We start from the raw sequence: 56,074 nt of genomic DNA on the forward strand, positions 1-56,074 counted from the left end.
AAATCTGCCAGTTGCCACCCTTCTACATGCGCAGCACATTAAAGTGGCAAACTCAACCAGGAGCCGTCACATGAAAATGCACAAATATCCAAACATCGAAGCACTTCTTGAAAGCGTTAAAGGAAGAAAACTGCAATATTTCGATGGACCCTTTGAAGCGGACTTAAGCCATACGACCAAACCACCCCAGAAGGTAGTTTTCAAAGAAGGCCACATGTTGCCCATTGCTCTTCTTGGTTATTTTGGCCCCCCTGATGATCGGCGCATAGTCGCGCTTTGGAACCTCAAAAGTAAGGACATGGCCGCAGGCACCTATGAATTGGGCCCAGATAAAGACTACCAAGGCGCACTGCAAGTTGGCGCAAACAATCCCTTTAACGCCCACGAGGGGACATTGACCATCAATGAAGCCTCAGCAACAAGTCGCACAGGGAAGTTTAACTTCAAAGCGGGAGAATACGAAGTCGACGGCACCTTCACGGTCACCGTATAATCAATCGTTGCATTCTGACAAAACACTCATCCTCCCCCGCTTCGAGGAATCCCCGGCGCCGATATAGTTGTTGCGCCGGGTTGCCCTTGAACACCATCAAACGCAACATTGGCAAATGCCGCTGCTGGGCGCAGGCTGCCAACGCCTCCAGCACCCACCCCCCCACTCCACGCCCGCGATGCTCGGGCAACAGATGCAGTTCGCGTATGTACAACGCCTGGCGATCCTGACTGAGGCTGCAAAAACCCAGCACCTGCCCGCCCTCCACCACCAGCCACTGCTCGCGCCAGCCCCAGGCCTGGTCGAAGGCCTCCTCGATCCACAGCAGGTCGAATTCACGGTAGTAAGGCAGCATCGCCCGGCGGGTCAGGTCGCGGGCAAAGGTGAGGTGTTCATCAGTGGCGGGAATCAGTGCAAGAGTCATGATGGGATTGGATCGAGTTCCGAGGTTCGCATTGTGCCATTGGGTCCATCGCCGGCAAGCCTGCCCCTAAGGGGCATAGCACACCGGCGAACTGCCCGGCCCGCGCCGCTGCCGTTCATCCTCCAGCCAGTCAGCGAGCACCCGGGCATTGTTGTGTTCGGTGTCCTTGCCGGCGTATAGCAGCGTCAGGTCGCCGTTGTCCGCCAAGTCCAGCAACGGGTACCAATGCTCGGGATGAGCGGCCAGCTCATGATGGTAACGCCGGGTGAACGCGGCGAAATCCAGTTCACCGGCATGGAACGCCTTGCGCAGTTCGTCGGATGGTGCCGCCTCGCGCAACCACTGACCCTGCAGGTCCTCCTTGCGCTTGTTGCGCGGCCACAGCCGGTCGACCAGCACACGCTGGCCATCGCAGGCTTCAACTGGGTCGTACACACGCTTGCAGCGGATCATTCAGGGCTCGCTTGGCAATTCGCCGATGCCTCCTAGACTAGAAGTTCCTTTGATCGAGGTCACTCCCCGGTAACAGATTGTTTTTAGGATGGGATACCTCGCCTCGTGCCTCTAAGCACACCGGAGCCCACCCATGACAACCCCGTCGATGGTCAGCCAGGACGCGCTGATCAAGCTGGATTCCCGCCCGCAGCTGTCCCACCGGCCTGGCCGCGCCACCCTGGTGCTGTTCTTCGGCCTGCTGCTGGCCGGCCTGGCCTACACCTTCTGGAGCCTCAAGCAAGATGTCAGCGCCAGTGGCACCGTGATCACCACGGTCACGCCGTTCCTGTTGCTGGGCCTGGCCTTGCTGATCGCCCTGGGCTTCGAATTCGTCAACGGTTTCCATGACACCGCCAACGCCGTGGCCACGGTGATCTACACCCATTCGCTGCCGGCGCCGGTGGCGGTGGTGTGGTCGGGGCTGTGCAATTTTCTCGGTGTGCTGCTTTCCAGCGGCGCGGTGGCTTTCGGCATCATCGCCCTGCTGCCGGTCGAGCTGATCCTGCAGGTGGGGTCGGGCGCCGGCTTCGCCATGGTCTTCGCTTTGCTGCTGGCGGCGATCATCTGGAACCTCGGCACCTGGTGGCTGGGCCTGCCGGCCTCGTCCTCGCACACGCTGATCGGCTCGATCATCGGCGTGGGCGTGGCCAACGCACTGATGCACGGGCGCGACGGCACCAGCGGGGTGGACTGGGGCCAGGCCAGCAAGGTCGGCTATGCCCTGCTGTTTTCGCCGTTGATCGGTTTCGCCTGCGCTGCCCTGCTACTGCTGACCCTGCGCGCGCTGGTCAAACGCCAGGAGCTGTACCAGGCGCCCGAGGGCCAGACCCCGCCACCCTGGTGGATCCGCGGTGTGCTCATCCTTACCTGCACCGGTGTATCGTTCGCCCACGGCTCCAACGACGGGCAGAAAGGCATGGGTCTGATCATGCTGATCCTGGTCGGTACCCTGCCGATGGCCTACGCCCTGAACAAGACCATGCCCAGCGAACAGGCCCTGCAGTTCTCGGCGGTGGCCGAGGTGACCCGCCAGGCGCTGGTGCGCAGCGCCCCGCAGGCGGCCCCGGCCGACCCTCGACAGACCCTGACCACTTTCATCGGCCAGCCCAAGGCCAGCCCCGAACTGGTACCGGCCCTGGCCGCGCTGACCGGCATGATCGGCGAAGAGGTCAAGGGCTATGGCTCGCTCAACCGTGTGCCGGCCGAGGCCATGGCCAACGTGCGCAACGACATGTACCTGACCAGCGAAGCCATCCGCCTGATCGACAAGAACACGCTGGTGGCGTTCGACGCCGACACCGCCCGCCATGTACAACTGTTCAAGCGCCAGCTGGACGATGCCACCCGCTACATCCCCCTGTGGGTCAAAGTGGCGGTGGCCATCGCCCTGGGCCTGGGCACCATGGTCGGCTGGCGGCGCATCGTGGTGACGGTGGGTGAGAAGATCGGCAAGACCCACCTGAGCTATGCCCAGGGGGCGTCGGCGGAAGTGGTGGCGATGTGCACCATTGGCGCGGCGGACATGTTCGGGCTGCCGGTATCGACCACCCATGTGTTGAGCTCGGGGGTGGCCGGGACCATGGTTGCCAATGGCTCGGGGATCCAGAAGCGCACCCTGGTCAACCTGCTGATGGCCTGGGTGCTGACCCTGCCGGCGGCGATGGTGCTGGCGGGGACGCTGTACTGGCTTCTGAATCAGATTCTCTCAGGTTGAAAGAGTGAGCCTGTGGGAGCGGGTTTACCCGCGAATGCGATGGCGAACCCGCCAAAGCCTTCGCGGGTAAACCCGCTCCCACAGGCTCAGTGATGCCCAATCAACCGGGGATTTTCAGGCCACGCTGAACGGCAGGCCGTTCGAGGAAGCGGGCCAGCACTCGCTGTACCTCCTTGAACTCCTCGAAGCCCACCAGGTCACGGGCGTTGTAGCGCTCCACCAGGTTGCGCACCCAAGGGAAGATGGCAATGTCGGCAATGCTGTATTCGTCGACCATCCATTCACGGCCTTGCAGGTGCCGGTCCAGCACGCCCAGCAAACGCTTCGACTCGTTGACGTAGCGATCACGCGGGCGCTTGTCCTCGTAGTCCTTGCCAGCAAAGAAATGGAAGAACCCCACCTGGCCGAACATCGGCCCGATGCCGCCCATCTGGAACATCAACCACTGGATCGTCTGGTAACGCTGGGCCGGATCCTGGCTGAGCAACTGACCGCTCTTTTCCGCCAGGTACTGCAGGATCGCGCCGGATTCGAACAACGCCAGCGGTTTGCCGCCCGGGCCGTCGGGGTCGAGAATCGCCGGGATCTTGTTGTTGGCGCTCAGCGAAATGAATTCGGGGCTCAGTTGGTCATCGCTGTCGAAGCTGACCTTGTGCGGCTCGTAGGCCAGGCCGATTTCCTCCAGCATGATCGACACCTTGACGCCATTGGGCGTGGGCAGCGAATACAGCTGCAGGCGCTCGGGGTGTTGCGCCGGCCACTTGCGGGTGATGGGGAATGCGCTCAGATCGGTCATGCTCGGTCCCTGCAATCATCGAAACGATCACTTTAGGGACAGCGCTGCGGTTTGACCATCGCAGCATGCCGGATGGCGCAGCCAAAGGGCTGCGCCGGCTGCACATCAGAAGCGTGGCGCGACAGCCTCGGCGCCCCTGGAGATCACCACCTCGACGCGTCGGTTGAGCTGGCGTGACTGCGCCGTGGCGTTACTGGCCACCGGGTAGTCCTTGCCATAACCAGCGCTTTTGATGCGCTGCGCAGCTACCCCCTGACGGCGCAGCGCGTTGGCCACCGCGTCAGCCCGCTGCTCGGACAGTCGCTGGTTGAGGGCATCGCTGCCGGTGGCGTCGGTGAATCCCTCTACCAGCACGTTGCGCTCAGGGTTTGCCTGCAGGTACGCAGCCAGTTCCTGAATGTTGTGCTGGCTGCGGCCGTTCAGCTCGGCCATGCCGGTCTGGAACAGCACATCACCGAAGGTCACCACATCGCCGCGTACACTCGGCTTGGCCTTGAGCGCGTTGAGCTGTGCGGTGCGTGCATCCAGGCGGGCCTGGGTTCGCTCGAGCTCGACACGTTTGAGCGCAGCGTCGGTGTTGCGCAGGTCGATGGTCTGTTGAGCAAACTCGATCTGCCGAGCGGCCAGCGTGGCCAGACGCTCGACCTCGGTGGACTTGCGGTCCTTGAGCGAGGCCAACTCGGCCTTGCCCAGGGCGGTGTAGGCGTCCTGGGTTTCCAGCGCGGCGAGACGGCTTGCCTCGGGTTTGCCTTGCAACACCGAATAGGCTTCACGAGCTTCAAGCAATGCGGGATTTTCCGGCGTGGTGCCGCAGCCGGCCAGCATCAGACCAAGGAGCGACATAGCGGGCAGCAGGTAGGCTTTGGACATGGTCACTTCCTTCAATGAACGGATTTGGCAGTTGGGCTGTCAGGAGCATCAAGGATCTCCTGCTTGAGCACTTCGATCCCCTTGCGGGCGACCTCCAACTGCTCTTTGGCCTTGAGCGCCTGGGCCTTGCGCTCGGCTACTCGCGCGTCTGCCCTCGCCCCTTCGGCCAGGGTGCGGGCCTGTTCGAACTTCTTCTCCCCCAAGGCCCGGTCCAGGGCGCTCATCTTGTCCTGGGCGGCGCGCATCTCCACCGGGGCATATTGGGTGGCTTCGGCGGCGACGGCGCGGTTGACCGCATTGCGGGCCAGTTCGATCTGCTCATTGGGAACGGTCACACTGGCGCAGCCGCTCATGATCATGAGCAGGCCGACAAGCGGCAAAGTCTTGCAGTTGAAACGCATGGAATAGGCTCCTTTGATGCGCTCGCGAATCTGTGGCTACCGGCGTCGGTGACCACAGGCAGTTGATGAACAGACAGCCTGATCTGGAAGCGACGCAAGACTATTGCCACGAAGCCGACGGCCAAATAGGACTTTTCCCAACTACCCTGTCGGCTTTTTCAACAACTGCTTCGGCGTAGGCCCTATGCCTGACGGCAAAACGCCTGAACGGCGCACGCCCACGTTTGGGGCGAGCGCCGTTCAGGCGTCTACTGGCAAAAATGCTGGGTGAACGGCCTGTTGTCAGGCCTGGCCGTGTGCCTTGAGCTTGAGTTTTTCGGTGTCCACCCGCACGAACACCGAGTCGGCGGTGACAGTCAGGACATCACCCGCCCAGACCTCGCAGATGACCCGCGTCTTGCGTCCGACTTCGCCCTCCACGCGGGCCTTGAGCAACAGCTCCACGCCCATTGGGGTCGGTTTCAGGTAATTGAGCCCGAGGCTGCCGGTGACGCAATCGATACGCGGCAGGCTGCCCGCCTCGCGGCCCTCGGCGCGGTAGTGGTAGGCCATGGCGGTCCAGTTGGAGTGGCAGTCGACCAGCATGGCCAGCAAGCCGCCGTAGACCAGGCCGGGCCAGCCGATGAAGGTTTGATCCGGTGCATGCCGGCACAACAGGTGGATGCCGTCGGCATCCCAGTGGCTTTGCAGGTGCAGGCCGGAGGGGTGGGCGCTACCGCAGCCGTAGCAAGTGCCGTCGGGTGCGGCGAGGGCCTGGAGGGAAAGCATCTGATCGTTCATACGCAGCCTGTGCTTGTTGGAATGGGGGCGCGAAACACCCCCATTAAAACAGAAACATCAGGCCGTCTGCGCCACTGCACCGCCGCGCTTCTGGGTCAGCGAAACCAGCAGGATGAACAAGGTCACCCCTGCGGTCATCAGCGTTTCATAGCGGTAGGCATCGCTGAACAGCATGTAACCCAGGACCATCACGATGGTGCCGATCACCAGCCAGGTCAGCCACGGGAACAGCCACATCTTCAGCTCCAGCGGCCGCCCTTCACGCTCGGCACGGGCACGCATGCGCAGCTGCGAAACGGCGATCACCAGGTACACCAGCAAAGCGATGGCGCCGGTGGTCGAGAGCAGGAAGCCGAAAACCTTGCCGGGGAACACATAGTTGACCAGGCAGCCAGCGAAGCCTGCCAGGGTCGAGAGGATCACCGCCACGGTCGGCACGCCAGCACCCGAGATACGCTTGGTCATGCTCAGCGCCTGGCCACGGGCACCCAGGGAGTACAGCATCCGCGAAGCGGTATAGAGGCCGGAGTTCATGCAACTGGTCACTGCCACCAACACCACCAGGTCAACCAGCAGCTTGGCCCCGGGCACATTGAGCACCTCGAGCACACGCTGGAACGAACCCACGGATTTCAAGGCAGGGTCGTTCCAGGCCACCAGCGATACCACCAGGAAGATCGACGCCAGGTAGAAGATGGCGATGCGGTACACCACCAGGTTGGTAGCACGGCGGATCTTGTCTTTCGGGTTGGCGGTCTCGTCGGCGGCGATGGTGACGATCTCGGCGCCGAAGAACGAGAAGATGGTGATCAGCACGCCACCCAGCACGGTGCCGAAGCCGTTGGGCATGAAACCACCGTGGTCCCACAGGCGGCTCACCCCGGAGACTTCGGCCAGCGGCCAGAAGCCGAACACCGCCAGGCTGCAGACCACGATGAAGGCTATGATCGCAACCACTTTCACCAGCGCGAACCAGTACTCGAAGGCACCGAAGTTCTTCACGCTGATCAGGTTGGTGCCCGACAGCACGACCATGATCAGGAAGGCGAACAGCCAGGACGGCACCCCAGGGAAGTAGGCGTGCAGGATGTCGGCGCCGGCAATGGCCTCGACCGGGATGATCAGCACCCAGAACCACCAGTACAGCCAGCCGATGGTAAAGCCGGCCCAAGGGCCGATGGCTTCGCTGGCATAGGTGGAGAACGAACCGCTGTTGGGGTTGGCGATGGCCATTTCGCCGAGCATGCGCATCACCAGCAGCACCAGCAAGCCAGTCATGGCATAGGAGATGAGGATGGCCGGGCCGGCGGTGGCGATGGCGTTGGAGGAGCCGATGAACAGCCCGGCGCCGATGATGCCGGCGATGGAAATCATCGAGACCTGACGGGAGGTCAGGCCGTGTTGCAGGGAACGCTGTTTCTTGTTGTCTGGCGATGCCATGGGGAACCCTCGAATGGGTCGGCCGTTGCAAGGACGGCTGAAAGTTGGAGCAGAATTCAGTAAGTCGCAGGTGCTCGTTGTTGTTCTTGTTAAACGCCGGTCGTGGTTTTGCCCTCCTCTTTGCACTACCGGTTGTCATCGTTGATCCAGGTCAGTATTAATCTATAGGGACGGGTCAACAAACGACCTTTTCGAAGCACATCATTCTGTTAAGGAATGAATTCCTTCCTTTTTTGCCGGGTAGCGCCTTCGCCATGTCCAAACGCCTGATGCCGTCCACCACCGCCCTGCAGTGTTTCGAGGCCGCCGCCCGCCACCTGAGTTTCACCCGCGCCGCGCAGGAACTGCACCTGACCCAGAGCGCGGTCAGCAAGCAGGTGGCGCAGCTCGAGGACATGCTCGCCCACCCGCTGTTCCAGCGCATTCGCCGGCGCCTGCACCTCACCCCGGCGGGGGCGCTGTACCTCACCGAGGTGAACAAGATCCTCACCCAGATCGACATCTCCAGCCGCTACATCCTCAGCTACGGCGACGAGACCGAGGTGCTGCGCATCGCCACCCAGCCGACCTTCGGCGCACGCTGGCTGGTGCCCCGGCTCAAGGGTTTTGGTGAGCGGCATCCGCGCATCCACCTGGACATCCGCAACGAACTGGAGCCGTTCGACCTGGTGCAGGCCAAGGCCGACGTGGCGTTTTTCTTTGGCCAGGGCACCTGGCCGGGGGCAACCTGCATCGAGCTGTTCAGCGAAGCCGTGGTGCCGGTGTGCGCGCCCGCGCTGCTGGCCCGGCAGCGCATCACCTGCGCCACGGCGCTAACCGAGCACCGCCTGCTGCAATGCGCCTCGCGCCCGGAAGCCTGGCACGAGTGGTTCCTGGGGCTGGGGCTGCACAGCCAGAACAGCTACCACGGGCCACGTTTCGACACGTTCTACCTTTGCATTCGCGCCGCCATCGCCGGCTGCGGGATTGCCCTGATCCCGCGCTACCTGGTGGCCGAGGAGCTGAGCGAGGGCAAGCTGGTGGTGGCCTGGGACCACCCGGTGCCCAGCAATGGCCGGCACTTCATGGCTCATGCCGAGCATGCGGCCGAGGTGCCGAAGGTACGGGCCTTTGTGCAATGGATTCGCGAGCGGGTGGCTGAGGGGGATTGAGGCCGCCTGTAATGGCCTCTTCGCGGGTAAACCCGCTCCCACAGGTACAGCACTGCTTTCAAGTTCAGTGTGGGAGCGGCGGTTCGCCGCTGCGATTTACCCGCGAAGAGGCCGGCAACAGCAACACAAATTCCAGCAAGATCGCGAATTCATGGAATGATCGCAATCCGATAATTCGTTTGCGGAATATATCCCCGGCACGCTTCGATAGTCAGTAATTCGAACAACAGGCCGCGTGCACATGAATCAGGAAAGTATCAGCCAGTCCATCGCCATCGTTCACCCGATTACACTTTCCCATGGCCGTAATGCCGAAGTGTGGGATACCGACGGCAAACGTTATATCGACTTTGTCGGCGGCATTGGCGTGCTCAACCTGGGCCACTGCAACCCGGCAGTGGTCGAGGCGATCCAGTTGCAGGCCACGCGCCTGACCCACTATGCGTTCAACGCCGCCCCCCATGGCCCGTACCTGGAGCTGATGGAGCGCTTGCGCCAGTTCGTGCCGGTCAGCTACCCCTTGGCAGGCATGCTCACCAACAGCGGCGCGGAGGCGGCGGAAAATGCCCTGAAGGTGGCCCGTGGCGCCACCGGCAAGCGCGCCATCATCGCCTTCGACGGCGGCTTCCATGGCCGCACCCTGGCCACCCTCAACCTCAACGGCAAGGTCGCGCCCTACAAGCAACGCGTGGGCGAGCTGCCCGGCCCGGTCTACCACCTGCCCTACCCCAGTGCCGACACCGGGGTCACCTGCGAGCAGGCGCTCAAGGCCATGGAGCGGCTGTTCAGCGTTGAGCTGGCGGTGGAGGACGTGGCGGCATTCATCTTCGAGCCGGTGCAGGGCGAAGGCGGCTTCCTCGCCCTGGACCCGGCCTTTGCCCAGGCGCTGCGGCGCTTCTGCGACGAGCACGGGATCCTGATCATCATCGACGAGATCCAGTCGGGCTTCGGCCGCACCGGGCAACGCTTTGCGTTCCCCCGCCTGGGCATAGAGCCCGACTTGCTGCTGCTGGCCAAGAGCATCGCCGGCGGCATGCCGCTGGGCGCAGTGGTCGGCCGCAGGGAAATCATCGATGCGCTGCCCAAGGGCGGACTGGGCGGGACCTACTCGGGCAACCCGATCGCCTGTGCAGCGGCGCTGGCGAGCCTGGCGCAGATGACCGATGCCAACCTCGCCACCTGGGGCGAACGTCAGGAACAGGCCATCGTCGCGCGCCATGCGCGCTGGAAAACCTCAGGGGTGTGCGCTGCGCTCGGGCGCCTGACCGGCACCGGCGCCATGCGTGGCATCGAACTGCTCAATGCCGACGGCAGCCCGGCGCCAGCGGCGCTGGCCAAGGTGCTGGAAGCGGCGCGTAGCAAGGGGCTGCTGCTGATGCCAAGCGGCAAGGCGCGGCACATCATCCGCCTGCTGGCACCGCTGACCATCGAGCCACAGGTGCTCGAGGAAGGGCTGGATATCCTCGAGCAGTGCCTGGCGGAACTCGGCTGAGGCTTACAGCCCGAGTTCTTCGGGGGTAGGCATGTCGCATTCGAAGGCGATCCAGCCGCCTTCGAGTTCGGCGTGGCCGTTGACGATCAGGCCGTAGTAGCTCAGGCCGTTCTCCAGGGTGACGCAGATGTGCGTGGCGCCTTTTTCGGGAGCCGCGAGCGTGCCGACGAAATGCACTTTCTTCAGCACCTCGGTCACCGCCTCGAGGCCCACGCGCATGCTGGTGTTTTCCGAGGCCTCGGTGTCGCCCCCACGGTCTTCGGCGCTGACGGTCACGGTGGCGATGTAGGGGTACTTGGTGCTCAAGCGGGGTTACCTCAACAGGTGTATTAGGCGTATGGGCGCGTAGAGTACGGCAGGCCTTCCCGATTGTCTCTACCGGCCTCATCGCGGGGCAAGCCCGCTCCCACAACGAGACGATATCCCTGTGGGAGCGGGCTTGCCCCGCGAAGAGGCCTGGCCTGCAACAGGTGATCTGGATGCCCCGATCTGTTAGGGTGCCCGCCGATGCACGCCACACCACGCGAGGATACCGAGTGAGCGCAGAACTTCCCCTGATCGCCGACCTGTTCGAGGTCGACAAACGCCTGACCCTCAAGCCCGTCGTGGACTTCAACAGCTACCTGCGCAACGCCTTCGCCGACGGCGCCTGCCGCTGCCATCGCTGTGTAGAGGGCAACGGCGACGAAAGCAGCTACAGCCACCGCCACACCTTCGAACTGGAAGGCCGCACGGTGAATCGCCGCTTCGCCAACACCGCCGGCAGTGACGTGCTGCTGGTGCTGAAGAAAGCCTGGCTGTCCTACACCAAGAACGACCTGGTCACCGTCGGCACTCTGGACATGACCACCCTCAAGTCCTTCACCGAGGCCAACCTGCACGCCCGTCTGCTGGCCCTGCTGCCGGCCAGCGGCCTGGCCCGGGAAGTCGACGGCCAGTGGCAGTTGCAAGTGCTCGCCGACTGACGGCCTGCCACGGCAGGATTCTCCCGCTCTGCTAAGTTGGGAGAACCTTCACCCGCAGGTGACCCGCCATGGCCCGCACGACCCCCATCGAGCTGTACCGCAATATCGGCATCGTCGCCCACGTCGATGCCGGCAAGACCACCACCACCGAGCGGATCCTGTTCTACACCGGGGTCAACCACAAGATGGGTGAGGTGCACGACGGCGCCGCGACCATGGACTGGATGGCCCAGGAGCAGGAGCGTGGCATCACCATCACCTCGGCGGCCACCACCGCGTTCTGGCAAGGCTCGACCAAGCAGTTCGAGCACAAGTACCGCTTCAACATCATCGACACTCCCGGCCACGTCGACTTCACCATCGAGGTGGAGCGCTCGTTGCGCGTGCTCGATGGCGCAGTGGTGGTGTTCAGCGGCGCTGATGGCGTGGAACCGCAGTCCGAGACCGTCTGGCGCCAGGCCAACAAGTACCATGTGCCGCGCCTGGCCTATATCAACAAGATGGACCGGCAAGGCGCCGACTTTCTGCGCGTGGTGAAGCAGATCGACCAGCGCCTGGGCCACCACCCCGTGCCGATCCAGTTGGCCATCGGCAGCGAGGAGAACTTCATCGGCCAGATCGACCTGGTGAAGATGAAGGCCATCTACTGGAACGACGCCGACAACGGCACCAGTTACCGCGAAGAAGCGATCCCCGCGGAGCTGCAGGCCCTGGCCGACGAATGGCGGGCCCACATGATCGAGGCGGCGGCGGATGCCAGCGAAGAGCTGACCCTGAAGTTCCTCGACGGCGAGGAGTTCACCACCGAGGAAATCAAGGCAGCCCTGCGCCAACGCACCATCGCCAATGAAATCGTGCCGACCATCCTCGGCTCGTCGTTCAAGAACAAGGGCGTGCCATTGATGCTCGACGCGGTGATCGACTACCTGCCCGCCCCGTCCGAAATCCCGGCGATCAAGGGCACCGACCCGGACGATGAAGAGAAGCACCTTGAACGCCACGCTGACGACAAGGAGCCGTTCTCGGCCCTGGCCTTCAAGATCGCCACCGACCCGTTCGTCGGCACCCTGACCTTCGCCCGGGTGTATTCGGGGGTGCTCAGCTCCGGCAATGCGGTGCTCAACTCGGTCAAGGGCAAGAAGGAACGCATCGGCCGCATGGTGCAGATGCACGCCAACCAGCGTGCCGAGATCAAGGATGTGTGCGCCGGCGACATCGCCGCGCTGATCGGCATGAAGGACGTGACCACCGGCGACACCCTGTGCGACATGGACAAGCCGATCATCCTCGAACGCATGGACTTCCCTGACCCGGTGATCTCCCAGGCGGTCGAACCCAAAACCAAGGGCGACCAGGAAAAAATGGGCATCGCCCTGAGCAAGCTGGCCCAGGAAGACCCGTCGTTCCGGGTCAAGACCGATGAGGAAACCGGGCAGACCATCATCTCCGGCATGGGTGAGCTGCACCTGGACATCATCATCGACAGGATGCGCCGCGAGTTCAACGTCGAGGCCAACATCGGCAAGCCGCAGGTGGCCTACCGCGAGAAGATCCGCAACACCTGCGAGATCGAAGGCCGCTTCGTGCGCCAGTCCGGTGGGCGTGGCCAGTACGGCCACTGCTGGATTCGCTTTGCCCCGGGCGACGAGGGCAAGGAAGGGCTGGAGTTCGTCAACGAGATCGTCGGCGGCGTGGTGCCACGTGAATACATCCCGGCGATCCAGAAAGGCATCGAGGAGCAGATGAAGAACGGCGTGCTGGCCGGCTACCCGCTGATCAACCTCAAAGCGGCGGTGTTCGACGGCTCGTACCACGACGTCGACTCCAACGAGATGGCCTACAAGATCGCCGCCTCGATGGCCACCAAGCAGTTGTCGCAGAAAGGCGGCGCGGTGTTGCTCGAGCCGGTGATGAAGGTCGAGGTGGTGACGCCCGAGGAGTATCAGGGCGACATCATGGGCGACCTGAGCCGGCGCCGCGGGATGATCCAGGACGGTGACGAGACCCCGGCCGGCAAGGTCATCCGGGCCGAGGTGCCACTGGGCGAGATGTTCGGCTACGCCACCTCGATGCGCTCGATGACCCAGGGCCGGGCCAGCTACACCATGGAATTCACCCGCTATGCCGAGGCACCGGCGAGCATTGCCGATGCCATCGTCAAGAAGAATCGCGGGGAGTCATGAACCCATCGCGGGGCAAGTCGCAGCGGCGCACCGCCGCTCCCACGCAATGCCTGTGGCTGATGCGTGGGAGCGGCGGTGCGCCGCTGCGACTTGCCCCGCGATGATTCAGTGCTGCTCACCCGCCCGCTTCAGCAGCTTTTTGCAACGCTCGGACAGATGCACCACCCGCAACTGCTTGCCTGCCTTGGCATACCGCTCGCGCAAGGTCTTGAGCGCCGCGATCGCCGAATAATCGACAAAGCTCAAATGCTGGCAATCCAAGGTCACCTGGGCCGGATCATTGGCCGGGTCGAACTGATTGAGAAACGGCGTGGTCGAGGCGAAGAACAACGTCCCATGCACTTGGTAATGCTTGTCGCCCGCCGCATCCACATGGCTGTCGGCGTACAGTTCACGCGCATGCTGCCAGGCGAAGTTGATCGCGGCGATGACGATACCGAACATCACCGCCATGGCCAGGTCGGTGAACACCGTCACCACCGTTACCGCAATGATCGCCAGCACATCGCTCGCCGGCACTTTGCGCAGCACCCGCAACGAGGCCCAGGCGAAGGTCTGCTGGGCCACCACGAACATCACCCCGACCAGAGCCGCCAGCGGAATACGCTCGATCAACGGCGACAGGAACAGCACGAACAGCAGGATCATCACCCCGGCCACCACCCCCGACAGCCGCCCACGGCCGTTGGAGCTGAGGTTGATCACGGTCTGGCCGATCATCGCGCAGCCGCCCATGCCGCCGCACAGGCCCGAGACCATGTTGGCCGCCCCCAACGCCACGCACTCGCGGTCCGGGTAGCCACGGCTCTCGGTGACTTCGTCGGTGAGGTTGAGGGTAAGCAGGGTTTCCAGCAGGCCGACCATGGCCATCAGCAGCGCATAGGGCGCGATGATCTTCAGTGTCTCGAGGTTCCACGGCACGTCCGGCAAGGCCAGTTGCGGCAAGCCGCCGGCAATGTGCGCCATGTCGCCGAGGGTGCGGGTGGGCAAGCCGACCAGGTACACCAGCAGGCCGACGCCGAGGATCGCCACCAACGCCGGTGGCACCGCACGGGTCAGTTTGGGCAGTATGTAGACCACCAGCATGGTCAGGGCCACCAGGCCGATCATCAGGTACAGCGGCGTGCCACTGAGCCAGCGCTCACCCTCTTTGAAGTGCTCCAACTGGGCCAGGGCGATGACGATGGCCAGGCCATTGACGAAACCGAGCATGACCGGGTACGGCACCAGGCGCACCAGCTTGCCCAGGCGCAGCACGCCGAACAGGATCATCACCACCCCGCCCAGCAGCACCGTGGCCAGCAGGTATTGGGCGCCGTGCTGCACCACCAGGGCGACGATCACCACCGCCATCGAGCCGGCGGCGCCGGAGATCATCCCCGGGCGGCCGCCGAACAGCGCGGTCAGGGTACAGATGATGAACGCACCGTACAGGCCCATCAGCGGATTGAGGTGGGCCACCAGGGCAAAAGCGATGCACTCGGGCACCAGGGCGAACGAGGTGGTGAGGCCGGCGAGCAGGTCGGCGCGTAGGCGAGCGGGTTTCATGGGGGGCCTGTACAGGAAGTTAAGGCAGCACGCCCTGCCCTGTGGGAGCGGGTTTACCCGCGAATGCGATGGGGCATTCCCTGACGCTTTCGCGGGTAAACCCGCTCCCACAGGACATGTGTTGCCTTGAGGGGCGAGACTGAAATTTGGGGGCGATGTTACGTAAATTGACTGACAGCGGCCAGCAACAGCCGCAACCTTTCACACCCCTGTGATCCAGGCCCGGCAAGATGCCGACAAATTTGCCATCATGTTCATTCCACCCGCGGAGATCATGGACATGCCGCTACGCCCCCTCCTTGCCTCGCTGCTGCTGGCCGCCAGCCTGACCGCCCAGGCCGCCACCGAGGTCATCCCCCTGCAACACCGCAGCAGCGCCGAGCTGCTGCCCGCCGCCCAGTCGTTCCTGGGCAAGGACGGTAGCGTCAGCTCCTTCGAGGACAAGCTGATCGTCAATGCCAGCCAGGAGCGCATCGACGACCTGCGCACCCTGCTGCAACAACTGGATACCGCACCCAAGCGCCTGCTGATCAGCGTCGACAACAACGACAGCAACTTCCAGGACAACCGCGGCAATGCGCGGGTAATCCACTACGGCACCGCCAACCGCGAAGGCGGCCTGCAGCAGATCCAGGCCAGCGAAGGGCAACCGGCGCTGATCCAGGTGGGCCAGAGCATCCCCATCACCAGCACCTCCACCGACGGCTACGGGCGCATCCAGAGCGACACGCAATACCGCAATGTCACCCAGGGTTTCTACGTCACCCCACGCCTGACCGGTGACACCGTACGCCTGCAAATCAGCAGCAATAATGACCGAATGAGCCAGGAACGTGCCGATGTAGTGAAAGTGCAAAGCACCGACACGACGGTCACCGGCAGGCTGGGTGAGTGGATCACACTGGCAGGCTACAACCAGGACAGCCAGGCCGAGCGCAGTGCGTCAAGCCTCAGCTACAGCACCCAGCGCGGGGAAAATATGACTTTGCGTGTCAAAGTCGACCTTCTTGACTGATCCCAGGCAATTCAAGGCCTCGACCAAAGGCCTTGAAACTGACCAGCAAGTCGCATTAGACCAAAGATGTAGTAACCAGAAAAAAGCACTACAAAATCGTTGACAGGCACTTTTTGGCAAAGGCATGATGGCCTCGCTCCCGCTAATCAGAGGCCCTGGCAAGGGTCTTCGGAGCGCCCTGCACACCACCAGCGCAGGCGCTTCGTGTCCATACGGCCCACAAGGCGGTTCGACGGGATTGCGACTGCAACGAAGAAGTTGTCCCGAGGGACGGAAGCGCATCACCGCAGTCATCAGCAATCGCGTAGCACCGCAGCACGGCATCCACGAGCCAACCTGCAGCGCACGCCTTCGCCCGGCCTGCACACCCTTCCCCCTTCGAGCCTTCTGCGTTCGCCGCCGCACTCCCCCGAACAGGACAGCCGCCCGGCCCTCTGACCCGCGTTTGTCGAGCATCAGCACAATTACACTCAAGATCGATGCGACGAGGTTTATTTCCATGGCACTGACACGCGAACAGCAAATTGCAGCCCTCGAGAAAGACTGGGCCGAAAACCCGCGCTGGAAAGGCGTGACCCGTACCTACACCGCCGCTGATGTCGTTCGCCTGCGTGGCTCGCTGCAACCGGAGCACACCCTGGCTCGCCAGGGCGCAGAGAAACTGTGGAAGCTGGTCACCCAAGGTGCCCACCCGTCCTTCCGCCCAGAAAAAGATTTCGTCAACTGCATGGGCGCCCTGACCGGCGGCCAGGCAGTGCAGCAGGTCAAGGCCGGCATCCAGGCCATCTACCTGTCCGGCTGGCAGGTTGCCGCCGACAACAACTCGGCCGAATCGATGTACCCCGACCAGTCGCTGTACCCGGTCGACTCGGTTCCGACCGTGGTCAAGCGCATCAACAACTCGTTCCGTCGCGCCGACCAGATCCAGTGGAAAGCCGGCAAGAACCCAGGCGACGAAGGCTACATCGACTACTTCGCGCCGATCGTGGCTGACGCCGAAGCCGGTTTCGGCGGCGTACTGAACGCCTACGAACTGATGAAGAACATGATCGAAGCGGGCGCCGCCGGCGTGCACTTCGAAGACCAGCTGGCCTCGGTGAAAAAATGCGGCCACATGGGCGGCAAGGTACTGGTACCGACCCAGGAAGCCGTACAGAAGCTGGTGGCTGCCCGCCTGGCCGCCGACGTTGCCGGTGTACCGACCATCATCCTGGCCCGTACCGACGCCAACGCCGCCGACCTGCTGACCAGCGACTGCGACCCGTACGACCAGCCGTTCGTGATCGGCGACCGTACCCGTGAAGGCTTCTACAAGGTCCGCGCCGGCCTCGACCAGGCCATCTCCCGCGGCCTGGCCTACGCGCCGTATGCCGACCTGATCTGGTGCGAAACCGCCAAGCCGGACCTGGACGAGGCCCGTCGCTTCGCCGAAGCGATCAAGAAGGAATACCCGGACCAGCTGCTGTCGTACAACTGCTCGCCTTCCTTCAACTGGAAGAAGAACCTGGACGACGCCACCATCGCCAAGTTCCAGCGCGAACTGTCGGCCATGGGCTACAAGCACCAGTTCATCACCCTGGCCGGCATCCACAACATGTGGCACGGCATGTTCAACCTGGCGCACGACTACGCCCGCAACGACATGACCGCCTACGTGAAGCTGCAGGAGCAGGAATTCGCCGACGCCAGCAAAGGCTACACCTTCGTGGCGCACCAGCAGGAAGTGGGCACCGGCTACTTCGACGACATGACCACCGTGATTCAGGGTGGCGCTTCGTCGGTGACCGCACTGACTGGTTCGACCGAGGAAGAACAGTTCCACTGATTGGTGTGAGCTGAACAAGAAGCCCAGACTCCGTCAGGAGCCTGGGCTTTCTTTTGTCTGCACCGGCCTCTTCGCGGGTAAACCCGCCCCCACAGGATCGGCACTCCCCCTGAGCCCGGCACAGCACCTGTGGGAGCGGGTTTACCCGCGAAAGGGCCGGCACAAGCATTCTCCGCGTTCAGGTCTATGCTTGTGTCTACCCAGCAGCAAGGACCGCCCATGCCCCGTCCAAGCCACCTGATCCTGATCGCCATCGCAGCCGCCGCCTGCTATCTATATGCACTGGCCAGCGGTAACGCCCTGCTCGGCCTGCTGGTCAAACCCATTCCCGTGCTCGCCCTGATCGCCTGGCTGAGCACCACGCCCGCCACCCCCTACCGCCGCTGGATCATGATCGGCCTGGCCTTCTCGGTACTTGGCGACATCCTCCTGGCCATCCCCCGCGACCTGTTCGTGTTCGGCCTGGCCGCGTTCCTGTGCGCCCACCTCGCCTACCTGCGCGGTTACTGCAACCTGACCCAGCGCCCAGCCTATCCCTCACTGGCACTCGCACTGCTGGTAGGCGGCTCGCTGTTCGGCCTGCTCGCCAGCCACGGCCTGGGCCCACTGCTGATCCCAGTGGCGCTGTATGCCCTGGCGATCGGCTGCATGCTCTGGCGCGCCCTGGCCTGTGGTGGCGTCGCAGCACTGGGCGCCTGCGCCTTCGTATTCTCCGACAGCCTGATCGGCATCGACCGCTTCGTCAGCCCGTTTGCCGCCGCACAGTACCTGATCATCCTGCTCTACTGGCTCGGCCAGTGGCTGATCGCCGCCTCGGTGATTCGCACCCCAAGCTCCGAACCATTGATCCAGAGCGGTACGCGTGAGATTGGAAGCTGTTAGAACGAGCATTTTTCGCATTTGCAAGTGGCGAGGCCGCCCAATGAACTTTGCAAGGCTCAGAACTGCTAAATCAATACAGCTCAATCCAAATGATATTAATTATCATTACACAACTAAGTCGTCATTACGCCGGGTAAGAAACATAATTAACAAAACCGCACGCAATGCCCGAAACTCAAGGGTTTCAGCCAGTTACGAACGGTTTTTGTTCTTAAACCTACGAATAAATTTGCAACGGAAATTTTACTTGCACCGGGTTTACCCATAAAATCAGCGCGATTGATTCAGCTGCGACATTTGGTCACTGCGCCTGCGACACCGCGTCGCCGCTCTACTTATTTCAGACTTCAGAGCTGGGTCTCTGTATAAGGATTTCTAGCATGTCCGATTCGGCAGGACTCATGGCCCACAACTGGGGCTTTGCCATCTTCCTCCTGGGTGTCGTCGGCCTGTGCGCCTTCATGCTCGGCCTGTCCAGCCTGCTCGGTAGCAAGGCCTGGGGCCGCGCCAAGAACGAACCCTTCGAATCCGGCATGCTGCCCGTCGGCAGCGCTCGCCTGCGCCTGTCCGCCAAATTCTATCTGGTCGCGATGCTGTTCGTGATCTTCGATATCGAAGCCCTCTTCCTGTATGCATGGTCTGTGTCCGTCCGCGAAAGCGGCTGGACCGGATTCGTCGAAGCACTCGTTTTCATAGCAATTCTGTTGGCAGGTCTTGTCTACCTATGGCGCGTCGGGGCGCTCGATTGGGCTCCCGAAGGTCGCCGCAAGCGGCAAGCGAAGCTGAAACAATGAGGCTTTGGCATGCAATACAATCTCACCAGAATCGATCCGGATGCGCCCAACGAGCAGTACCCGGTCGGTGAACGGGAAACCGTCACCGATCAGCTGCTAGAGGACCAGGTCCACAAGAACATCTACATGGGGAAACTCGAAGATGTGCTGCGTGGCGCGGTCAACTGGGGTCGCAAGAACTCCCTCTGGCCGTACAACTTCGGCCTGTCCTGCTGCTACGTGGAAATGACCACGGCCTTCACGGCACCCCACGACATCGCCCGCTTCGGCGCCGAAGTCATCCGGGCCTCGCCGCGTCAGGCCGACTTCATGGTCATCGCCGGTACCTGCTTCGTGAAGATGGCGCCGATCATCCAGCGCCTGTACGAGCAGATGCTTGAGCCCAAGTGGGTCATCTCCATGGGTTCGTGCGCCAACTCCGGCGGCATGTACGACATCTACTCGGTCGTTCAAGGGGTCGACAAGTTCCTCCCCGTGGACGTGTACGTGCCTGGCTGCCCGCCGCGCCCCGAAGCATTCCTGCAAGGCTTGATGCTGCTGCAGGAGTCGATCGGCCAGGAGCGACGCCCGCTTTCCTGGGTTGTCGGCGATCAAGGCATTTACCGTGCCGAGATGCCTGCCCAGAAAGACCTGCGTCGCGAACAGCGTATCGCGGTAACCAACCTGCGCAGCCCCGACGAAGTCTGATCCAGCGACCTGCCGCCCGCTCCCCCAGGAGCCGGCGGCCTGGCTTCATTCTTAACGTTGACCCAAAGCGACCGAGACCATGACAGCGGACAACGCTATTTATATTCCGCCTTACAAGGCTGACGACCAGGATGTGGTCGTCGAACTGCACAACCGATTCGGCGCCGACGCTTTCGTCGCCCAGGAAACCCGCACCGGCATGCCGGTACTGTGGGTCAAGCGTGCCCAGCTCAAAGAAATCCTGACCTTCCTGCGCAACGTCGCCAAGCCGTACAGCATGCTGTACGACCTGCACGGCGTGGACGAGCGCCTGCGCACCCAGCGCCGCGGCCTGCCGGCTGCCGACTTCAGCGTGTTCTACCACCTGCTGTCGATCGAACGTAACAGCGACGTGATGATCAAGGTGTCGCTGAGCGAAGGCGACCTCAACCTGCCCACCGTCACCGGTATCTGGCCCAACGCCAACTGGTACGAGCGTGAAGTGTGGGACATGTTCGGCATCGACTTCGCCGGCCACCCGCACCTGACCCGCATCATGATGCCGCCGACCTGGGAAGGTCACCCGCTGCGCAAGGACTTCCCGGCCCGTGCCACCGAGTTCGACCCCTACAGCCTCACGCTCGCCAAGCAGCAGCTTGAAGAAGAGTCGGCGCGCTTCAACCCCGAAGCCTGGGGCATGAAGCGTTCGGGCGCCAACGAGGACTACATGTTCCTCAACCTTGGCCCGAACCACCCGTCCGCCCACGGTGCCTTCCGTATCGTCCTGCAGCTGGACGGAGAAGAGATCGTCGACTGTGTCCCTGACATCGGCTACCACCACCGTGGCGCCGAGAAGATGGCCGAGCGCCAGTCCTGGCACAGCTTCATCCCCTACACCGACCGTATCGACTACCTCGGCGGGGTGATGAACAACCTGCCGTACGTGATGGCGGTGGAGAAGCTGGCCGGCATCAAGGTGCCGCAGAAAGTCGACGTGATTCGCGTCATGCTCGCCGAGTTCTTCCGCATCACCAGCCACCTGCTGTTCCTGGGTACCTACATCCAGGACGTCGGCGCCATGACCCCGGTGTTCTTCACCTTCACCGACCGCCAGCGCGCCTACACCGTGATCGAGGCGATCACCGGTTTCCGCCTGCACCCGGCCTGGTACCGCATCGGTGGCGTAGCCCACGACCTGCCGCGCGGCTGGGACAAGCTGGTCAAGGACTTCGTCGAATGGCTGCCCAAGCGCCTGGACGAATACACCAAGGCTGCCCTGCAGAACAGCATCCTCAAAGGCCGTACCATCGGCGTCGCCGCCTACAACACCAAAGAGGCCCTGGAATGGGGCACCACCGGTGCCGGCCTGCGTGCCACCGGTTGCGACTTCGACCTGCGTAAAGCCCGCCCCTACTCCGGCTACGAGAACTTCGAGTTCGAAGTACCGCTGGCCCACAACGGCGATGCCTACGATCGCTGCATGGTCCGTGTCGAGGAGATGCGCCAGAGTATCCGCATCATCGACCAGTGCATGCGCAACATGCCGGAAGGCCCGTACAAGGCGGATCACCCGCTGACCACGCCGCCGCCGAAAGAGCGCACCCTGCAGCACATCGAGACCCTGATCACCCACTTCCTGCAAGTCTCGTGGGGCCCGGTCATGCCGGCCAACGAGTCGTTCCAGATGATCGAGGCGACCAAGGGCATCAACAGTTACTACCTGACGAGCGATGGCGGCACCATGAGCTACCGCACCCGGATCCGTACCCCGAGCTACCCGCACCTGCAGCAGATCCCTTCGGTGATCAAAGGCAGCATGGTCGCGGACCTGATCGCGTACCTGGGCAGTATCGACTTCGTTATGGCTGACGTGGACCGCTAAGCATGAACAGCACGCTTATCCAAACCGACCGTTTCGCCCTGAGCGAAACCGAGCGCTCGGCCATCGAGCACGAGATGCACCACTACGAGGACCCGCGCGCGGCGTCCATCGAAGCCCTCAAGATCGTGCAGAAAGAGCGCGGCTGGGTGCCGGACGGCGCCATCTACGCCATCGGCGAAGTGCTGGGCATCCCTGCCAGCGACGTCGAGGGTGTGGCCACCTTCTACAGCCAGATCTTCCGCCAGCCGGTTGGCCGCCACATCATCCGTGTATGCGACAGCATGGTCTGCTACATCGGCGGCCACGAGTCCGTGGTCAGCCAGATCCAGAGCGAGCTGGGCATCGGCCTCGGCCAGACCACCGCCGACGGGCGTTTCACCCTGCTGCCGGTGTGCTGCCTGGGTAACTGCGACAAGGCCCCGGCGCTGATGATCGACGACGACACCTTTGGCGACGTGCAACCTGCCGGCGTCAGCAAGCTGCTGGAGGGTTACGTATGACCATCACTTCCTTCGGCCCGGCCAACCGCATTGCGCGCAGCGCCGAAACCCACCCGCTGACCTGGCGCCTGCGTGACGACGGCGAGCCGGTGTGGCTTGCCGAGTACGAGTCCAAGAACGGCTATGCCGCCGCGCGCAAGGCGCTGGCCGACATGTCCGCCGACGACATCGTGCAGAGCGTCAAGGACTCCGGCCTCAAGGGCCGTGGCGGCGCAGGCTTCCCCACTGGCGTGAAGTGGGGCCTGATGCCCAAAGACGAATCCATGAACATCCGCTACCTGCTGTGCAACGCGGATGAAATGGAGCCCAACACCTGGAAAGACCGCATGCTGATGGAGCAACAGCCCCATCTGCTGGTCGAAGGCATGCTGATCAGCGCCCGCGCACTCAAGGCCTACCGCGGCTACATCTTCCTGCGTGGCGAATACACCACCGCGGCGAAGAACCTCAATCGCGCCATCGATGAAGCCAAGGCCGCAGGCCTTCTGGGCAAGAACATCCTCGGTTCGGGCTTCGACTTCGAGCTGTTCGTGCACACCGGTGCCGGGCGCTACATCTGCGGTGAAGAAACCGCACTGATCAACTCCCTCGAAGGCCGCCGCGCCAACCCGCGCTCCAAGCCGCCCTTCCCTGCCGCCGTCGGCGTGTGGGGCAAGCCGACTTGCGTGAACAACGTCGAGACCCTGTGCAACGTGCCGGCCATCGTCGCCAACGGCAACGACTGGTACAAGTCGCTGGCCCGTGAAGGCAGCGAAGACCACGGCACCAAGCTGATGGGCTTCTCCGGCAAGGTGAAGAACCCTGGCCTGTGGGAGCTGCCGTTCGGCGTCACCGCCCGCGAGCTGTTCGAAGACTACGCCGGTGGCATGCGCGACGGCTTCAAGCTCAAGTGCTGGCAGCCAGGCGGCGCCGGTACCGGCTTCCTGCTGCCCGAGCACCTCGATGCGCAGATGTACGCCGGTGGCATCGCCAAGGTCGGCACCCGTATGGGTACGGGCCTGGCCATGGCGGTGGACGACAGCGTCAACATGGTTTCGCTGCTGCGCAACATGGAAGAGTTCTTCGCCCGCGAATCGTGCGGCTGGTGCACCCCGTGCCGTGACGGCCTGCCGTGGAGCGTGAAGATGCTGCGCGCCCTGGAGAAAGGCCAGGGCCGCGCCGAAGACATCGAGACCCTGCTGGGTCTGGTCAACTTCCTCGGCCCAGGCCGTACCTTCTGTGCTCACGCACCAGGTGCCGTCGAGCCATTGGGCAGTGCCATCAAATACTTCCGCTCGGAGTTCGAGGCCGGTGTGGCGCCAGAAAGCGCTGGCACCCTGCGCCCGAACCTGGCGAAGCCGATCGTGGTCGGCGCATAACAAGATGAAACAGCGGATGGTCCGTGCCATCCGCCAGCCCGCTGGCCGGCCCGAACGACTCGTGGCTGGCCGCAGGCTCACCGATTTCCATTAGCCACGCCCGCTCACGCGGGCCAACGAAGAACTTTGAACAATGGCCACTATCCACGTAGACGGCAAAGCGCTCGAAGTCAACGGTGCGGACAACCTGTTACAGGCGTGTCTGTCACTCGGCCTCGACATCCCCTATTTCTGCTGGCACCCGGCGCTCGGTAGCGTCGGCGCCTGCCGGCAGTGCGCGGTCAAGCAGTACACCGACGAGAACGACACCCGTGGTCGTATCGTCATGTCCTGCATGACCCCTGCCTCCGACGGCACCTGGATCTCCATCGACGATGAAGAGTCCAAGGCGTTCCGCGCCAGCGTCGTCGAATGGCTGATGACCAACCACCCGCACGACTGCCCGGTGTGCGAGGAAGGCGGTCACTGCCACCTGCAGGACATGACGGTAATGACCGGCCACAACGAGCGCCGCTACCGTTTCACCAAGCGTACCCACCAGAACCAGGACCTCGGCCCGTTCATCGCCCACGAGATGAACCGCTGCATCGCCTGCTACCGCTGCGTGCGCTACTACAAGGACTACGCCGGCGGCACCGACCTGGGTGTGTACGGCGCCCACGACAACGTGTACTTCGGTCGCGTTGAAGACGGCGTGCTGGAAAGCGAGTTCTCCGGCAACCTCACCGAGGTCTGCCCGACCGGTGTGTTCACCGACAAGACCCACTCCGAGCGCTACAACCGCAAGTGGGACATGCAGTTTGCTCCAAGCATCTGCCATGGCTGCTCCAGCGGTTGCAACATCAGCCCGGGTGAGCGCTACGGCGAACTGCGCCGCATCGAGAACCGTTTCAACGGCTCGGTGAACCAGTACTTCCTGTGCGACCGTGGCCGCTTCGGCTATGGCTACGTCAACCGCAGCGACCGCCCACGCCAGCCGCTGCTGGCAGACGGCACCAAGCTGTCGCTGGACGCCGCCCTGGACAAGGCCGCCGACCTGCTGCGCGGCCGCACCATCGTCGGTATCGGCTCGCCACGCGCCAGCCTCGAAAGCAACTACGGCCTGCGTGAGCTGGTCGGCGCCGAGTACTTCTACTCGGGTATGGAAGCCGGTGAACTGGCCCGTGTGCGCCTGGCGCTGAACGTGCTGAACAACAGCCCGCTGCCGGTGCCGACCCTGCGCGACATCGAAGACCACGACGCGGTGTTCGTGCTCGGTGAAGACCTCACCCAAACTGCCGCCCGTGTCGCCCTGGCCGTACGCCAGGCCACCAAGGGCAAGGCCGAAGCCATGGCCGACGCCATGCGCGTACAGCCTTGGCTGGACGCCGCGGTGAAGAACATCGGCCAGCACGCGCTGTACCCGCTGTTCATCGCATCCTTGGCTGAAACCAAGCTGGACGACGTTGCCGAAGAGTGTGTACACGCCGCTCCCGCCGACCTGGCCCGCATCGGTTTCGCCGTGGCCCACGCCATCGACCCGAGCGCCCCGGCCGTCGAAGGCCTGGACAGCGACGCCAAGGCCCTGGCCCAGCGTATCGCCGACGCCCTGGTCGCTGCCCAGCGCCCACTGATCGTCGCCGGTACTTCGCTGGCCGACCCGGCGCTGATCGAAGCCGCCGCCAACATCGCCAAGGCCCTCAAGCTGCGCGAGAAGAACGGCTCGCTGAGCCTGGTCGTGCCTGAGGCCAACAGCCTCGGCATGGCGATGATGGGCGGTGAGTCCATCGACGCCGCGCTGGACGCGGTGATCAGCGGCAAGGCCGACGCCATCGTCGTGCTGGAAAACGACCTGTACGCCCGCGTACCGGCCGCCAAGGTCGACGCCGCCCTGGCCGCGGCCAAAGTGGTAATCGTCGCAGACCACTCCAAGACCGCCACCAGCGACCGGGCCCACCTGGTACTGCCAGCCGCCTCGTTCGCCGAAGGCGACGGTACCCTGGTCAGCCAGGAAGGCCGTGCCCAGCGCTTCTTCCAGGTGTTCGACCCGCAATACCTGGACAGCAGCATCCAGATCCACGAAGGCTGGCGCTGGATGCACGCCCTGCGTGCCACCCTGCTCAACAAGCCGGTGGACTGGACCCAGCTGGATCACGTCACCAGCGCCTGCGCCGAAGCCGCCCCGCAACTGGCCGGCATCGTCAACGCCGCACCAAGCGCCGCGTTCCGCATCAAGGGCATGAAGCTGGCCCGTGAGCCGCTGCGCTACTCGGGCCGTACTGCCATGCGCGCCAACATCAGCGTGCACGAGCCGCGCACCCCGCAGGACAAGGACACCGCGTTCGCCTTCTCCATGGAAGGCTACTCGGGTTCGGCCGAACCGCGTCAGCAGGTGCCGTTCGCCTGGTCGCCGGGCTGGAACTCGCCACAAGCCTGGAACAAGTTCCAGGACGAGGTCGGTGGCCACCTGCGTGCCGGTGACCCGGGCGTGCGCCTGATCGAATCCCAAGGCGACCGCCTGAGCTGGTTCACCGCCATCCCTGGCGCGTTCAACCCGGCCCGTGGCACCTGGACCGCCGTACCGTTCTTCCACCTGTTCGGCAGCGAAGAGAGCTCCTCGCGCGCCGCCCCGGTGCAGGAGCGCATCCCGGCCGCCTACGTCGGCCTGGCCAAGTCCGAAGCCGACCGCCTGGGCGTCAACGACGGCGCGATGCTGAGCCTGAACGTGGCCGGTGTGTCGCTGCGCCTGCCGCTGCGTATCAATGAAGAGCTGGGCGCTGGCCTGGTTGCGTTGCCCAAAGGCCTGGCAGGCATTCCGCCCGCCATCTTCGGTGCATCCGTCGAAGGCCTGCAGGAGGCAGCACAATGAGCTGGTTCACCCCCGAAGTGATCGACGTGATCATTCAGGTCGTCAAGGCCATCGTGGTGCTGCTGGCCGTGGTGGTCTGCGGCGCGCTGCTCAGCTTCGTCGAGCGTCGCCTGCTGGGCTGGTGGCAGGACCGCTACGGTCCGAACCGCGTCGGCCCGTTCGGCATGTTCCAGATCGCTGCCGACATGCTGAAGATGTTCTTCAAGGAAGACTGGAACCCGCCCTTCGTCGACAAGATGATCTTCACCCTGGCGCCGGTCGTGGCCATGAGTGCCCTGCTGATCGGCTTCTCGATCATCCCGATCACCCCGGGCTGGGGCGTCGCCGACCTGAACATCGGCCTGCTGTTCTTCTTCGCCATGGCCGGCCTTTCGGTCTACGCCGTGCTGTTCGCCGGCTGGTCGTCGAACAACAAGTACGCCCTGCTGGGCAGCTTGCGTGCTTCGGCGCAGACCGTCTCGTACGAGGTGTTCCTGGGCCTGGCGCTGATGGGCGTGGTGGTGCAGGTGGGCTCGTTCAACATGCGCGACATCGTTGAATACCAGGCCCAGAACCTGTGGTTCATCATTCCGCAGTTCTTCGGCTTCTGTACCTTCTTCATCGCTGGCGTCGCCGTGACTCACCGTCACCCGTTCGACCAGCCGGAAGCGGAACAGGAACTGGCCGACGGCTACCACATCGAATACGCCGGCATGAAATGGGGCATGTTCTTCGTCGGTGAATACATCGGCATCATCCTGATCTCGGCGCTGCTGGTCACCCTGTTCTTCGGTGGCTGGCACGGTCCGTTCGACCTGCTGCCGCAGCTGCCGTTCTTCTGGTTCGCCCTGAAGACCGCGTTCTTCATCATGCTGTTCATCCTGCTGCGCGCCTCGATCCCGCGCCCACGCTATGACCAGGTGATGGACTTCAGCTGGAAGTTCTGCCTGCCGCTGACCCTGATCAATTTGCTGGTGACCGCTGCGATCGTGCTCTACAACACGCCAGCCGTCGCGGCCCAGTGAGGATTTGACCCATGTTCAAGTATATCGGCGACATCGTTAAGGGCACCGGCACCCAGCTGCGCAGCCTGGTGATGGTGTTCTCCCACGGGTTCCGCAAGCGCGACACCCTGCAGTACCCCGAAGAACCCGTGTACCTGCCGCCGCGCTACCGCGGCCGCATCGTCCTCACCCGCGACCCCGACGGCGAGGAGCGCTGCGTAGCGTGCAACCTCTGCGCGGTGGCCTGCCCGGTCGGCTGCATTTCGCTGCAGAAGGCCGAGACCGAGGACGGTCGTTGGTACCCCGAGTTCTTCCGCATCAACTTCTCGCGTTGCATCTTCTGCGGCCTGTGTGAAGAAGCGTGCCCGACCACCGCGATCCAGCTCACCCCGGATTTCGAAATGGCCGAGTTCAAGCGTCAGGACCTGGTGTACGAGAAAGAAGATCTGCTGATCTCCGGCCCCGGCAAGAACCCTGACTACAACTTCTACCGTGTTGCCGGTATGGCCATCGCTGGCAAGCCGAAAGGCTCTGCGCAGAACGAAGCCGAGCCGATCAACGTGAAGAGCTTGCTCCCATAAGGACAGAAAGATGGAATTCGCTTTCTACTTCGCATCCGGTGTCGCCGTTGTTTCCACGCTTCGCGTGGTGACCGGCACCAACCCGGTGCACGCCCTGCTCTACCTGATCATCTCGCTGATTTCCGTGGCGATGATCTTCTTCTCCCTCGGTGCGCCGTTCGCCGGCGCCCTGGAAGTGATCGCCTACGCCGGCGCCATCATGGTGCTGTTCGTGTTCGTGGTGATGATGCTCAACCTCGGGCCGGCCTCGGTCGCCCAGGAACGCGGCTGGCTCAAGCCCGGCATCTGGGCGGGGCCGGTGATCCTCGCCGCCCTGCTGCTGCTGGAGCTGCTGTACGTGCTGTTCGTCAGCCCGTCGGGCGCCGCCATCAGCGGTACCACCGTCAGCGCCAAGGAAGTCGGCATCAGCCTGTTCGGGCCGTACCTGCTGGTGGTCGAACTGGCTTCGATGCTGCTGCTCGCGGCAGCCGTCACCGCCTTCCACCTGGGCCGCAACGAGGCGAAGGAGTAAATCATGGGTGCTATCCCTCTCGAGCATGGTCTGGCGGTCGCCGGCATCCTGTTCTGCTTAGGTCTGGTTGGCCTGATGGTCCGCCGCAACATCCTCTTCGTGCTCATGAGCCTGGAAGTCATGATGAACGCCTCTGCCCTGGCGTTCATCGTCGCCGGTGCCCGTTGGGTCCAGCCCGACGGCCAGGTGATGTTCATTCTGGTGATCAGCCTGGCAGCCGCCGAAGCCAGCATTGGCCTGGCGATCCTGCTGCAGCTGTATCGCCGCTTCCACACTCTCGACATCGATGCTGCCAGTGAGATGCGCGGATGAACCTTATCTTCCTGACGTTCGTATTCCCCCTGATCGGCTTCCTGCTGCTGTCGTTCTCCCGTGGACGGTTCTCGGAGAACCTGTCCGCACTGATCGGCGTCGGCTCGGTCGGTCTGTCGGCGGCCACCGCCGCCTACGTGATCTGGCAGTTCAACGTCGCCCCGCCTGAGGGCGGTGCGTACAGCCAGCTGCTGTGGCAGTGGATGTCGGTGGACGGCTTCGCGCCGAACTTCACCCTGTACGTGGATGGCCTGTCGGTCACCATGCTGGGCGTGGTCACCGGTGTCGGCTTCCTGATCCACCTGTTCGCCTCCTGGTACATGCGTGGCGAAGCCGGTTACTCGCGCTTCTTCTCGTACACCAACCTGTTCATCGCCAGCATGCTGTTCCTGGTGCTGGGCGATAACCTGCTGTTCATCTACTTCGGCTGGGAAGGCGTGGGCCTGTGCTCGTACCTGTTGATCGGTTTCTACTACAGCAACCGCAACAACGGTAACGCGGCGCTCAAGGCGTTCATCGTCACCCGCATCGGCGACGTGTTCATGGCCATCGGCCTGTTCATCCTGTTCGCCCAGCTGGGCACGCTGAACGTGCAGGAACTGCTGGTGCTGGCACCGCAGAAGTTCCAGGCCGGTGACACCTGGATGGTCCTGGCCACCCTGATGCTGCTGGGTGGCGCGGTCGGTAAATCGGCCCAGCTGCCGCTGCAGACCTGGCTGGCCGACGCGATGGCGGGCCCGACCCCGGTTTCGGCACTGATCCACGCCGCAACCATGGTGACCGCGGGCGTGTACCTGATCGCCCGTACCAACGGCCTGTTCCTGCTGGCCCCGGACGTCCTGCATCTTGTGGGCGTGGTCGGTGGCGTGACCCTGGTGCTGGCCGGCTTCGCCGCGCTGGTGCAGACCGACATCAAGCGTATCCTCGCTTACTCGACCATGAGCCAGATCGGCTACATGTTCCTGGCCCTGGGCGTAGGTGCCTGGGACGCGGCGATCTTCCACCTGATGACCCACGCCTTCTTCAAGGCCCTGCTGTTCCTTGCCTCGGGTGCGGTGATCGTTGCCTGCCACCACGAGCAGGACATCTTCAAGATGGGCGGCCTGTGGAAGAAGCTGCCGTTGGCCTATGCCAGCTTCGTGGTCGGTGGCGCTGCACTGGCCGCCTTGCCGATCCTGACCGTGGGCTTCTACTCCAAGGATGAGATCCTCTGGGAAGCCTTCGCCAGCGGCAACACCGGCCTGCTGTACGCCGGCCTGGTCGGCGCTTTCATGACCTCGCTGTACACCTTCCGCCTGATCTTCATCGCCTTCCACGGCGAAGCCAAGACCGAAGCCCACGCCGGCCACGGCATCAGCCACTGGCTGCCGCTGGGTGTGCTGATCGTGCTGTCGACCTTCATCGGCGCCTGGATCCACCCGCCGCTGGCAGGCGTGCTGCCTGAGAGCGCCGGCCACGCCGGTGGCGAAGCCAAGCACTCGCTGGAGATCGCCTCGGGCGCCATCGCCATCGCCGGTATCCTGTTGTCGGCCCTGCTGTTCCTGGGCAAGCGTCGCTTTGTCAGCAGCATCGCCAACAGTGGTATCGGTCGCGTCCTGTCGGCCTGGTGGTTCGCCGCCTGGGGCTTCGACTGGATCTACGACAAGCTGTTCGTCAAACCTTACCTGCTGATCTGCCACATCCTGCGCAAGGACCCGGTGGACCGCAGCATCGGCCTGATCCCACGGATGGCTCGCGGCGGCAACGTCGCCATGAGCAAGACCGAGACCGGCCAGCTGCGTTGGTACACCGCCTCGATCGCCGTCGGCGCCGTGCTGGTGCTGGGCGCCGTGGTAGTGGCTGCGGTATGACTATGAAGAACCTTGCGACTTTGCCAAAGGAAACCAACCCGTCATGATTTTGCCTTGGCTGATCCTGATCCCCTTCATCGGCGGCCTCCTGTGCTGGCTGGGTGAGCGCTTCGGCGCCACCCTGCCCCGCTGGATCGCGCTGCTGACCATGTCCCTGCTGCTCGGCATCGGCCTGTGGCTGTGGGCTAACGGCGACTACACCCTGGCCCCGGCGCCAGGCGCCGAACCGCACTGGGCCCTCGAATACAAGTTCGAGTGGATCAAGCGCTTCGGCATCAGCGTGCACCTGGCCCTGGACGGCCTGTCGCTGCTGATGATCCTGCTGACCGGCCTGCTCGGCGTGCTGTCGGTACTGTGCTCGTGGAAAGAGATCCAGCGCCACGTCGGCTTCTTCCACCTCAACCTGATGTGGATCCTCGGCGGCGTGGTCGGTGTGTTCCTGGCCCTGGACCTGTTCCTGTTCTTCTTCTTCTGGGAAATGATGCTGGTGCCGATGTACTTCCTCATCGCGCTCTGGGGTCACAGTTCGTCGGACGGCAAGAAGACCCGGATCTACGCGGCGACCAAGTTCTTCATCTTCACCCAGGCCAGCGGCCTGATCATGCTGGTGGCGATCCTTGGCCTGGTGCTGGTCAACTACAACACCACCGGTGTGCTGACCTTCAACTACAGCGACCTGCTCAAGGCCGAACTGCCGGCTGGCGTGGAATACGTGCTGATGCTGGGCTTCTTCATCGCCTTCGCGGTGAAACTGCCGGTGGTACCGTTCCACTCCTGGCTGCCTGACGCTCACGCCCAGGCACCGACCGCAGGTTCCGTGGACCTGGCGGGCATCCTGCTGAAGACCGCGGCCTACGGCCTGCTGCGCTTCGCCCTGCCGCTGTTCCCGAATGCCTCGGCCGAGTTTGCGCCGATCGCCATGACCCTGGGCCTGATCGGTATCTTCTACGGTGCCTTCCTGGCCTTCGCGCAAACCGACATCAAGCGCCTGATCGCCTTCTCCAGCGTCTCGCACATGGGCTTCGTGCTGATCGGCATCTACTCCGGCAGCCTGCAGGCCCTGCAAGGCGCGGTGATCCAGATGCTGGCCCACGGCCTGTCGGCCGCCGCGCTGTTCATCCTGTCCGGCCAGCTGTACGAGCGCCTGCATACCCGTGACATGCGCCAGATGGGTGGCCTGTGGCACCGCATCGCCTACCTGCCGGCCATCAGCCTGTTCTTCGCCGCCGCGTCGCTGGGCCTGCCAGGCACCGGCAACTTCGTCGGTGAGTTCCTGATCCTGATCGGCAGCTTCGCCCACGTGCCGTGGATCACCGTGATTGCCACCACTGGCCTGGTGTTCGGTTCGGTCTACTCGCTGATCATGATCCACCGCGCCTACTTCGGCCCGGCCAAGGCCGACACCGTACTGGCCGGCATGGACACCCGCGAGATGATCATGGTGCTGGGCCTGGCTGGCCTGCTGATCCTGCTGGGCGTGTATCCGCAGCCGTTCCTCGACACCTCTGCCGCCACCATGAGCGGTGTGCAGCAGTGGCTCGGTTCCGCTTTCACTCAACTCGCTTCGGCCCGGTAAGAGCGCTATGGAATTCACCACTCAACACTTCATCGCATTGGCGCCGATGCTGATCACCACCATCACCACGGTGGTGGTGATGCTGGCGATCGCCTGGAAGCGCAACCACTCGCAGACGTTCCTGCTGTCCACCGTGGGCCTGAACCTGGCCCTGCTGTCGATCCTGCCGGCACTCAAAGTTGCACCGCTGGCGGTCACCTCGCTGGTCACCATCGACAAGTTCGCCTGCCTGTACATGGCCATCGTGCTGGTGGCGACGCTGGCCTGCGTGACCCTCGCCCACGCTTATCTGGGCGAAGGTTCCAAGGGCTTCCCGGGCAACCGTGAAGAGCTTTACCTGCTGCTGCTGATGTCGGCACTGGGCGGCCTGGTGCTGGTCAGCGCCAACCACCTGGCCGGCCTGTTCATCGGCCTGGAGCTGCTGTCGGTGCCGGTCTACGGCCTGGTGGCGTATGCGTTCTTCAACAAGCGCTCGCTGGAAGCCGGCATCAAGTACATGGTGCTGTCGGCCGCCGGTTCCGCCTTCCTGCTGTTCGGCATGGCCCTGCTGTACGCCGACGCCGGCAGCCTGACCTTCGACCAGCTGGGCAAGGCCCTGGCCGCCACCAGCATGCCAAGCCTGCTGGCCCAGCTGGGCCTGGGCATGATGCTGGTCGGCCTGGCGTTCAAGCTGTCGCTGGTGCCGTTCCACCTGTGGACCCCGGACGTGTACGAAGGCGCCCCGGCGCCGGTGGCCGCGTTCCTGGCCACCGCCAGCAAGGTCGCGGTGTTCGCCGTGGTCGTGCGCCTGTTCATGCTCTCCCCTGCCGCCAGCAGCGGCGTGCTGAGCACCGTACTGGCGGTCATCGCCGTGGCCTCGATCCTGATCGGCAACCTGCTGGCGCTGACCCAGAGCAACCTCAAGCGCCTGCTCGGTTACTCGTCCATCGCCCACTTCGGCTACCTGGTCATCGCCCTGGTTGCCAGCAAGGGCCTGGCCATGGAAGCCATGGGTGTGTACCTGGTCACCTACGTGATCACCAGCCTCGGCGCCTTCGGCGTGATCACCCTGATGTCCTCGCCCTACGCCGGCCGTGACGCCGACGCCCTGTACGAGTACCGCGGCCTGTTCTGGCGCCGTCCGTACCTGACCGCGGTACTGACCGTGATGATGCTGTCGCTGGCCGGTATCCCGCTGACTGCGGGCTTCATCGGCAAGTTCTACATCATTGCCACCGGTGTCGAGTCGCAGCTGTGGTGGCTGGTCGGCGCCCTGGTGCTGGGCAGTGCCATCGGCGTGTACTACTACCTGCGCGTCATGGTCACCCTGTACCTGGTCGAGCCGAACCTGCGTCGCCACGACGCCCCGCTGAAGTGGGAACAGCGCACCGGCGGCGTGATGCTGCTGGCCATCGCCATTCTCGCCTTCGTGCTGGGTGTGTACCCGCAGCCACTGCTGGAAATGGTGCAACAGGCTGGCCTGCAACTGATCGGTTGATCGGCTGGACGATGTGAAAGAAACCCCGCCTCGGCGGGGTTTCTTTTTGCCTGAAGGAAATCACGGGCTTCTTCGCGGGTAAACCCGCTCCCACAGGTTCACCACTTACCTTGCAATCAGTGGTGATCCTGTGGGAGCGGGTTTACCCGCGAAGAAGCGACTGCGGTTTACAGATCGACCACTGTGCTTCGTCTGCCTTTTGCAGCGTCAGACTCCCGCACTCGATCTGGAACCTCGCCCCCCATGCGCCCCACCCTGCCCTACTCCCTGCTGGCCCTGTTCGTCGCCAGCACCACCCAGGCCGCCAACCGCGTCGAACTCGACCAGGTGCTGATCCAGGGCCAGCAGCAATCCGAACTGGAAGCCGCCGCCGAGCGTCTGCGCGAAATCCCCGGCGCCAGCAACCTGGTGGACATGGACAAGGTGGGCCAGGGCCGGGTGGCCAGCAACCAGGACGTGCTCGCCTACCAGCCTGGGGTGTTCGCCCAGTCGGCCGGCAACGACGGCATCAAGCTGTCGATCCGCGGCTCGGGCATCAACCGTGCGCCCGGCGCCCACGGCTCCGGCGTCTACACCATGTTCGACGGCCTGCCGCTGACCGGCCCAGGTGGCACCCCCTATGAACTGTTCGAGCCGCTGTGGCTGAGCCGCGCCGAAGTGCTGCGCGGCGCCAACGGCTTCGACCAGGGCTCGCTGGCCCTCGGCGGGGCGATCAACTACGTCACCCATACCGGCTACGATGCCGCGCCCTTGCAGGTGCGCTACGAGGTCGGCAGCCGTGGCTACCAGCACCGGCATGTCAGCAGCGGCCAGGTGCTGGGCAACCTCGACTACTACGTGGCCCTGACCGACTCGGAATACGACGGTTACCAGGCCCACAGCAGCGGCAGCGCCAAGGGCATCGCCGCCAACCTTGGCTACCGCTTCAACCCGAACCTGGAAACGCGCTTCTACCTGCGCTACCGGGAAACCGAGAACGACCTGGCCGGGCGCCTGACCAAAGACCAGATCAAGCACCACCCGCGCGCGGCCAACGCCGCCTACCTGGCCCGCGACGACAGCCGCCCGCAGCCGGGCAGCACCTGGGTGGGCAACAAGACCACCTTCTTCCTCGATGACGATTCGCGCCTGGAGGCCGGGCTGGTCTATCACGACTTCCCCATGGACCTGCGCGAAGGCCCGATGCGCCTGAAGGTCGCCTACACCGATGTCAGCGGCACCCTGAACTACATGCGTCGCGACACCTTGTTCGGCCACGAGAGCAAGACCACGGTCGGCTGGCGCACCACCAAGCACCTGCCCAACAGCGGTGCCTCGCAGTTCGCCCGCAGCGGCGGCGACAATTTCGGCGCCCGCAGCCGCGACTTCAGCTACCAGGGCTCGGACACCGTGCTGCATGTGGGCAACGACCTCGAGCTGATCCCCGACCTGTGGCTCACCACCGGGCTTGCAGCGATCTACACCCGTCGCGAGAGCGACGTCAGCTATCCCGCCACGGGCGGCAAGGTCAGCCAGCACGACTGGGACTTCGCACCGCGCGTGGGCCTGCGCTACGACATCCGCCCGGACCTGCAGGTGTACGGCAACCTCAGCCGTTCGGTGGAGCCGCCGCACCCGTGGTCGCTGGTCTGGAGCTCGACCTCGACGACCCAGCCGATCGAGATGCAGAACCAGACCGCCACCACCCTGGAACTGGGCGCACGCGGCGATTCGGCGCTGGGCCGATGGGACCTGGCCTGGTACTACTCGCAGGTTCGCCATGAACTGCTGGCCGTGGAGATCGTGCAAGGGGCGCTGCCCAAGGAGTTCAACGCCAGCCCCACGGTGCATCAGGGCGTCGAAGCCGGCCTGGACAGCACCCTCTGGGAGCAGCCTGGCACTGGCAAGCTCAGCCTGCGCCAGGCCTATACCTTCAGCGACTTCCACTACCGCGACGACGACAAGTTCGGCGACAACCGCCTGCCCGGCATCCCCATGCACTACTACCAGGCCGAACTGCGCTACGACTGGCCGAGCGGTTTCTACGCCGGGGTAAATACGCAGATGGCCTCCAAGGTGCAGGTGGACTATGCCAACAGCTACCCCGCCGACGCCTACGCCCTGCTCGGCGCGCGGCTGGGCTGGGATTCGCCGAAACGTGACTGGCAGACCTGGCTGGACCTGCGCAACCTGACCAACAAGCGCTACGCAGCGACAGTGACGCCGGGGTATGACGATGGCGGCAAGGATGTCGCCCGTTCGACGCCGGGGGAAGGTTTCGCCGCTTATCTGGGCGTTTCATACAGCTTCCGCTAGGCCATCGGTCTGCGCTGAAAACGCGCCTTGATGGATTTATTTCACCTAGGCGCGGCGTAACGCCTATCGAGCAAGGTTTGACTTACAGGCCTGGGTAAACAATACCGGCCTGCTTGAGGCCATTCCCGCTTCGGCACTGAACAAAACTTACACGCCTGCGTCAGCACTCCCTGATCCTAAGTATTTTTTCATCTGCAAATGCAGCCTCGGCAGTTACACAAGCCACGCATGCCGAGGCCTTATCCCACAGTGCGCTACCGGTTTACGCCCTCCTGCGTTCCCCTACCCCATCCGCATTCCTGTCTGGCGCCAAGGCAGAGGGAAATAACTCCCATTTAAACAGGCGGTGGTGATTCGCAAGAATTCCAACGGCAACGAAATGGTCGTTGCACCACTACTTGTACGGAGAATCAAAGATGGGCACCTACATGGGTATCAGATTCAACTCCCAACACGAAGAACAGTCCGAGGCCATCACCCAGGCACCCTCCCAGGTCCAGCCTGAGCAGATCGATGCGCAGCACCTGGCTGAGCACGAGAAACAGCAACTGAACGACGAGTAACGTGCTTGCGCAAGGTGCGCCAACAGGCCACCTTGCGCCCGGGAGCCCCCATGCCATCAGCAACCGAAAGGCCCATCAACCGCGAATTGTTCGAGGCCCAGGCCAGACACCTGGCCTGCGTGCTTGCCTTGCCCGCCATGGAGCAAGTCGGCATCACATCGAGCGCCCGAATAGACGAGCCAGTCGGCCCCGGGCTCAACAACCTGTTCCTGCTGCGGGTCGACGGTATCGAGCACCTCGGGCGTAGGGTACCGGGCGCCAACGGCGAGCTGGATAGCCGCCTGACACCCGACATGCTGCTGGGCACACTGCTGCAAGCGCGCTGGGACGAGCAGGGCTGGCACTGCCGATACCAGCCGCTGACCGACAGCCAATGCCAGGCGCTGTTCCAGCGAGCACTCACGTCTTCCAGCCACAGGATCCATTTCCCGTTTCCGGAACTGGACAGCCAATGCCGGGAGCAGGTCGCGCCCCCCTGCTTCTGGGATGCCCCGCAAAATCTGGCCAAGCACCTGGACCGCCAGGAACAGCACTTTCGCGACACCAGCATCGCCCTGCTCGCAGGCCGCCTGCGCCCCGGCGCAATCATTCATGATCCGGCGTGCTCTACCGGCACCTTCATCGCCGCGCTGGCACGCGCACTGCCAACCACTCATTGCGTGGGCGCGGATCGTTCTGCGGCAATGATCGACCATGCGACCGCCAGCCATCGGTTGCCGAACCTGAGTTTCGAGGTCGCCGACGCCAATGCGCCAATCATGCCTGCGGGCAGTTGCGACGTGCTGATCCTGCGCTTCCTGAACGCCGAGATGATGACGCGCGCTTGCGCCCTTGCACTGTTCGAGCATCTTACCGGCCTAGTCCGCCCCGGCGGCATGGCCCTGGTGTTCGGCCAATCGAGTGTGTTGTTCGACGTCGAGCGGCAGGCGCGCCGGCTTGGCCTGCAAGTCGCCAGCAGCCTGGCCGAGGTCCCCGGCTCCTTGCAGTTGTTCCAGTTCTACCAACTGGTCTGCCCTATGCCCCTCTTGGAACAGAAGCCCTCATGAACAGACCTGCCGAACGCGAATACAGCCTGGACGTGGCCAAAGTACGCGTCGAAGAGCAACTGGCATTGCTTGGCTTGCACCTTGAAGAAACAGTCCTGGGCAAGGGCCTCGGCTCGGTACTGATAAGCCTGAGCGACGCGGTGACCGGCAGGATTGCTCAAGGCAGCGGCAAGGGGGGGCTCGAGGAAGCCCGTGTAGGCGCACGCTTCGAGGCACTAGAGCACTACCTCGACGAGCACCAGCCACGCCCGTTGCACGTGCGCAGCACCGTCAGCCTGGCCCGCCAGGCACACCTGCAAGGCGACTTCCTGCTGCCCTGGCTGAAGGCCCAGCCCGACCGATACCTGGCTTGCCAACGCTACACCGACATCCACGCCAAGCCGCTGTTCGACTACCCGCTTGGCGTCACCCTCCCTGATTACGCCGACCAGGCCCTGCCAGGTGACGACTTCGACCACCGTGGGCTCAGGCGTTACAGCAGCAACGATGGCGCAGCAATCGGCGCCAGCCGCGACGAGGCTGTGCTGCACGCCCTGAACCAGATCATCGAACGCGATGCGCTATCGCTGTTCATGCTGCGCCACTTCTACTACCAGCGCCGCGAAGCCGTGCTGCAGGTGCTGCGCCCAGCGGCCAGCTCGGCGCTATCACGCTTATGGGGCGAGGCCGAACGCTGCCTGGACAGCCCCATCGCCGTGCTGGACATCAGCAACGAATTCGCCAGCCGCAGCTTCCTGGCCCTGTGCCTTCGCCCGGCCTCGCCCTTGCAGGCCAACGTGGTCGGCTGCGGCGCCTCATTCGACACCTGGCACGGTATACAGCGTGCCTTGAGCGAGCTGGTACAGCTGCAACTCAACAGCCGGTTGCCACAGGGCCGTCAGCAGTTGCAGCAGGCAGCGGGTGCACTGGCGACCTGGCCAAGACTGCAACGCTGCCAGCAGCTCGATATTGCCGCCCTGCTGGATAACAGCCGCGACTGCGCCTTGCCGGAACCGCTGCCCGCACAGACGGTCACCCAACAACTAGAGGCGCTGGTGGACGACTTGAATCGGCACGGTCATCAGGTGGGCATCTGCGAAGTGTTTCGGGGCGCCCAGGGAATCAGCCTGATCAACGCCCTGGTGCCAGGGCTGGAACGTTTCCATCTGGTCCGCAGCGGTAATCTGGTACTGCCTGGCCCGCGTGGTCTGCGCCTGGCGGAAGGCGGATGACTCACGGCAACTGCACCTGCGGCTTGGTCGAGGCAAAGATCGCCCAGCTGGACACGAACAACGCCGCGATCAACGGCCCGATCACAAAGCCATTGAGTCCGAATACCGCCAGCCCGCCCAAGGTGGACACCAGCACCAGGTAGTCCGGCATGCGCGTGTCCTTGCCCACCAGGATCGGCCGCAACAGGTTGTCCACCAGCCCGATCACCAGTACCCCGAAGGCAGTCAGCACGATGCCCTGCCAGGTCGCCCCGGTCAGGATGAAATAGGCCGCCACCGGCGCCCAGACGATCCCCGCGCCCACCGCCGGCAGCAGCGACAGGAACGCCATCAGCACCGCCCAGATCAGCGCACTGGGGATATCCAGCACCCAGAAGATCAACCCGCCCAATGCGCCCTGGGTAATCGCCACCAGCAGGTTGCCCTTGACCGTGGCCCGTACCACGCGCTTGAACTTCAGCTGCAAACGGCGCTTCTGCTGCTCGGGCAGCGGTACGGCCTGGCGTACCTTGCGCGCCACCTCTGCGCCTTCGCGCAGGAAGAAGTACAAGAGGTAGAGCATGATGCCGAAGCTCACCAGGAACTCGAAGGTGCCCTGCCCGAAGCTGAATGCCTGCCCTGCAAGGAACTGGCTGCCTTGGGTGGCCCACTTGGTGATCTTGTCGCGCAGACCGTCGAGGTTGCCCATGCCCATGCGGTCCAGGGCATGCTGGGCATAGTTCGGGAGCATGTCCTTGCCGCGTTCGATATAGCCGGCAATGTCCAGTTGGCCGCTCTCCACGCGCTGGTACAGCGCCGCGCCCTCCTGCACCAGCAGCATGCTGATGATGATCACCGGCAGCACCGCGATCAGCAGGCAGACCACCAGGGCCAGTGACGTCGCCAGGTTGCGCCGCCCGCCCAGGCGCAGCAGCAGACGACGCTGCAAGGGCGCGAAGAGGATGCCCAGCACCACCGCCCAGAAGATTGCGCCGAAGTACGGCAAGAGAATCCAGATGAAGGCAATGGTCACCAGCGCCAGCAGCGCAGTCAGGGCCTTGTTCTGCAACACGGTCTCGTTCATGGGCATTCCTCAGGGGCTCAACACTTTAGTGCGCGCCATAACGGCAAAAGTGCCGTTGACCCAGATCAATACCGCCGCAGCGCCGCCGCCGTAGCATCCGCGCCTTTTGCCCCTGGTGCGCACCCATGACCTCACCCGCCAAGCCCGAACTGCTGGCCCCCGCCGGCACCCTGAAGACCATGCGCTATGCCTTCGCCTATGGCGCCGACGCGGTGTACGCCGGCCAGCCGCGCTACAGCCTGCGGGTGCGCAACAACGAATTCGACCACGCCAACCTGGCACGCGGCATCCAGGAGGCCCAGGCCCAGGGCAAGCGCTTCTACGTGGTGGTCAACATCGCCCCGCACAATGCCAAGCTCAAGACCTTCCTCAGGGACCTGGCACCGGTGATCGCAATGGGCCCGGACGCGCTGATCATGTCCGACCCGGGGCTGATCATGCTGGTGCGCCAGCACTTCCCGCAGATGGCCATCCACCTCTCGGTGCAGGCCAACACGGTGAACTGGGCCAGCGTGCAGTTCTGGCAGCAGATGGGGCTGACGCGGGTGATCCTGTCGCGGGAGCTGTCGCTGGAAGAGATCGAAGAGATCCGCCAGCAGGTGCCGCAGATGGAACTGGAAGTGTTCGTCCACGGCGCGTTGTGCATGGCGTACTCCGGGCGCTGCCTGCTGTCGGGCTACCTGAACAAGCGCGACGCCAACCAGGGCTCGTGCACCAACGCCTGCCGCTGGAAGTACCAGGCCACCCCGGCCACCGAGAACGCCACCGGCGATATCGTGCGTGAATTCGAACCGACCCTGGGGCTGGGTGCGCCAACCGACCAGGTGTTCCTGCTGCAGGAGAGCAACCGCCCGGGCGAAGAGATGCCGGCCTTCGAGGACGAGCACGGCACCTACATCATGAACGCCAAGGACCTGCGCGCCATCCAGCATGTCGAGCGGCTGGCGCAGATGGGCGTGCACTCGCTGAAGATCGAGGGCCGCACCAAGTCGCACTTCTACTGTGCCCGTGCGGTGCAGTCATACCGTCAGGCCATCGACGACGCGGTGGCCGGAAGGCCGTTCGACCGAGGCCTGATGGGCAACCTCGAATCCCTCGCCCAGCGCGGCTACACCGAGGGTTTCCTGCGCCGCCACGTGCACGACGAGTACCAGAACTACCAGCGCGGCAATTCGGTGTCCGAGCGCCAGCAATTCGTGGGCGAGCTGACTGGCGTGCGGGTTGACGGCCTGGCCGAAGTGAAAGTGAAGAACCGCTTCGCCGTGGGCGACCACCTGGAGCTGATGACTCCGCGTGGCAACTACCACTTCGACCTGCACCGCCTGCACGACCGCCAGCAGCAGGCAATCGAAGTGGCACCCGGCGATGGCCACGTGGTGTACCTGCCGATCCCCGAGCAGGTGTCGCTGGAGTTCGGCCTGCTGATGCGTGACCTGGACAACGCCGAGGCGCCTGCCTGACAAATCTGTAATGCACGCCTCAGGTGACTGACAGGCGCTGGCGGCGAGGATCGTGGCTCATCTTCGGGCTGTTCGCAGGCCATCGCGGGGCAAGCCCGCTCCCACGTGGGAGCGGGCTTGCCCCGCGATGGGGGGCGACGGCCACCACCGAGACCACGCCATGCCACCTACCCCCACCCGTCGCACCTTCGTCAAGGGCCTGGGCGCCGCCACCGCCCTGGCCGGCCTCGGCCTGTGGCGCCCGCTGGCCCAGGCCGCCGAGGGCCGCCTGCCGCTGCACGACCTGAGCGGCCAGCAGTTCGAGCTGTTCATCGGCCAGACCCCGGTCAACATCACCGGCAAACCACGCACCGCGCTGACCATCAATGGCAGCCTGCCCGGCCCGCAATTGCGCTGGCGCGAAGGCGACACCGTGACCCTGCGGGTGCGCAACCGCCTGGACCAGGACACCTCGATCCACTGGCACGGCATCATCCTGCCGGCCAACATGGACGGCGTGCCGGGCCTGAGCTTCGCCGGCATCGAACCGGGCGGCGACTACCTGTACCAGTTCACCCTGAAGCAGAGTGGCACCTACTGGTACCACAGCCATTCCGGGCTGCAGGAGCAGGCCGGGGTGTACGGTGCCATCGTCATCGAACCGCGCGAACCCGAGCCGCATCAGTACCAGCGCGACCATGTGCTGCTGCTCAGCGACTGGTCGGACCAGGCGCCGCAAGCGCTGATGGCGACGCTGAAGAAGCAGTCCGACGCCTTCAACTACAACAAGCGCACGGTCGGCGACTTCATCGACGATGTGGCAGACAAGGGTTTCGCCAATGCGGCAGACAATCGCTGGGCCTGGGCCAAAATGCGCATGAGCCCGACCGACCTGGCCGACATCAGCGCTGCCAGCTACACCTACCTGCTCAACGGCCAGCCGCCGGACGGCAACTTCACCTGCCTGTTCCAGCCCGGCGAAACCGTGCGCCTGCGCCTGATCAACGCCTCGGCGATGACCTACTTCGACTTCCGCATCCCTGGTTTGAAACTGACGGTGATTGCCGCCGACGGCCTGCCGGTCACCCCGGTGACGGTTGACGAGCTGCGCATCGCCGTGGCCGAGACCTATGACGTGCTGGTGACCGTAGGCGACTTGCCGGCCTACACCCTGTATGCCCAGAGCATGGACCGCACCGGCTACGCCCGCGGCACCCTGGCCCGCGCAGCCGGGTTGCAGGCACCGGTGCCCGCGCCCGACCCGCGCCCGGTGTTGACCATGGATGACATGGGCCATGGCGGGATGGGCGGAATGGATCATTCGAACATGGCCGGGATGGACCACGGCAGCATGGCCGGCATGGATCATTCGAACATGGCCACCATGGACCACGGCAATATGGCAGGCATGGAGCATTCAGCCATGTCGGGCATGTCGGGCATGTCGGGCATGCAGCAGCATCCTGCCAGCGAAACCGACAACCCGCTGGTGGACATGCAGACCATGGCCCCGCGGCCCAATCTTTCCGACCCGGGCCTGGGCCTGCGCGACAACGGCCGCCGGGTGCTGACCTACGCCGACCTGCGCAGCCCCTACCCCGACCCGGACGGCCGCGAACCCTCTCGGGACATCGAGCTGCACCTGACCGGGCACATGGAGCGCTTCGCCTGGTCGTTCGACGGCATCAAGTTCAGCGACGCCGAGCCCTTGCGCCTGAAGTACGGCGAGCGGGTGCGCATCACCCTGGTCAACGACACCATGATGACCCACCCCATCCACCTGCACGGCATGTGGAGCGACCTTGAGGATGAACAGGGGCGTTTCCTGGTGCGCAAGCACACCCTCGACATGCCGCCGGGCAGCCGGCGCAGCTACCGCGTCACAGCCGATGCCCTGGGCCGCTGGGCCTACCACTGCCACCTGCTCTACCACATGGAGACCGGCATGTTCCGCGAGGTACGCGTCGATGAATGAGATGACCAACCGCCGCATTGCCACCGGCGTCGCCCTGTTCGCCCTGCTGGCCAGCGAGCGGGCGCTGGCCGCCGGGATGGAACACATGAACCATGGCGCCATGCCCATGGACCACGGGCAGATGAACCATGCTGCCATGCCCATGGACCACGGCAAGATGGACCATGGCCAGATGAATCACGGCGCGCCCGCCAGCACCCAACCCCGCACCCCGTTGCCGGTGATCACCGACGCCGACCGCCGCGCCGCCTTCCCGCCGCTGCCCGGCCACCAGGTACACGACCGCGCCATCAACTGGGCAGTGATCGTCGATCAACTGGAGTACCAGAACTTCGAGAGCAGCAGCGCGCTGAACTGGAACGCCACGGCCTGGGTGGGTGGCGACATCGACCGCCTATGGCTGCGCACCGAAGGCGAGCGTGAACAAGGCAAGACCCACAAAGCCGAACTGCAGGCCCTTTGGGGGCATGCCATCAGCCCCTGGTGGGAGCTGGTCGGCGGCGTGCGCCAGGACTTCAAACCCGCCAGCGGCCAGAGCTGGGCGGCCTTCGGCATCCAGGGCACGCCGCTGTATGGCCTGGAACTGGAGGCCACCGCCTACGCCGGCGAGCAACAGCAGACCGCGCTGCGCCTGGAGGCCGGTTACGCTATGCTGCTGACCAATCGCTGGGTCCTCGAACCGACCGTCGAAGCCAACTTCTTCGGGCGCAACGACGCTGGCCGCGAACAGGGCTCGGGCCTGGCCGAAAGCGAAGTGGGCCTGCGCCTGCGCTACGAAATCACCCGCGGCTTTGCGCCCTACGTCGGGGTCAGCTTCAACCGCCTGCACGGCAACCGCGCCGATCAGGCCCGGGAAGATGGCGAAGACATTGGCCAGACCAGACTAGTGGCCGGGGTTCGATTACGCTTTTGAGGCTGAACGCCGGCCCTGTGGGAGCAACTGTCTTATGTTGTCAATGCTGGCCTCATCGCTGGCAAGCCAGCTCCCACAGGTACGATGCTTGCCTCGAGGTTAGCGCGGTCCATGTGGGAGCGGGTTTACCCGCGAAAGCGGCAATGGCTTCACTGACGCTTTCGCGGGTAAACCCGCTCCCACAGGGTCAGTAGTGCGCACCGACCAACACGATGTATTTGTTTCACAGGAGTTTCACCATGCTGCGCAAACACCTGCTCACCCTCGGCCTGCTGGCCATCACCGGCCTGGCCCAGGCTGGCGAAACCATCGACGTGTACCGCGATCCCAACTGCGGCTGCTGCAAGGAATGGATCAAGCACCTGAGCGATAACGGCTTCACCGTCAATGACCACGTCGAACCGAACATGAGCGCGGTCAAGCAGCGCCTGGGCGTGGCGCCGCGCCTGGCGTCGTGCCATACCGGCGTGATCAACGGCAAGTTCGTCGAAGGCCATGTGCCGGCCGAACAGGTGCGCCTGCTGGCCAAGCGCGACGACCTCAAGGGCCTCGCCGTCCCCGGCATGCCCATGGGCTCGCCGGGCATGGAAATGGGTGACCACAAGGATGCCTACCAGGTCATCGGCGTTACCCGCGACGGCCAGGACACCGTGGTCGCCAACTACTGATGCTCAGCCTCTGGGCGCTGTTCTTCAGCGCCTTCGGCGCCGCCACGCTGCTGCCGCTGCAATCGGAAGCCGTGCTGGTCGGCCTGTTGCTGCGCGAGCCCGAGGCCTGGGCCACCCTGCTGCTGATCGCAACCCTGGGCAACGTGCTGGGCTCTGTCGTCAACTGGCTGCTGGGCCGGGGCATCGAGCACCTGCGCGACAAGCGCTGGTTCCCGTTCAGCGCCAGCCAGCTCGAGCGCGCACAGCAGCGCTACCAGCGATGGGGGCAGTGGTCGCTGCTGCTGAGCTGGATGCCGGTGATCGGCGACCCGCTCACGCTGATCGCCGGGATCATGCGCGAACCCTTCTGGCGTTTCCTGCTGCTGGTCACCCTGGCCAAGGGCGGGCGCTACATCGTGGTGGCGACGATTACCCTGGGCTGGTTTCACAGCGGGTAACACCTTTCACTGACCGCTATCCAGAACAGAGCGCCCCAGTTCACTTGGGCCAGACCAGCTCTTCGCTCCAACCCAACTCGGCGAAATCATCCGCCCGCAAGCCAGCCTCCTCCTCGCAGAAGAACTCATCCAGTTGCGGTGGCTTCACCGTCGTATCACTGAGCATCGCATGCACCTGCCCACGATGATGGATCTGGTGCTCGAACAGGTGCGCCAACACCCGAAGACGCTGCTCGCGCTGCACCCGCTCAGGGCGCACGATGCTCACATAACGCGCCAACTGGTCATCGCTCAACTGCCGGCAATAGCTGATCAACCGCTGGTCGGCCTGGGCCTGTTGCGCCTGCAGGTCGCTGCAGGTGACGAAGGGTTGCTCGGGCTGGAAGAAGCGCTCGCCATCCGGGTCGGGCGCCTCGCCGCGCTGCTCGCACTCCAGCGCGTCGAGGTAGAACCAGTCCACCGTCAGCAAATGGTTGAGGGTGGCCTTGATCGAAGGAAAGAAACTGCACCGCGGGGCGACGAACTCATCGTGGCTCAGTTGCAGGCAGGCCTTGTACAAACGGTGGTTGGCCCAGCCATTGTTGTAGGCCTGGGTCAGCAAGTGCTGCGACAGTGGCTGCATGGTCGGCTCCTTCAGGCGAAGCGTTGCAGTTGCATCTCCCGTAGCCGGCTCAGGGTCCGTTGGTACGGGAACGCCAGATACCCTTGAGTGTAGAGCGCATCCAGGGGAACCTCAGCTTCCAGGTACAGCGCCACCCGCCGGTCATAGCATTCGTCGACCAGGGCGATGAAGCGGCGCACGCTGTCATCCTTGGGCGCCAGCGTTGGCAGCACACGATCACCGGCCTCGACGCGCGCGGCGCCATCTTCGGTGCCGCGTGCAATGCGCCCTGCCTGCTGCTCGCCACCGAGGGCCGGGATGCCACTGACCAGGATCGCCGGGAAGCGGTCGCACAGGGCCATGAAATCCATCGCCGCCAAGGGCTGCTCGCACAGGTCGCTGAAATGGCACCAGAGCGCGTGCTGGCTATGGCGCAGCGTACGGATCTGCCGGGAGCCGACCTGCAACGGCTGATCGCTGCCAGGCGCCTCTGGGCTCAACTGGCGAAATACGGATTCGAGAGCGCTCGGCTGCCCGGGTTCGACAACCCAGTAACGCTGGCGCTGGGCGCCCGGATGCAGGCGATGGTCCTGCTCGCCGGATACCGCCAATACCTCCATATGCCGTTCGATGGCGGCGATGGCCGGGAGGAAGCGCTCGCGGTTGAAACCATCGCGGTAGAGCTGCGCAGGCGGCTGGTTGGAGGTAGCGACGATGACCACGCCATGGTCGAACAGCACCTGGAACAGCCGGCCGAGAATGATCGCATCGCCAATATCGCTGACGAACAGTTCGTCGAAGCACAGCACCCGGATTTCTTCGGCCAGGCCGCTGGCCAGGGCCCTGAGTGGGTCGGCCGTGCCATTGAGCTGGAACAGCCGCTGGTGGACCCAGGCCATGAAATGGTGGAAGTGCTGGCGCCTGGCCGGAACCTTCAGGCAACGGTGGAACAGGTCCATCAGCCAGGTCTTGCCACGGCCGACCGGGCCCCAGAGGTACAGGCCCTGGCTGGGTTGGCGCTGGTGCAGGGCGTCGAAACAGCCCTGCAGGGCGGCGACAGCGGCGGCCTGGGCGGGGTCGGGGACGAAGCCACGGTCGTTGAGGGCCTGGTGGTAGAGGGATTCGGGGGTCATGCCGGGCATGTTACGACAGTTTCGGCCCTATCGCTGGCAAGCCAGCTCCCACCGGGTTCGCGCTGAGCTCATGGCATAGGCAATCCTGTGGGAGCTGGCTTGCCAGCGATAGGGCCAGCTCAGTCAACCCTGCTTCAACCCCACCTTCAACAAGGCGCCATCCTTGTCATCGGTCAGCACATACAGGTAGCCATCCGGCCCCACCCGCACATCGCGGATGCGCGCCTTCAGCTCCCCCAGCAAGCGTTCTTCATGCACCACCTTGTCCCCCTTGAGCTGCAAGCGGATAAGCTCCTGGGTGGCCAACGCGCCGATGAACAGGTTGTGGTCCCAGGCTTTGAACCTCGGGCTGTCGTAAAAGGCCATGCCGCTGATGCCGGGCGACTTCTCCCACACATGGTGCGGGTCGACCATGCCATCGACATGCTTGCCCTTGGCCTCGGGGATCGGCAACAACGAGTAGTTGATGCCGTGGGTGGCGAGCGGCCAGCCATAGTTCTTGCCGGGCTCAGGGATGTTGATCTCGTCGCCGCCGCGCGGGCCATGCTCGTGGGTCCACAGCTTGCCGGTCCAGGGGTTGAGCGCGGCGCCTTGCTGGTTGCGGTGGCCCAACGACCAGATTTCCGGGCGCACCTGGTCGCGGCCGACGAAGGGGTTGTCCTTGGGTACTTTGCCGTCGGGGAAGATGCGCACGATCTTGCCTTGCAGCTTGTCCAGGTCCTGCGCGGTGGGGCGCTGGTTGTTCTCGCCCAGGGCAATGAACAGATAACCATCGCGATCGAACACCAGGCGCGAGCCGAAGTGGTTGCCCACCGACAGCTTGGGCTGCTGGCGGAAGATCACCGTGAAGTTCTCCAGCCGGGCCCTGTCCGGTGACAGCTGGCCACGGCCCACCGCCGTGCCGGCCTTGCCGTCGGCGCCTTCCTCGGCGAACGACAGGTAGATCGTATGGTCCTTGGCGAAGTCAGGCGACAACACCACATCGAGCAGCCCGCCCTGCCCTTCGGCCCAGACCTTTGGTATACCGGACAGCGGCGGGCCAACCTTGCCTTCGGCACTAACGATACGCAGGTTGCCGGGGCGCTCGGTCACCAGCATGTCCGTGCCACCTGGCAGGAAGGCCAGGGCCCAGGGGTTGCGCAGGCCGTCGGCAACGGTGCTGACGGTCAGCTGGCCTTGTTCACTGGGAAACTGTTGCTCGGAGGCGGCGTGAGCCAGCAGGGGAAACAGGCTGGCGGCGGCCAGGGTGGTCAACCAGGTGCGTGGCGTCATGCTCGGTTCCTTCGATAGGGTCAGGGCACGCGTAGCGAATCGCGCGCTGGCCGGGTGGGTTCCAGGTTGGGCGCCCGCTGCTCGCGGCGCAGGTTGTCGCCGTTACCGATGCCACGGTTGTCGAGGGTCGGCGGGCGCGGGTTGGGCTGGGTGGACGGGCCGCGCACCGGAGGGGTGGCGGGCACGCTGCCCTGGCGGCTATTGGGGTTGGCGCGCTGGATCGGGCTGTTGTAGGGGTTGTTACTGTCGCTGGCGGCCAATTGCATGGGCGCAACGGCAGCGGCCTGCAACGGCAGGCTCAGCAGCAGGCCAATGGCCAGGGCTGGCAGTGTGGGATTCATGCTTCACCTCCGTACGAAAAGGCGCGCTCCAGGGTTGGATAGCCTAAGACGCGCAGGGTTCGACGCAAAAGCGAGAATGCGGATTGAGATGATTCGTGATGTTTCAGTATGGGTCTTTCCACGCATCGCGGGGCAAGCCCGCTCCCACGGTATGACTGCCCCAAGGGTTGGATTGATGTCCAACTTCCTGAGGGCAGTCCATAGCGTGGGAGCGGGCTTGCCCCGCGATCGTCTGCGTGAATTCAACTCACTTTGTGCCGCGCCGCATACAAGCACAGCATCTCCATTGCCAGCGTCGCCCCGGCCAGGGCGGTGATGTCGGCATGGTCATAGGCCGGGGCCACTTCCACCAGGTCCATCCCCACCAGGTTGATGCCGCGCAGGCCGCCGAGGATCTCCAGCGCCTGCACCGTGCTCAGGCCGCCGCATACCGGGGTACCGGTACCGGGCGCATAGGCCGGGTCGAGGCAATCGATGTCGAAGGTCAGGTACACAGGCATGTCCCCCACCCGCTGGCGAATCGCCGCGATGATCGCCTCGGTGCCCTGGCGATGGACCTGGCGGGCATCGAGGATGGCGAAGCCCTGGCTGTCGTCGTTGGTGGTGCGCAGGCCGATCTGCACCGAGCGCGCCGGGTCTACCAGGCCCTCGCGGGCGGCGTGCCAGAACATGGTGCCGTGGTCGATGCGCTTGCCTTCCTCGTCGGGCCAGGTGTCGCTGTGGGCATCGAAGTGGATCAGCGCCAGCGGGCCATGGCGGCGGGCGTGGGCCTTGAGCAGCGGGTAGCTGATGAAGTGGTCGCCGCCCAGGGTGAGCATGGCGCAGCCGGCTTCGAGGATGCGCTCGGCATGGGCCTCGATGCTGTCGGGTACCGACGCCGGCGTGCCGCTGTCGAACGCACAGTCGCCGTAATCGATCACTGCCAGGTGATCGAACGGGTCGAACGCCCACGGCCAGTGCCGGGCCCAGGCCTGCTGCACCGAGGCGGCGCGGATCGCCCGTGGGCCGAAGCGCGCCCCCGGGCGGTTGCTGGTGGCCGTGTCGAACGGCACGCCGCTGACCACCACATCGACCCCGCGCAGATCGCGGCTGTAGCGGCGCCGGGAAAAACTGGTGATGCCGGCGTAGGTACTCTCGGCGGCGGTGCCGTAGAGGCTGTCACGGGTGATGGCCTGGTCGTTGTCCTGGGCGAGATCCACGGTCTGTCTCCTGGTGTTGTGGTTGTTATTGGCGGCTGCGGAAGGCGGTCCACAGGCGGTTGCGCTGGCGCAGGTCGGACAGCGCCATGCTGCGGTCGGCGAACAGGCGCTGGCGCACTTCGGCCGGGGGGTAGATGTCCGGGTCGGTGCGGATCGCCTCATCCACCAGCGGCGTGGCAGCCTGGTTGGCGTTGGCGAAGAACAGCGAGTTGGTCAGGGCGGCGACAGAGTCGGGGCGCAGCATGAAGGCGATGAAGGCCCGGGCGGCTTCGGGGTGCGGGGCATCCTTGGGGATCACCAGGTTGTCCTGCCACACCAGGGTGCCTTCACGGGGGATGCGGTAGATCAGCTCGAACGGCTTGCCGGCACGGCGGGCCTGGTCGGCGGCGGTGGCGGCGTCGCCGTTGTAGGTAAGTGCCAGGCACACGCTGCCGTTGGCCAGGTCGTTGATCTGACGGCCGTTGGCCACGTAGCTGACCGACGGCTGCAACTGCTGCAACAGGGCTTGGGCGGCGTCCAGGTCGTTCTTGTCCTGGCTGTACGGGTCCTTGCCCAGGTAGTTGAGGGTGAGGCCAATCACCTCCTGCGGTGAGTCGAGCATGGCGATCCCGCAGTCCTTGAGGCGGCTGGCGTACTCGGGTTTGAACAGCAGGTCGAGGCTGTCGAGGGGGACATCACCCAGGCGCTGGCGTACCGCCTCGACGTTCACCCCCAGGCCCAGCGTGCCCCAGGTGTAGGGCACGGCATGGCGGTTGCCCGGGTCGGTTTCGGCCAGCTTGGCCAAAAGATCCGGGTCGAGATTGGCGTAGCCTGGCATCGACTGCGCATCCAGCGGTTGCAGTGCGCCGGCCTTGAGCGCCCGGGCCAGCACGGTGGCCGACGGCACCACCACGTCATAACCGCTGCGGCCTGTGAGCAGCTTGGTTTCCAGCACTTCGGTGGTGTCGAAGGTGTCGTAGCGGACTTTGTAACCGGTCTCTTGCTCGAAGCGTTGCAGGGTTTGCGGGGCGACATAGTCGGCCCAGCTGTAGAGGTTGACGACCTTCTCTTCGGCCTGCAGCGGCAAGGCGATCAGCAGGGACAGCAAGCACAGCGTTCGACGCATGGCGGACACCTCGGCAAATGGGTGGATGCCGCCAGCATGCCTGCCGGGTTACATTGCAAAAATGGCAACTGTGTAAAGCTGACATTCACCTGGAGCAATGTAATGCTTGGACAACTCCATGACCTGGACCTGCACCTGCTGCGGCTGTTCGTGACTGTAGCCGAGGCTGGCGGCTTCAGTGCCGCACAGGGGGTGCTGGGGCTCAGCCAACCGAGCATCAGCCAGCAGATGGCCAAGCTGGAGACGCGCCTGGGCTATCGCCTGTGCAGCCGCGGCAAGGGTGGGTTCCGCCTCACAGAGAAAGGTGAACTGCTGCTGCAGGCGAGCCGTGGCCTGCTGCTGCAGATCGAGCAGTTTCGCCAACAGGCCAACGGCGTGGCCGGGCGCCTGCTGGGCAGTGTGCGCATCGGCCTTGCCGAGAACCAGGACAGCAGCGTCACCCTGCGCATCGCCCAGGCCATTGCGCGTTTTCGCCAGCGTGACGAGGCCGTGCAGCTGGAACTGATCAGCGCCCCGCCTGCAGAACTCGAGCGGCTGTTGCTGGAGCAGCGGCTGGATTGTGCGATCAGCTATTTTTCGGGTAACCAGGCGGCGTTTGACTATCAACCGCTGTTCGATGAACGCCAGCGTTTGTACTGCGGTGCGGGACACGCGCTGTTCGAGGCTGTCGATGTCAGCCGGGAGCAACTGCTGGAAGTTGACCAGGTGCGCCACCCCTATCGCTTTCTCAAGCAGGGCGAGCCGTTCCAGAGCCGCTACAGCAAGGCGGTGGCGGAGCAGATCGACAGCGCGTTGACGCTGGTGCTGTCGGGCCGGCATATCGGTTACCTGCCCTGCCATTGCGCCGCGCCGTGGGAGGCGCAAGGGCTGTTGCGGGCGCTGGATACCGGGCTGGATTTCATCGTGCCGTTTACCCTGGCGCGGCATCGCGGGCAGGTGCCTGGGGAAGCGCAGCGGGCCTTTGTCGAAGATGTGCTCGCGGTGTTCGCTTGAGGGGGCGCCAGTACTTTCAACGCCGCCGTGCATTTGCCACACTGCAGGCTCGCCCGTAAGTCGAGGCCGTGAACGCCATGCTTTTCCGCTGCTGCCTGATCCTGCTGTTGGCCCTGGGCCTCAATGCCTGCGCGCTGTTGCAAAACCGCGACCCGCTGAACATCAGTGTGATCGGCATAGACCCCCTGCCCGGCCAGGATCTGGAGATCCGCATGGCGGTGAAGATCCGCGTGCAGAACCCCAACGAAACAGCGGTCGACTTCAATGGCATCGCGCTCAATCTCGAGGTCAACGACCAGCCCCTGGCGGCTGGCGTGAGTGACCAGCGTGGGCATATCGGCCGTTACGACGAAGCCGTGATCGTGGTGCCGGTGAGCGTCACCGCCTTCGCCTTTCTGCGCCAGGCCTACGGCCTGAGCCGGGTGGATTCGTTGCAAGGGCTGCCTTATGTGCTGCGCGGCAAACTGGCCGGCGGCCCGCTGGGTACTGTGCGTTTCACCGACAAAGGCAAACTGGACTTGCCTGCTGCCACCGCAGCCGGCTGGTAAACATCCTGAATTGGTAATGGAGCTACCAATGTCTTCTACGCCTGAACTGAAAACCGCCCGGCTGCTGCTGCGCCCCTTGCAACTGAGCGACGCAGAGGCCATCCAGCAACTATTCCCCCACTGGGAAGTGGTGCGCTACCTGAATGCCCTGGTGCCGTGGCCCTACCCGGAGGATGGTGCCTTGCGCTACCTGCGCGACATCTGCCTGCCGGCGATCGCTGCGGGGCGTGAGTGGCACTGGTCTATCCGCCTGCTCGAACGCCCGCAGCAGCTGATCGGCAGCATCAGCCTGATGGACCTGCCCGACAACAACCGTGGTTTCTGGCTGGCACCCGCTCACCAGGGCCGGGGCTATATGACAGAGGCCTGCGCGGTGGTCGATGGGTTCTGGTTCAACACCTTGCAGCGCGAGGTCATGCGCGTGCCCAAGGCGGTGCCCAACGAAGCGTCCAGACGTGTTTCCCAGCGCGGCGGCATGCGCCTGCTGCGCACTGGGCAAGGCAACTTCGTAAGCGGTTGCCTGGCACAGGAAGTGTGGGAGATCACTCGGCAGGAGTGGCTCGAGCTCGGTGCTGCAGGGGCCAGTTGAAAGTGGCCTGACTCAGCGGCCGGCGTTGGCAGCGGCCATCAGCTTGTTGACCTCGCTGCGCACCAGTTGGGTGAACTCGGGCGGCGACATGCCGTCCAGTTCGGCACGCACCCACTCCGCCCACTTGCCCTTGCGTCGCGGTTTTTCTGCGATCAGCCGCCCTGCTTCACCCTTGGCCTTGGCCAGGTTGCCTTGCCAGTATTGGAACAAGCGCGCTTTTTCTGCCTCGATCTGCGCCCGTTCCGCGAAGCTCATGTTGGCCAGATTGAAACTCATGGGTAATACCTGCCACTGAAAAATGGGCGCTATCTTACACCGTAGCGACCGAGCGCCGGTAAGCCGCTGCAACTTTCCCGACGCCACGGCATCCACTGTTCAACCCCACTCTGCACGAGGACGTGTACATGGCCAGGAATACCGCCGCGAAAAACAATGGTGAACAAATCAAGGACCAGGTGTTCAGCGAACTCCAGGCGTTGATCGAGGAGTCCGAGAAACTGCTCAGCGACAGTGCATCACTGGTCGGCGAAGAGGCCGACGGCCTGCGCGCCCAACTGGGGCTCAAGCTGCGCCAGGCCCGTGACGCCACCAGCCGCCTGGGCCAGAAGGCGCAACCGGTGGTCGATGCCACCGAGCAATACCTCGGCGGTCATCCATGGCAGACGGTGGCGATCTCCGCAGGCTTCGGGTTGGTGGTGGGCCTGCTGCTGGGGCGCCGCCAATAGCGGCGGATCAGGCCGCGTGGGCCATGGGGATGCCGCTGTGGAAGCGCATCTCCTGGTCGGGCGAGCTGATCAGTTCGGCTTCCGCTTGCCGTACCTGCTCAACCACTCGGGCGATCTCGGCATCATCGCCGTACACATGGGCCAACTTGAGGTAGCCCTGATAGTGCCGGGCTTCGCTCTTGAGCAGGCCGTGGTAGAAGGTACCGAGTTCTTCGTCCAGGTGCGGTACGAGAGCAGCAAAACGCTCGCAGCTGCGCGCCTCGATAAAAGCCCCCACAACCAGCGTGTCCACCAGCTTCACCGGCTCGTGGGCACGCACCAGGCGACGCAGGCCCGAGGCGTAACGCCCGGCCGACACCGGCCGCAAAGGCACACCGCGTCGCTTCATCAGCCGCAGCACCTGCTCGTGGTGCACCAGCTCTTCACGGGCCAGGCGCGACATCATGTTGATCAGGTCGAGGTGGGTGTTGTACTTGGCGATCAGGCTCAGTGCAGTGCTGGCCGCCTTGAATTCACAGTTCTTGTGATCGATCAGCAGGGTTTCCTGGTCGGCCAGCGCCGCCTCGATCCAGGCGTCTGGGGTACGGCAGCCGAGGAAGGCGTCGATTTCAGGAATCTGGGACATAACACTCACAATCACGAAAGATATCTGCAGGACCGGCGATTATACCGGCGGCAGCGGCGAGTGCCAGTGGCTATTCTTGACGCATATCAAGCGGCGGCAGGAGGTGCGCCGACTATAGTCAGGCATTGGTCGCCATCCAGAAGGGAGTTCACGCCATGCAAGCCGTTCGCAGCATCCTTGTCGTTCTCGACCCCGAGCACGCCCACAGCCGCGCCCTGACCCGGGCCAAGCTGATCGCCGGCGTGACCGGCGCTCGCCTGCACCTGCTTATGTGCGACAAGAAGCATGACCACAGTGCGCTACTGAGCCTGCTCAGCAGCCAGTTGCATGATGACGGGTATGACAATGTCACCCACGAGCAGGCCTGGCACGACGCCCTGCATGAATCCATCATCAGTGTGCAGCAGGCCGAAGGTTGCAATCTGGTCATCAAGGAACATCGGCCGGATAACCCGCTACGCAAGGCACTGCTCACGCCCAGTGACTGGAAACTGCTGCGTCAGTGCCCTTGTGCGGTGCTGATGGTCAAGAGTGAGCGGCCGTGGACTGGCGGGGTGATCCTGGCAGCGGTGGATGTGGGCAACCAGGATGAAGACCACCGCAGGCTGCATGCGAGCATCATCGACCATGGCTATGAGATTGCCAGCCTGGCCAAAGGTGAGCTTCATGTGATCAGCGCACACCCCTCGCCCATGCTGTCGGCGTCAGACCCGGTTTACCAGCTTACCGAGACCATCGAACAGCGGTATCGCGATGCCTGCAAGGCCTTCCAGGCAGAGTTCGACATCAGCGAGGAGCGCCTGCACGTAGCGGAGGGGCCGGCTGATGTACTGATTCCCTTTACCGAGAAGAAGTACGACGCCGTGGTGACCATCATCGGTACCGTGGCGCGGACAGGCATTTCCGGGGCTTTGATCGGTAATACCGCTGAAGTGGTGCTCGACGCCCTCGAAGGCGATGTACTGGTGCTCAAGAGCGAGGAAGTGACAGCGCACCTTGCCGAATTGGCTCGTGGTTGAAGCGCTATAAAACCCTGAAAAGACAAAACCCCTACCTGCATGCGCAGATAGGGGTTTTGCGAAATGAATCTTGACGATGACCTACTCTCACATGGGGAAACCCCACACTACCATCGGCGATGCATCGTTTCACTACTGAGTTCGGGATGGGATCAGGTGGTTCCAATGCTCTATGGTCGTCAAGAAATTCGGTTGCCCAGAATGTCTTGTGAACACTCTTGGCTAATTCGGATATGTGATTTGTGATGTTGCGAACTTTCGGGTCTTTCGTCTTCACCACCACAATTCGGCTTACGCGCAAATTGCTTGGGTGTTATATGGTCAAGCCTCACGGGCAATTAGTATTGGTTAGCTCAACGCCTCACAGCGCTTACACACCCAACCTATCAACGTCGTAGTCTTCGACGGCCCTTCAGGGGATTCAAGATCCCAGTGAGATCTCATCTTGAGGCAAGTTTCCCGCTTAGATGCTTTCAGCGGTTATCTCTTCCGAACATAGCTA

General features: G+C 63.9%; 54 protein-coding genes and 2 rRNA genes (1 of these 56 cut by a window edge). 36 read left to right on the forward strand and 20 right to left on the reverse strand.

Going from position 1 to position 56,074, the window contains the following annotated elements; all coding sequences use genetic code 11:
- Positions 1-70: 70 nt before the first annotated feature.
- Positions 71-493, forward strand: coding sequence for a hypothetical protein (locus tag EJA05_RS18650; RefSeq protein ID WP_125859371.1), 423 nt, complete (start codon positions 71-73; stop codon positions 491-493).
- Here EJA05_RS18650 and EJA05_RS18655 read toward each other — a convergent pair.
- Positions 483-917, reverse strand: coding sequence for a GNAT family N-acetyltransferase (locus tag EJA05_RS18655; RefSeq protein ID WP_125859372.1), 435 nt, complete (start codon positions 915-917; stop codon positions 483-485). The genes EJA05_RS18650 and EJA05_RS18655 overlap by 11 nt on opposite strands.
- A 66-nt stretch (positions 918-983) precedes the next feature.
- Positions 984-1,370, reverse strand: coding sequence for a DUF488 domain-containing protein (locus tag EJA05_RS18660; RefSeq protein ID WP_125859373.1), 387 nt, complete (start codon positions 1,368-1,370; stop codon positions 984-986).
- A gap of 133 nt (positions 1,371-1,503) precedes the next feature.
- Between EJA05_RS18660 and EJA05_RS18665 the strand changes: the two genes are divergently transcribed.
- The gene (locus EJA05_RS18665; RefSeq protein WP_125859374.1) at positions 1,504-3,126 is read left to right on the forward strand and encodes an inorganic phosphate transporter; all 1,623 of its coding nucleotides are present in this window, start codon (positions 1,504-1,506) and stop codon (positions 3,124-3,126) included.
- A gap of 100 nt (positions 3,127-3,226) precedes the next feature.
- Here the strand turns inward: EJA05_RS18665 and EJA05_RS18670 are convergent, their stop codons facing one another.
- From EJA05_RS18670 to EJA05_RS18690, 5 genes are all read right to left on the reverse strand, one after another.
- Positions 3,227-3,922: a glutathione S-transferase N-terminal domain-containing protein gene (locus EJA05_RS18670; protein ID WP_125859375.1), complete on the reverse strand. Its 696-nt coding sequence runs from the start codon at positions 3,920-3,922 to the stop codon at positions 3,227-3,229.
- A 105-nt stretch (positions 3,923-4,027) separates the two neighbouring features.
- Entirely contained in the window at positions 4,028-4,792 is a 765-nt protein-coding gene (locus EJA05_RS18675) for an OmpA family protein (protein ID WP_125859376.1), read from the reverse strand.
- A gap of 11 nt (positions 4,793-4,803) precedes the next feature.
- Positions 4,804-5,193: a DUF4398 domain-containing protein gene (locus tag EJA05_RS18680; RefSeq protein ID WP_125859377.1), complete on the reverse strand. Its 390-nt coding sequence runs from the start codon at positions 5,191-5,193 to the stop codon at positions 4,804-4,806.
- A gap of 282 nt (positions 5,194-5,475) precedes the next feature.
- Positions 5,476-5,973 (reverse strand): PaaI family thioesterase, encoded by a 498-nt coding sequence (locus EJA05_RS18685; RefSeq protein ID WP_125464778.1) that lies wholly within the window; start codon positions 5,971-5,973, stop codon positions 5,476-5,478.
- A gap of 57 nt (positions 5,974-6,030) precedes the next feature.
- Positions 6,031-7,413 carry an amino acid permease gene (locus tag EJA05_RS18690; RefSeq protein WP_125859378.1) on the reverse strand — a complete coding sequence of 461 codons (1,383 nt, stop codon included), beginning with the start codon at positions 7,411-7,413 and terminating at the stop codon, positions 6,031-6,033.
- A 254-nt stretch (positions 7,414-7,667) separates the two neighbouring features.
- Here EJA05_RS18690 and gcvA point away from each other — a divergent pair, with 254 nt between their 5' ends.
- Both gcvA and EJA05_RS18700 read left to right on the forward strand, forming a co-directional pair.
- The gene (gene gcvA, locus EJA05_RS18695) at positions 7,668-8,564 is read left to right on the forward strand and encodes a transcriptional regulator GcvA (RefSeq protein WP_125859379.1); all 897 of its coding nucleotides are present in this window, start codon (positions 7,668-7,670) and stop codon (positions 8,562-8,564) included.
- Positions 8,565-8,805: 241 nt separating this feature from the next.
- Positions 8,806-10,056: a 2-aminoadipate transaminase gene (locus tag EJA05_RS18700; RefSeq protein WP_125859380.1), complete on the forward strand. Its 1,251-nt coding sequence runs from the start codon at positions 8,806-8,808 to the stop codon at positions 10,054-10,056.
- Positions 10,057-10,059: 3 nt separating this feature from the next.
- On the opposite strand, the gene EJA05_RS18705 is transcribed toward EJA05_RS18700, so the two are convergent.
- Positions 10,060-10,362: a hypothetical protein gene (locus EJA05_RS18705; protein ID WP_125464782.1), complete on the reverse strand. Its 303-nt coding sequence runs from the start codon at positions 10,360-10,362 to the stop codon at positions 10,060-10,062.
- Positions 10,363-10,592: 230 nt separating this feature from the next.
- On the opposite strand from EJA05_RS18705, the gene EJA05_RS18710 reads away from it, so the two are divergent.
- Positions 10,593-11,021 (forward strand): hypothetical protein, encoded by a 429-nt coding sequence (locus tag EJA05_RS18710; protein WP_125859381.1) that lies wholly within the window; start codon positions 10,593-10,595, stop codon positions 11,019-11,021.
- A 68-nt stretch (positions 11,022-11,089) separates the two neighbouring features.
- A complete protein-coding gene (gene fusA, locus EJA05_RS18715) occupies positions 11,090-13,204 on the forward strand; it encodes an elongation factor G (RefSeq protein WP_125859382.1) in 2,115 nt (704 codons plus the stop codon).
- A gap of 105 nt (positions 13,205-13,309) precedes the next feature.
- Here the strand turns inward: fusA and EJA05_RS18720 are convergent, their stop codons facing one another.
- Positions 13,310-14,752: a SulP family inorganic anion transporter gene (locus EJA05_RS18720; RefSeq protein WP_125859383.1), complete on the reverse strand. Its 1,443-nt coding sequence runs from the start codon at positions 14,750-14,752 to the stop codon at positions 13,310-13,312.
- 250 nt (positions 14,753-15,002) lie between these two features.
- On the opposite strand from EJA05_RS18720, the gene EJA05_RS18725 reads away from it, so the two are divergent.
- The 20 genes from EJA05_RS18725 (at position 15,003) to EJA05_RS18820 (ending at position 38,927) form a co-directional block, all read left to right on the forward strand.
- Positions 15,003-15,767: a secretin N-terminal domain-containing protein gene (locus EJA05_RS18725; RefSeq protein ID WP_190306004.1), complete on the forward strand. Its 765-nt coding sequence runs from the start codon at positions 15,003-15,005 to the stop codon at positions 15,765-15,767.
- Between the two features lie 499 nt (positions 15,768-16,266).
- The gene (aceA, locus tag EJA05_RS18735) at positions 16,267-17,592 is read left to right on the forward strand and encodes an isocitrate lyase (protein WP_023630475.1); all 1,326 of its coding nucleotides are present in this window, start codon (positions 16,267-16,269) and stop codon (positions 17,590-17,592) included.
- Between the two features lie 219 nt (positions 17,593-17,811).
- Positions 17,812-18,474, forward strand: coding sequence for a lysoplasmalogenase (locus tag EJA05_RS18740; RefSeq protein ID WP_125859385.1), 663 nt, complete (start codon positions 17,812-17,814; stop codon positions 18,472-18,474).
- A 380-nt stretch (positions 18,475-18,854) separates the two neighbouring features.
- Positions 18,855-19,268: an NADH-quinone oxidoreductase subunit A gene (locus EJA05_RS18745; RefSeq protein WP_110993934.1), complete on the forward strand. Its 414-nt coding sequence runs from the start codon at positions 18,855-18,857 to the stop codon at positions 19,266-19,268.
- 9 nt (positions 19,269-19,277) lie between these two features.
- Positions 19,278-19,955 carry a NuoB/complex I 20 kDa subunit family protein gene (locus EJA05_RS18750; protein WP_008096180.1) on the forward strand — a complete coding sequence of 226 codons (678 nt, stop codon included), beginning with the start codon at positions 19,278-19,280 and terminating at the stop codon, positions 19,953-19,955.
- A gap of 79 nt (positions 19,956-20,034) precedes the next feature.
- A complete protein-coding gene (gene nuoC, locus EJA05_RS18755) occupies positions 20,035-21,816 on the forward strand; it encodes an NADH-quinone oxidoreductase subunit C/D (RefSeq protein ID WP_125859386.1) in 1,782 nt (593 codons plus the stop codon).
- A 2-nt stretch (positions 21,817-21,818) separates the two neighbouring features.
- Positions 21,819-22,316 (forward strand): NADH-quinone oxidoreductase subunit NuoE, encoded by a 498-nt coding sequence (nuoE, locus tag EJA05_RS18760; protein WP_012313767.1) that lies wholly within the window; start codon positions 21,819-21,821, stop codon positions 22,314-22,316.
- A complete protein-coding gene (nuoF, locus tag EJA05_RS18765; protein ID WP_125859387.1) occupies positions 22,313-23,674 on the forward strand; it encodes an NADH-quinone oxidoreductase subunit NuoF in 1,362 nt (453 codons plus the stop codon). The genes nuoE and nuoF overlap by 4 nt, the downstream gene beginning before the upstream one ends.
- Before the next feature lie 133 nt (positions 23,675-23,807).
- A complete protein-coding gene (nuoG, locus tag EJA05_RS18770) occupies positions 23,808-26,522 on the forward strand; it encodes an NADH-quinone oxidoreductase subunit NuoG (RefSeq protein ID WP_125859388.1) in 2,715 nt (904 codons plus the stop codon).
- Complete coding sequence (gene nuoH, locus EJA05_RS18775; RefSeq protein WP_110993938.1) at positions 26,519-27,526, forward strand: NADH-quinone oxidoreductase subunit NuoH; 1,008 nt, start codon at positions 26,519-26,521, stop codon at positions 27,524-27,526. Before nuoG ends, nuoH begins: the two co-directional genes overlap by 4 nt.
- Before the next feature lie 11 nt (positions 27,527-27,537).
- Positions 27,538-28,086 (forward strand): NADH-quinone oxidoreductase subunit NuoI, encoded by a 549-nt coding sequence (gene nuoI / locus EJA05_RS18780; RefSeq protein WP_011534620.1) that lies wholly within the window; start codon positions 27,538-27,540, stop codon positions 28,084-28,086.
- A 10-nt stretch (positions 28,087-28,096) separates the two neighbouring features.
- A complete protein-coding gene (gene nuoJ, locus EJA05_RS18785) occupies positions 28,097-28,597 on the forward strand; it encodes an NADH-quinone oxidoreductase subunit J (protein ID WP_110993939.1) in 501 nt (166 codons plus the stop codon).
- A gap of 3 nt (positions 28,598-28,600) precedes the next feature.
- Complete coding sequence (gene nuoK / locus EJA05_RS18790) at positions 28,601-28,909, forward strand: NADH-quinone oxidoreductase subunit NuoK (RefSeq protein ID WP_008096201.1); 309 nt, start codon at positions 28,601-28,603, stop codon at positions 28,907-28,909.
- On the forward strand, positions 28,906-30,759 hold the full coding sequence (nuoL, locus tag EJA05_RS18795; protein WP_110993940.1) for an NADH-quinone oxidoreductase subunit L: 1,854 nt from the start codon (positions 28,906-28,908) through the stop codon (positions 30,757-30,759). Before nuoK ends, nuoL begins: the two co-directional genes overlap by 4 nt.
- Positions 30,760-30,802: 43 nt before the next feature.
- Complete coding sequence (gene nuoM / locus EJA05_RS18800; RefSeq protein ID WP_125859389.1) at positions 30,803-32,335, forward strand: NADH-quinone oxidoreductase subunit M; 1,533 nt, start codon at positions 30,803-30,805, stop codon at positions 32,333-32,335.
- A gap of 7 nt (positions 32,336-32,342) precedes the next feature.
- Positions 32,343-33,812, forward strand: a complete 1,470-nt coding sequence (nuoN, locus tag EJA05_RS18805; RefSeq protein ID WP_110993942.1) for an NADH-quinone oxidoreductase subunit NuoN — start codon at positions 32,343-32,345, stop codon at positions 33,810-33,812.
- Positions 33,813-34,055: 243 nt separating this feature from the next.
- Positions 34,056-36,107: a TonB-dependent receptor family protein gene (locus EJA05_RS18810; RefSeq protein ID WP_125859390.1), complete on the forward strand. Its 2,052-nt coding sequence runs from the start codon at positions 34,056-34,058 to the stop codon at positions 36,105-36,107.
- A 428-nt stretch (positions 36,108-36,535) separates the two neighbouring features.
- A complete protein-coding gene (locus EJA05_RS28615) occupies positions 36,536-36,670 on the forward strand; it encodes a hypothetical protein (protein ID WP_258642464.1) in 135 nt (44 codons plus the stop codon).
- 50 nt (positions 36,671-36,720) lie between these two features.
- A complete protein-coding gene (locus EJA05_RS18815; RefSeq protein ID WP_125859391.1) occupies positions 36,721-37,716 on the forward strand; it encodes a class I SAM-dependent methyltransferase in 996 nt (331 codons plus the stop codon).
- Entirely contained in the window at positions 37,713-38,927 is a 1,215-nt protein-coding gene (locus EJA05_RS18820) for a YcaO-like family protein (RefSeq protein WP_125859392.1), read from the forward strand. The genes EJA05_RS18815 and EJA05_RS18820 overlap by 4 nt, the downstream gene beginning before the upstream one ends.
- Before the next feature lies 1 nt (position 38,928).
- On the opposite strand, the gene EJA05_RS18825 is transcribed toward EJA05_RS18820, so the two are convergent.
- Positions 38,929-39,990: an AI-2E family transporter gene (locus EJA05_RS18825; RefSeq protein WP_125859393.1), complete on the reverse strand. Its 1,062-nt coding sequence runs from the start codon at positions 39,988-39,990 to the stop codon at positions 38,929-38,931.
- Positions 39,991-40,115: 125 nt separating this feature from the next.
- Here EJA05_RS18825 and trhP point away from each other — a divergent pair, with 125 nt between their 5' ends.
- From trhP to EJA05_RS18850, 5 genes are all read left to right on the forward strand, one after another.
- Complete coding sequence (gene trhP / locus EJA05_RS18830; RefSeq protein WP_125464793.1) at positions 40,116-41,450, forward strand: prephenate-dependent tRNA uridine(34) hydroxylase TrhP; 1,335 nt, start codon at positions 40,116-40,118, stop codon at positions 41,448-41,450.
- Positions 41,451-41,610: 160 nt separating this feature from the next.
- On the forward strand, positions 41,611-43,404 hold the full coding sequence (locus EJA05_RS18835) for a copper resistance system multicopper oxidase (RefSeq protein ID WP_125859394.1): 1,794 nt from the start codon (positions 41,611-41,613) through the stop codon (positions 43,402-43,404).
- Complete coding sequence (locus tag EJA05_RS18840) at positions 43,397-44,317, forward strand: copper resistance protein B (protein ID WP_125859395.1); 921 nt, start codon at positions 43,397-43,399, stop codon at positions 44,315-44,317. Before EJA05_RS18835 ends, EJA05_RS18840 begins: the two co-directional genes overlap by 8 nt.
- Before the next feature lie 239 nt (positions 44,318-44,556).
- Positions 44,557-44,985, forward strand: coding sequence for a DUF411 domain-containing protein (locus tag EJA05_RS18845; RefSeq protein ID WP_110993948.1), 429 nt, complete (start codon positions 44,557-44,559; stop codon positions 44,983-44,985).
- Complete coding sequence (locus EJA05_RS18850; RefSeq protein WP_125859396.1) at positions 44,985-45,422, forward strand: YqaA family protein; 438 nt, start codon at positions 44,985-44,987, stop codon at positions 45,420-45,422. The genes EJA05_RS18845 and EJA05_RS18850 overlap by 1 nt, the downstream gene beginning before the upstream one ends.
- Before the next feature lie 40 nt (positions 45,423-45,462).
- Here EJA05_RS18850 and EJA05_RS18855 read toward each other — a convergent pair whose 3' ends face one another.
- The 6 genes from EJA05_RS18855 to EJA05_RS18880 all read right to left on the reverse strand — a co-directional run bounded on the left by EJA05_RS18855 (position 45,463) and on the right by EJA05_RS18880 (position 51,073).
- Entirely contained in the window at positions 45,463-46,044 is a 582-nt protein-coding gene (locus tag EJA05_RS18855) for a DinB family protein (RefSeq protein ID WP_125464798.1), read from the reverse strand.
- Positions 46,045-46,055: 11 nt separating this feature from the next.
- Entirely contained in the window at positions 46,056-47,156 is a 1,101-nt protein-coding gene (zapE, locus tag EJA05_RS18860; RefSeq protein WP_125859397.1) for a cell division protein ZapE, read from the reverse strand.
- Between the two features lie 123 nt (positions 47,157-47,279).
- On the reverse strand, positions 47,280-48,428 hold the full coding sequence (locus EJA05_RS18865; protein ID WP_125859398.1) for a PQQ-dependent sugar dehydrogenase: 1,149 nt from the start codon (positions 48,426-48,428) through the stop codon (positions 47,280-47,282).
- Positions 48,429-48,448: 20 nt separating this feature from the next.
- Positions 48,449-48,769 carry a hypothetical protein gene (locus EJA05_RS18870; protein WP_125859399.1) on the reverse strand — a complete coding sequence of 107 codons (321 nt, stop codon included), beginning with the start codon at positions 48,767-48,769 and terminating at the stop codon, positions 48,449-48,451.
- A gap of 242 nt (positions 48,770-49,011) precedes the next feature.
- Positions 49,012-49,968, reverse strand: a complete 957-nt coding sequence (speB, locus tag EJA05_RS18875) for an agmatinase (protein ID WP_125859400.1) — start codon at positions 49,966-49,968, stop codon at positions 49,012-49,014.
- 25 nt (positions 49,969-49,993) lie between these two features.
- Positions 49,994-51,073, reverse strand: coding sequence for an extracellular solute-binding protein (locus tag EJA05_RS18880; protein ID WP_125859401.1), 1,080 nt, complete (start codon positions 51,071-51,073; stop codon positions 49,994-49,996).
- A 102-nt stretch (positions 51,074-51,175) separates the two neighbouring features.
- On the opposite strand from EJA05_RS18880, the gene EJA05_RS18885 reads away from it, so the two are divergent.
- The 3 genes from EJA05_RS18885 (at position 51,176) to EJA05_RS18895 (ending at position 53,203) form a co-directional block, all read left to right on the forward strand.
- A complete protein-coding gene (locus tag EJA05_RS18885; RefSeq protein ID WP_125859402.1) occupies positions 51,176-52,066 on the forward strand; it encodes a LysR family transcriptional regulator in 891 nt (296 codons plus the stop codon).
- Positions 52,067-52,143: 77 nt separating this feature from the next.
- On the forward strand, positions 52,144-52,614 hold the full coding sequence (locus EJA05_RS18890; RefSeq protein WP_125859403.1) for an LEA type 2 family protein: 471 nt from the start codon (positions 52,144-52,146) through the stop codon (positions 52,612-52,614).
- A gap of 28 nt (positions 52,615-52,642) precedes the next feature.
- Positions 52,643-53,203, forward strand: a complete 561-nt coding sequence (locus EJA05_RS18895) for a GNAT family N-acetyltransferase (protein ID WP_125859404.1) — start codon at positions 52,643-52,645, stop codon at positions 53,201-53,203.
- A gap of 12 nt (positions 53,204-53,215) precedes the next feature.
- On the opposite strand, the gene EJA05_RS18900 is transcribed toward EJA05_RS18895, so the two are convergent.
- Positions 53,216-53,479 carry a hypothetical protein gene (locus EJA05_RS18900; protein ID WP_110993960.1) on the reverse strand — a complete coding sequence of 88 codons (264 nt, stop codon included), beginning with the start codon at positions 53,477-53,479 and terminating at the stop codon, positions 53,216-53,218.
- A 128-nt stretch (positions 53,480-53,607) separates the two neighbouring features.
- Between EJA05_RS18900 and EJA05_RS18905 the strand changes: the two genes are divergently transcribed.
- Positions 53,608-53,928, forward strand: a complete 321-nt coding sequence (locus tag EJA05_RS18905; protein WP_125859405.1) for a DUF883 family protein — start codon at positions 53,608-53,610, stop codon at positions 53,926-53,928.
- Between the two features lie 7 nt (positions 53,929-53,935).
- Here EJA05_RS18905 and miaE read toward each other — a convergent pair whose 3' ends face one another.
- Positions 53,936-54,553, reverse strand: coding sequence for a tRNA-(ms[2]io[6]A)-hydroxylase (gene miaE, locus EJA05_RS18910; RefSeq protein ID WP_125859406.1), 618 nt, complete (start codon positions 54,551-54,553; stop codon positions 53,936-53,938).
- Between the two features lie 155 nt (positions 54,554-54,708).
- Here miaE and EJA05_RS18915 point away from each other — a divergent pair, with 155 nt between their 5' ends.
- Complete coding sequence (locus EJA05_RS18915) at positions 54,709-55,572, forward strand: universal stress protein (RefSeq protein WP_125859407.1); 864 nt, start codon at positions 54,709-54,711, stop codon at positions 55,570-55,572.
- Between the two features lie 68 nt (positions 55,573-55,640).
- Here the strand turns inward: EJA05_RS18915 and rrf are convergent.
- Positions 55,641-55,756: ribosomal RNA gene (rrf, locus tag EJA05_RS18920) — 5S ribosomal RNA — on the reverse strand.
- Between the two features lie 133 nt (positions 55,757-55,889).
- Positions 55,890-56,074 (reverse strand): 23S ribosomal RNA (locus tag EJA05_RS18925); it runs 2,709 nt beyond the window's last position.

It is taken from the genome of Pseudomonas oryziphila, from assembly GCF_003940825.1.
Lineage (GTDB): Bacteria > Pseudomonadota > Gammaproteobacteria > Pseudomonadales > Pseudomonadaceae > Aquipseudomonas > Aquipseudomonas sichuanensis.

What these genes read in the sequence shown, in the direction of transcription:
- EJA05_RS18650 (WP_125859371.1), top strand. Translation starts at nt 71, where the DNA reads ATGAAAATGCACAAATATCCAAACATCGAAGCACTTCTTGAAAGCGTT.
- EJA05_RS18655 (WP_125859372.1), bottom strand. Translation starts at nt 917, where the DNA reads ATGACTCTTGCACTGATTCCCGCCACTGATGAACACCTCACCTTTGCC.
- EJA05_RS18660 (WP_125859373.1), bottom strand. Translation starts at nt 1,370, where the DNA reads ATGATCCGCTGCAAGCGTGTGTACGACCCAGTTGAAGCCTGCGATGGC.
- EJA05_RS18665 (WP_125859374.1), top strand. Translation starts at nt 1,504, where the DNA reads ATGACAACCCCGTCGATGGTCAGCCAGGACGCGCTGATCAAGCTGGAT.
- EJA05_RS18670 (WP_125859375.1), bottom strand. Translation starts at nt 3,922, where the DNA reads ATGACCGATCTGAGCGCATTCCCCATCACCCGCAAGTGGCCGGCGCAA.
- EJA05_RS18675 (WP_125859376.1), bottom strand. Translation starts at nt 4,792, where the DNA reads ATGTCCAAAGCCTACCTGCTGCCCGCTATGTCGCTCCTTGGTCTGATG.
- EJA05_RS18680 (WP_125859377.1), bottom strand. Translation starts at nt 5,193, where the DNA reads ATGCGTTTCAACTGCAAGACTTTGCCGCTTGTCGGCCTGCTCATGATC.
- EJA05_RS18685 (WP_125464778.1), bottom strand. Translation starts at nt 5,973, where the DNA reads ATGAACGATCAGATGCTTTCCCTCCAGGCCCTCGCCGCACCCGACGGC.
- EJA05_RS18690 (WP_125859378.1), bottom strand. Translation starts at nt 7,413, where the DNA reads ATGGCATCGCCAGACAACAAGAAACAGCGTTCCCTGCAACACGGCCTG.
- gcvA (WP_125859379.1), top strand. Translation starts at nt 7,668, where the DNA reads ATGTCCAAACGCCTGATGCCGTCCACCACCGCCCTGCAGTGTTTCGAG.
- EJA05_RS18700 (WP_125859380.1), top strand. Translation starts at nt 8,806, where the DNA reads ATGAATCAGGAAAGTATCAGCCAGTCCATCGCCATCGTTCACCCGATT.
- fusA (WP_125859382.1), top strand. Translation starts at nt 11,090, where the DNA reads ATGGCCCGCACGACCCCCATCGAGCTGTACCGCAATATCGGCATCGTC.
- EJA05_RS18720 (WP_125859383.1), bottom strand. Translation starts at nt 14,752, where the DNA reads ATGAAACCCGCTCGCCTACGCGCCGACCTGCTCGCCGGCCTCACCACC.
- EJA05_RS18725 (WP_190306004.1), top strand. Translation starts at nt 15,003, where the DNA reads ATGTTCATTCCACCCGCGGAGATCATGGACATGCCGCTACGCCCCCTC.
- aceA (WP_023630475.1), top strand. Translation starts at nt 16,267, where the DNA reads ATGGCACTGACACGCGAACAGCAAATTGCAGCCCTCGAGAAAGACTGG.
- EJA05_RS18740 (WP_125859385.1), top strand. Translation starts at nt 17,812, where the DNA reads ATGCCCCGTCCAAGCCACCTGATCCTGATCGCCATCGCAGCCGCCGCC.
- EJA05_RS18745 (WP_110993934.1), top strand. Translation starts at nt 18,855, where the DNA reads ATGTCCGATTCGGCAGGACTCATGGCCCACAACTGGGGCTTTGCCATC.
- EJA05_RS18750 (WP_008096180.1), top strand. Translation starts at nt 19,278, where the DNA reads ATGCAATACAATCTCACCAGAATCGATCCGGATGCGCCCAACGAGCAG.
- nuoC (WP_125859386.1), top strand. Translation starts at nt 20,035, where the DNA reads ATGACAGCGGACAACGCTATTTATATTCCGCCTTACAAGGCTGACGAC.
- nuoE (WP_012313767.1), top strand. Translation starts at nt 21,819, where the DNA reads ATGAACAGCACGCTTATCCAAACCGACCGTTTCGCCCTGAGCGAAACC.
- nuoF (WP_125859387.1), top strand. Translation starts at nt 22,313, where the DNA reads ATGACCATCACTTCCTTCGGCCCGGCCAACCGCATTGCGCGCAGCGCC.
- nuoG (WP_125859388.1), top strand. Translation starts at nt 23,808, where the DNA reads ATGGCCACTATCCACGTAGACGGCAAAGCGCTCGAAGTCAACGGTGCG.
- nuoH (WP_110993938.1), top strand. Translation starts at nt 26,519, where the DNA reads ATGAGCTGGTTCACCCCCGAAGTGATCGACGTGATCATTCAGGTCGTC.
- nuoI (WP_011534620.1), top strand. Translation starts at nt 27,538, where the DNA reads ATGTTCAAGTATATCGGCGACATCGTTAAGGGCACCGGCACCCAGCTG.
- nuoJ (WP_110993939.1), top strand. Translation starts at nt 28,097, where the DNA reads ATGGAATTCGCTTTCTACTTCGCATCCGGTGTCGCCGTTGTTTCCACG.
- nuoK (WP_008096201.1), top strand. Translation starts at nt 28,601, where the DNA reads ATGGGTGCTATCCCTCTCGAGCATGGTCTGGCGGTCGCCGGCATCCTG.
- nuoL (WP_110993940.1), top strand. Translation starts at nt 28,906, where the DNA reads ATGAACCTTATCTTCCTGACGTTCGTATTCCCCCTGATCGGCTTCCTG.
- nuoM (WP_125859389.1), top strand. Translation starts at nt 30,803, where the DNA reads ATGATTTTGCCTTGGCTGATCCTGATCCCCTTCATCGGCGGCCTCCTG.
- nuoN (WP_110993942.1), top strand. Translation starts at nt 32,343, where the DNA reads ATGGAATTCACCACTCAACACTTCATCGCATTGGCGCCGATGCTGATC.
- EJA05_RS18810 (WP_125859390.1), top strand. Translation starts at nt 34,056, where the DNA reads ATGCGCCCCACCCTGCCCTACTCCCTGCTGGCCCTGTTCGTCGCCAGC.
- EJA05_RS28615 (WP_258642464.1), top strand. Translation starts at nt 36,536, where the DNA reads ATGGGTATCAGATTCAACTCCCAACACGAAGAACAGTCCGAGGCCATC.
- EJA05_RS18815 (WP_125859391.1), top strand. Translation starts at nt 36,721, where the DNA reads ATGCCATCAGCAACCGAAAGGCCCATCAACCGCGAATTGTTCGAGGCC.
- EJA05_RS18820 (WP_125859392.1), top strand. Translation starts at nt 37,713, where the DNA reads ATGAACAGACCTGCCGAACGCGAATACAGCCTGGACGTGGCCAAAGTA.
- EJA05_RS18825 (WP_125859393.1), bottom strand. Translation starts at nt 39,990, where the DNA reads ATGAACGAGACCGTGTTGCAGAACAAGGCCCTGACTGCGCTGCTGGCG.
- trhP (WP_125464793.1), top strand. Translation starts at nt 40,116, where the DNA reads ATGACCTCACCCGCCAAGCCCGAACTGCTGGCCCCCGCCGGCACCCTG.
- EJA05_RS18835 (WP_125859394.1), top strand. Translation starts at nt 41,611, where the DNA reads ATGCCACCTACCCCCACCCGTCGCACCTTCGTCAAGGGCCTGGGCGCC.
- EJA05_RS18840 (WP_125859395.1), top strand. Translation starts at nt 43,397, where the DNA reads ATGAATGAGATGACCAACCGCCGCATTGCCACCGGCGTCGCCCTGTTC.
- EJA05_RS18845 (WP_110993948.1), top strand. Translation starts at nt 44,557, where the DNA reads ATGCTGCGCAAACACCTGCTCACCCTCGGCCTGCTGGCCATCACCGGC.
- EJA05_RS18850 (WP_125859396.1), top strand. Translation starts at nt 44,985, where the DNA reads ATGCTCAGCCTCTGGGCGCTGTTCTTCAGCGCCTTCGGCGCCGCCACG.
- EJA05_RS18855 (WP_125464798.1), bottom strand. Translation starts at nt 46,044, where the DNA reads ATGCAGCCACTGTCGCAGCACTTGCTGACCCAGGCCTACAACAATGGC.
- zapE (WP_125859397.1), bottom strand. Translation starts at nt 47,156, where the DNA reads ATGACCCCCGAATCCCTCTACCACCAGGCCCTCAACGACCGTGGCTTC.
- EJA05_RS18865 (WP_125859398.1), bottom strand. Translation starts at nt 48,428, where the DNA reads ATGACGCCACGCACCTGGTTGACCACCCTGGCCGCCGCCAGCCTGTTT.
- EJA05_RS18870 (WP_125859399.1), bottom strand. Translation starts at nt 48,769, where the DNA reads ATGAATCCCACACTGCCAGCCCTGGCCATTGGCCTGCTGCTGAGCCTG.
- EJA05_RS18880 (WP_125859401.1), bottom strand. Translation starts at nt 51,073, where the DNA reads ATGCGTCGAACGCTGTGCTTGCTGTCCCTGCTGATCGCCTTGCCGCTG.
- EJA05_RS18885 (WP_125859402.1), top strand. Translation starts at nt 51,176, where the DNA reads ATGCTTGGACAACTCCATGACCTGGACCTGCACCTGCTGCGGCTGTTC.
- EJA05_RS18890 (WP_125859403.1), top strand. Translation starts at nt 52,144, where the DNA reads ATGCTTTTCCGCTGCTGCCTGATCCTGCTGTTGGCCCTGGGCCTCAAT.
- EJA05_RS18895 (WP_125859404.1), top strand. Translation starts at nt 52,643, where the DNA reads ATGTCTTCTACGCCTGAACTGAAAACCGCCCGGCTGCTGCTGCGCCCC.
- EJA05_RS18900 (WP_110993960.1), bottom strand. Translation starts at nt 53,479, where the DNA reads ATGAGTTTCAATCTGGCCAACATGAGCTTCGCGGAACGGGCGCAGATC.
- EJA05_RS18905 (WP_125859405.1), top strand. Translation starts at nt 53,608, where the DNA reads ATGGCCAGGAATACCGCCGCGAAAAACAATGGTGAACAAATCAAGGAC.
- miaE (WP_125859406.1), bottom strand. Translation starts at nt 54,553, where the DNA reads ATGTCCCAGATTCCTGAAATCGACGCCTTCCTCGGCTGCCGTACCCCA.
- EJA05_RS18915 (WP_125859407.1), top strand. Translation starts at nt 54,709, where the DNA reads ATGCAAGCCGTTCGCAGCATCCTTGTCGTTCTCGACCCCGAGCACGCC.